Source organism: Paracoccus onubensis, assembly GCF_003591515.1.
Lineage (GTDB): Bacteria > Pseudomonadota > Alphaproteobacteria > Rhodobacterales > Rhodobacteraceae > Paracoccus > Paracoccus onubensis.
The window spans coordinates 56,336-113,763 of sequence record NZ_QZCG01000015.1; the positions used below are offsets into that span (position 1 = coordinate 56,336).

Here is a 57,428-nt window from a genome sequence, read left to right on the forward strand (position 1 = left end):
CGCTGACAGCCAAGGGCGAATATCTTCACGAACTGGCCCTGAACAGTCTTTCGACATTGGAGCAGGGACTTGCCGGAATCAAGGAGGCCGGGCGCGAAGGCACGGCAACATTGCAGATCGGCGCCCTGCCCTCGGTCGCGGCAAGGCTGATGCCCGAAACGGTCGCGCAGCTTTCCGAGACCGCGCCCGAACTGCGCCTGACCATCGCCGACGGCTCGCATGAGCATCTGACAAGATTGCTGTGGGCAGGAGATCTGGATGTCGTCATCGGGCGGCTGGGCGCGCCCGAGACGATGCAGGGTCTCAGCTTCACGCAATTATATCTGGAAGAGGTCGCCATCGTGACCCGGCCCCATCATCCAATCCAGAGCGATCCCGATCCGCACAGACTTACGGATTGGCCGGTAATCTTCCCGCCGCCCTGGGCCGCAATCCGGCCATTCGTCGAACGATATCTGATCGCGGCAGGCATTCCGATTCCGTCGCAGCGTATCGAAACCGTCTCGGGCGCATTCGGCCGCTCTTACGTGCAGGACAGCGACGCGATCTGGTTCATCTCGGCAGGCGTGGTCGCACGCGAGATCGCACAGGGCCGATTGGCGCGGCTTCCCGTCGCAACCGAACTGACCGCCGGGCCGGTTGGCGTCATGACGCGGGCGAACCATGTCGAAAGCGCCGGATCGGCGTTATTCCGTCAGGCCGTTCATCGCGCCATCGGCAAGCTGGGATTGACCGGCAGGGCGGAGGGCCGCCATGCCGAACCGATCTGAGACATCGCATCCTTGCCGGCGGATCGTTACAACCGGTTGTCATCCCTGCCGCTTTCGTATTGCTTGGCGGCAGACGCGGCGCGTGGCGCCCGCAAACGGTTTCGAATGAAAGCGGAATTGAAATGACGAACTCTGTCGCCATCGTGAAACGCAAGAAATCCACGGTTACCCCACGCCTGCGCAAGATATTTTCGCTGGACGATTTCGAGACGCGCGCGAAGCGGCTTCTTCCCCGTGCGATCTTCGGCTATGTCAGCGGCGGCACCGAAACCGATTCCAGCCTGCGCGCCAACCGCGAGGCCTATCATTCCATCGGGTTCCGGCCCCGTATCCTGCGGGACGTTTCAGGCCGCAGCCTGCAAACCGGATTTCTGGGAAACTCCTATTCCGTTCCTTTCGGCATCGCCCCGATGGGCTTCAGTGCGGTTGCCGCATTCGATGGCGATGTCGTCCTGGCCAGGGGCGCCGCCGCCGCAGGAAGTTTTGCGATCTGTTCGGCGGCCTCTCTGACACCGCTTGAACGCGTCGCCAAAGATGCGGGCAGCACGTGGTTTCAGGCCTATATCCCGGGCGACAGGGAGAGGATCGCGGGCCTGCTGCAACGTGTCGAGGCCGCGGGCTTTCGGCATCTTGTCGTGACCGGTGACGTGCCCGTCGCAAGCAACCGCGAGAATAACGCCAGAAACGGCTTCGACGCGCCATTCCGGATCACCCCGCAACTGATCTGGCAGGGCGTGACGCATCCTCGCTGGTCCATCGGCACGCTGGGCCGGGAAATCGCCTCGCGCGGCATGCCGCATTTCGAGAATATGGAATCCGTTCAGGGACCACCGCTGTTTTCACGGGACCTCGTCCGCTCGACCATCGCCCGCGACAAGCTGAGCTGGGACGATATCGCCTTCATCCGCGACCGGTGGAAGGGAAAATTGCTGGTCAAAGGAATCATCCATCCCGATGACGCGAAACTGGCCGCCCGGCACGGCTGCGACGCGATCATTCTTTCGAACCACGGCGGAAGACAGTTGGATGGCACCATCTCGCCGCTGTGCTTCCTGCCCGAATTCCGCAAGGCGGTCCCGGATATGAGCATCATATTCGACGGTGGCATCCGGCGCGGCACCGATGCGCTCAAGGCGCTTGTTCTGGGCGCGGATTTCGTTCTTGTCGGGCGGCCGTTCCTTTATGCCGCAGCCACTTACGGGCTGGCCGGGGTCGGTCACGCCATGACCCTTCTGTCCGAAGAGATCGACCGCGACATGGCCCTGCTGGGTGTCAGGTCGATCCGGGAATTGCGGGAACTGGGTCCGGATTGCCTGCATCCCGCGCCAGCCACCTGCATAGGTGCCTGATCCGATCCTGAGCCTGCCCGGACTCACTTCCTCCCCCTTCTTCTTTGTCCAAATACCTCGGGGGTCCGGGGGCAGCGCCCCCGGCCATCGCGGGACGCAAGTAACCGGCGTTTCCGGTACAGCGCGATCCGTTCCAGGTTAATCGGTCAGGTACCGCATCATGAACCATGCCAGCCCCGAGCAGATCAGCGTCGCGCAGATCACCGGCACTGCGGTGCCATTGTAAAGCAGTCCGACCGGCGCCGCGATCAACGTCGCCAATACCGTCGAGATCGCCGCCACCAGCGAGGCGGCAGTGCCGGCGATATGACCCATGGTTTGCAGGGCGAGTGCGTTGAGATTGCCGAATGTCACGCCCGCCATGAAGAACACGCTGACAGCCCAGATGAAAAAGGCCGGAAATTCAAGCCATTCGGGAAGAACGCCGGTCAGGACCAGCAGCAGCATGATGGAAGAGACGCATGTCTGCATGATATAGGCCCATCTGGCGATCCGGCGCATGCCAAAGCGCAGCACGAAGATCGCGTTCAGCACCGTGCCCGATCCGGAAAGCAGCGCCATGCCCGCAAACCAATAGGGGAAATTCGCGCCCTTGCCATATGCTTCTCCGAAAAGCTGCTGAGCCGAGCTGAGAAGCGCGAACATCTGACCGAAGCCCAGTGTCAGGATCAGGGTGCACATCATCACATGACGATTGGACAGAACTTCGCGGGCGGCCTCTTTCAGCGGAGTGATCTGCAGCGGGCGACGGCGCGCGGGCGCCAGGGTTTCCGCCTGACGCAGGTTCAGCCATGTCGCGCCGATCAGGGCGAATGCGAGGAAACCGATAAAGACCCCATGCCAGCCGGCAAGCCGGATCATGCCCGCCCCGATCGCGGGCGCAAGCGCCGGCACAATGATGAAGACCATCATCACGATGCTGGTAATCCGGGCCATGGCGCGGCCTTCATACAGATCCCGGACCAGCGCCAGCCCCACGATCCGCGGGCCCGCCGCCCCCAACCCCTGGATGAAGCGCGCGACCAGAAGGAACTCGATGGAATTCGCGAAAAGGGCGGCGAAAGCCGCGCATGAATAGATGATGAAACCGATCGTGATCGCCCGCTTGCGACCTATGGCATCGGAAATCGGCCCGGCGAACAGCGTGCCGATCCCCATACCCGCGACGAAGACCGTCAGGATAAGCTGTGCCCGGTTGACGTTATCCGGGGTAAGCGCCGTCGCGATCTCGGGAAGGGCGGGCAGCATCGCGTCGATGGAAAATGCGATTGTCGCGAAAAGAAAGGCCAGCATCGCGATGAATTCGGGCATCGGCAGCCGCCGGACCGGCGAATGCTGGAAATTGGCAGATTGGTGCATTGGAAATACCCTTGACTTGGAACTGGGCCATAACGTCAAATTGCACACTGTGCAAGGTGTGGAGGACTGCCCCTGCACGCTGATCTCCAATCCTGCCCTGATTCATTCCGAATGTGACATGAAACATTGACAATCCGGCAATATCCCCGCGGGACATCAAGAACCGCAGGCCCGCCGCACAGCGCCCGTCTCCCGGTTCAGAATCTCGCGGAATCTGGCGATTCGGTCGGGCGTGGCGTTGGCAAAACCCACGATGAATCCGGTTTGCCCCGTGGATGAACAGGGCGAAAGTGGTGCGGGATGGAAGCCCCCTGCGGCCAGAGCGGCAAGGATCGCCGCCTCGTCCCGCTTTTCGTGAAATTGCAGGGCAAGCTGCACACCGCCATCGGGTGGACGGATCGTCAGCCCCGGGATCGTGCAAAGCGCCTCGGCCAATGCATGCCCGCGTTCTTCATAGGCCCTGGAAATGCGACGCAAATGCGCACGATACCTGCCCGTTCTCATCAAATCCGCCAATGCCGCCTGCGCATGGATATTGGCCAATATGCCCAGATTGCGCTGCGCCACGCGCGCCGGCTCGACCAGCCAGTCGGGCAGGAGCAGCCAGCCGATCCGCAAGGCAGGCATCAGCACTTTCGCAGCCGAGCCGAGATAGGCGACCTCCCCCGAGCCATAACCCGCCAGGGCTGCGATCTCACGGCCGCGCCAATGAAACTCGCTGTCGTAATCATCCTCGATGATCAAAGCGCCGTGTCGCCGGGCCTGCTCGAGCAGAGTCATCCGGCGCTGCAGGGACATCCTGATTCCAAGGGGATACTGGTTGGAAGGTGTGACATAAACGATCCGCGCAGCGTCCGGGATCAGTTCGGCGCATATGCCTTCATCATCAACCGGCACCGAAGCAATCGTCAGTCCGGCACCTGAAAATGCAGCCCTCGCGCCCAGATAACCCGGATCCTCCATCGCCGCGATATCGCCCGGGTCGGTCATCACCTGCGCAAGCATCGCAAGCGAGGCCTGCGTGCCGCATGTGACCAGTATCCGTTCGGGATCGGCGCGCAAGCCGCGATCCGCGGTCAGCCGCTCGGCCAGAACCTGACGCAGTTCGGGCAAACCGTAATGCATGTCATATCCCGACATCCCGCCCTGCAGCCTCCGGGAGACGCGTCGTAACGCCGTCGCCCATTCCGAGCGGGGAAACAGGACTTCGTCCGGTATCCCCGGCGACATGACTCCTTTCTTCGGGATGCCACCGGAACTGCGCGGATCCGTGGACAGCCTGCCGCCCCGATCGGACAAGGGCAGTCTGGTGGTCATTTTCGGCTGGCGGGGATTGGCGGGCGCGACGACCGCCGGGGCAGCGCCGGGCCGCACCGTCAGAACCCCTTCGGCCCGCAACAGATCATAGGCGGTGTTGATGGTGGTGCGCGAGACCTGCAGCACCTCTGCCGCCGCCCGGCTGGAGGGCAGCTTCGCACCATGCGTCAGCCTGCCCTCGCGGATTGCCGCCAGCAGATCCCGGCGGATTTGCAATGGCAACGGCTCGGCTTCGCCGGAATCGGGGCGGGTCAGGGTCGTCAGCAAAACTGGTTTCATAAATTTCATTAAAACTGGATATTTCGTAAATCCAGTTAATCCTGCATATGCATGGCAAGTCAAGAAAGGAAAGACCATGCAGCCCAGTTACGCCAAAGCCAGGCAGGCAAAACGCGCAAGCTATGACGAAGAGGTCATACATGCCATTCTGGATAAAGCTCTTGTCGGTCATGTCGGTTTCATTGCCGGCGGGCGTCCGATGGTCATACCAATGGCATATGCGCGGATCGGCAATATCCTGTATCTGCACGGCGCATCGAAAACCCGGATCGCCCGGCTGGAATCCGTTCCTGTTTGTCTTGAAGTGACCGAATTGACCGGGATCGTGGCCGCCCGTTCGGGATTTCACCATTCGGTCAATTACCGCAGCGCGATCATTCACGGCACCGCACGGCATGTAGCGGATGATGAAATGGACAAGGCGCTTGACGCCGTTCTGGACCATCTGCTGCCGGGGCGCAGCCTTGAGGTTCGCCCCATGTCGAAACAGGAGCGCAAGGCAACCGGTGTCATCGCGCTTGATATCGAATATGCCAGCGCAAAGATCCGCACCGGTCCCCCGGTCGATGACGAGGAAGATCACCAGTTGCCGATCTGGGCTGGGGTGGTCCCTGTCACGACCTCGCTGGGAACCGGGATCCGCGACGGCTACACGCCCGATGAACTGACCGAATCGGGGTCGATTGCGGCGGCGCGCAGGAAATTCGCGTGAACCGCCCGTCGGAAGGCCCGCCGACAAGAATACGCCGCCCTGCGAGTGTCATGCCGGGCGGCGCATCCATCTTCCATCCTTCCGGAGTCAGCGGATAATCACCTTTGGTCAGTGTTTTTCGTTGATGGCCTGCACGGCATCGATATTTTCCTGCCCGATATCGTCGGCAAACTGCTCCCATACGGGTTTCATCGCATCGCCCCATGCCTGACGCTGTGCGTCATCAAGCTCTCGGACCTCTACGCCGCTATCTGTCATGGCCTTGAGAGCCTGCTCTGCGATGTCATTCACGACGGCATTACGTTCGACGGTGACCTCGTTCAGGATTGTCAGCATCTGGTCCCGGATCTCGGGATCAAGGCCGCCCAGCCAGTCGACCGATGCGACCACCAGATAGTCAAGCACACCGTGATTCGTTACGGTCACGCCATCCTGAACCTCGTAGAATTTCTGGCTGTTGATATTCGCCCAGCTATTCTCCTGACCATCGACAACACCGGCCTGCAACGCACCATAGACTTCAGAAAAAGCCATGGGCTGCGCCGTGGCGCCCAGCGCCTCGATCTGCGCGACGATCACCTCCGAAGGTTGCACGCGGAATTTCAATCCCTTTGCATCCCCGGGCAGAAGCAGCGGCTTGCTGGCCGAAAACTGCTTCATCCCGCCATGCCAGTATTCCAGCCCCGACAGGCCCTGATCCTCCATCGAGGCCTTCATCTTCATCCCGGCTTCCGAATGCTGAAATTCGTCCACGGCCCCGATATTCTTGAACATGAAGGGCAGATCGTAGATCTGGAAAGCCTTGGTGAAGGCCTCGAATTTCGACAGCGAGGGCGCGGCAAGCTGAATATTGCCCTCAAGGATCGCATCAAGCACCTTGCTGTCGTCATACAGCATCGAATTCGGATAGACCTCGACGCACATCTTGCCGTCCATCTCTTCATTCACCCGCTGGGCGAACAGTTCGGCGGCAATCCCTTTGGGATCGTTGTCGGAATTGGTGACGTGGCTGAACTTGACCATTTCCTCATCGCCGTCGCAACCGGCGGGATCGGCCATCGCGACCCCGGCCGTCAGTGCCAGCCCGCAAATCGCCGTCAAAAGCTTTTTCATCGGCTCGTCCTCCTTGAAGATAGCTACCGGGCGGAGTGCCCCGGCGACTTACCCCTATCACAGAAAACAGCACCTCGTTCCCGCAGGCGCAATATGCAGGTATTTTCCGTAACTGGAACCGGGTTCGATTGCCACCTGGTCTTGGCCTTTCCGCTTTGCTTCGGTAATCGGGTGCCCAGCAAAGGGATCATAACCATGACCATGGACAAGAGTTTCAACGCAGGGGCTGCCGAAGCCCGCATCAGTGCAGAATGGGAAAGCGCCGGGGCATTCGCCGCCGGGGCCAATGCGTCCCGCACGGAAAGCTTTACGGTGATGATCCCGCCGCCCAATGTCACCGGCAGCCTGCATATCGGCCACGCCTTCAACAATACGTTACAGGACATCCTTGTCCGCTGGCACCGGATGCGCGGTTTCGACACGCTGTGGCAGCCCGGACAGGATCACGCCGGCATCGCCACGCAAATGGTGGTCGAGCGGCAGATGGCCGAACGCCAGGAACCGAACCGGCGTGCGATCGGGCGTGATGCCTTCGTCGAGAAGATCTGGGCGTGGAAACAGGAATCCGGCGGCACGATCATGAATCAGCTGAAGCGGCTTGGCGCCTCTTGCGACTGGTCGCGGAATGCTTTCACCATGTCCGGCGCTCCCGCAGCACCGGCTGGCGAAGAGGGGAATTTCCACGACGCGGTGATCCGGGTTTTTGTCGATCTTTACAACAAGGGCATCATCTATCGCGGCAAGCGGCTGGTGAACTGGGATCCGCATTTCGAAACCGCGATCAGCGATCTGGAGGTCGAGAACCGCGAGGTTCCCGGCCATATGTGGCATTTCAAATACCCGCTGGCAGGCGGCGAGACCTATGAATATGTCGAGCGGGACGAGGACGGTAACGTCACCCTGCGCGAAACCCGCGACTATATCAGTATCGCCACCACGCGCCCGGAAACCATGCTTGGCGATGGCGCGGTCGCGGTTCATCCCGACGATGCCCGCTATGCCCCAATCGTCGGCAAACTATGCGAGATCCCGGTGGGTCCAAAGGAACACCGCCGCCAGATCCCGATCATCACCGACGAATATCCCGACCCTGATTTCGGCTCGGGCGCGGTGAAGATCACCGGCGCACATGATTTCAACGATTACGGCGTCGCGACCCGGAACGGAATTCCCCTTTATTCCTTGATGGATACGGCAGGCGCGATGCGCGCGGACGGGCTGTCCTATGCCGAAAGCGCCGCCGTCGCGACCCGCGCGGCGGGTGGCGAGGATGTCGGCGATGTTTCAGCGGTCAATCTGGTCCCCGAAGAACTGCGCGGCCTCGACCGGTTCGAGGCCCGCAAACGCGTCGTCGAAGCGATCACCGCCGAAGAACTGGCGGTGACCGATGCCGAAGGCGCGCCCTTCGTCGAGAACAAGAAGATCATGCAGCCTTTCGGCGACCGCTCGAATGTCGTGATCGAGCCGATGCTGACCGATCAGTGGTTCGTGGACACCAAACGGATCGTCCAGCCCGCGATTGACGCGGTGCGCGATGGCCGCACCCAAATCCTGCCCGAGCAGCACAAGAAGGTGTATTTCCACTGGCTGGAGAATATCGAGCCCTGGACGATCAGCCGCCAGCTATGGTGGGGGCATCAGATCCCTGTGTGGTATGATGGCGACGGCAATCAATACTGCGCCTCGACCGAGGCAGAGGCACAGGCGCAGGCTCCGGGCAGAACCCTGACCCGCGACCCCGACGTGCTCGACACATGGTTCTCATCCGGTCTCTGGCCCATCGGCACGCTCGGCTGGCCCGAGGATACCGAGGAACTGCAGAAATATTTTCCGACCGACGTTCTGGTGACCGGCTTCGACATCATCTTCTTCTGGGTCGCCCGGATGATGATGATGCAACTGGAAATCGTCAAAGAGGTGCCTTTCCACACCGTCTATGTCCACGGGCTCGTGCGCGATGAAAAAGGCGCGAAAATGTCCAAATCCAAGGGCAATGTCATCGACCCGCTGACGCTGATCGATGAATATGGCGCCGATGCGCTGCGCATGACCCTGACCAGCATGGCGGCGATGGGCCGCGACCCGAAACTGGGGCCGCGCCATGTCGAGGGCTTTCGCAACTTCGTCACGAAAATCTGGAACGCCAGCCGTTTCGCCGAGATGAATCAGGTTCGCGGCGGCGGCACCCGGCGCACCCCGCGCCATACCGTCAACCGCTGGATCATCGGAGAGACGGCCCGCATCCGCATGGCCACCGATGACGCCCTGTCCACCTATCGTTTCAACGATGCGGCGAACGGGCTTTACGCCTTTGTCTGGGGCAAGGTCTGCGACTGGTATGTGGAATTCTCGAAACCGCTCTTCGACGGCGAATTCGCGGAAGAAACCCGCGAGACGATGGGATGGGTTCTGGACCAGTGCTATCTGATGCTGCACCCGATCATGCCATTCGTGACCGAGGAACTCTGGTCCCTGACCGGAAACCGCTCTGGCCTGCTCGCACTTGGCAACTGGCCGGAATACGGCGCGGAACTGATCGACGCGGATGCGGATCGCGAGATCAACTGGGTTATCTCGCTGATCGAAGAGATCCGCTCGGCCCGTGCCCAGATGGGCGTTCCCGCAGGCGCAAGACTGGATCTGATCGTGACCCAGGCGGACAGGCCGTCGCGCGACGCCCTGACCGCCAATGCCCCGCTGATCGGGCGTCTGGCCCGGGTCAATCCGCCACAGGACGGCGCTGCGGGCAAGGGCATGATCAGCGTGGCCGCACAAGGCGCAAGCTTTGCCCTGCCCATCGGCGATGTCATCGACGCCGAGGCGGAAACGTCGCGGCTTCAGAAATCGCTGACAAAGGCCGAAAAGGACGCGGACGGTTTGCGGAAACGCCTGGACAATCCGAAATTCGTCCAGAATGCCGAGCCGGAGGTGATCGAGGAAACCCGCGGCAAACTGACCGCATTGGATGACGACACCGCTCGCCTCCGGACCGCTCTCGCACAGCTTGAAGCGATGCGCTGAGCCGGACCCCCTTCCCCTTGCTTTCCCGCCGGAGCCTCCGGCGGGGATAAGATGCGATAGCGACGAAGGGGCCGGCGCCCCTTTTTACATGCGCATTCAGCTCAGCCGTGGCGGGCAAGGACGCCCGGCAGGATTTCTGCCAGGATATCCAGTTCGTCCGACGGGGCGCAGCTGATGCGGATACAGCGGTCAAGCGGCGGAACGCCCGGCATGCGGATGAAGATGCCCTCTTCCTCCAGCCAAGCGACGAGATTACGGGAAAAAGCGCCGTCGCGCCCGGTATCGACGGTCACGAAATTCGTGGCGGAAGGCAGCGGCTGCATGCCGTTATCGGATGCGATCCGCGCGATGCGGTCACGGGCGGCCGCGACCTCTTGCCGGATATGCGCCAGCCATTCGTGATCGGCAAGCGCCGCCCATGCCCCGACCTGCGCAATCCGGTTCACACCGAAATGATTGCGGATACGCTCGAAACCCGCGATCAGATCCGGGTGGCCGAATGCATAGCCGATCCTTGCCCCCGCCATGCCATAAGCCTTGGAAAAGGTGCGCATGCGAATGACGCGGGGATCGTCGGCGGCAATCCGGGGAATGGCGCTGTCCGGGGCGAATTCGATATAGGCCTCGTCCAGCAGCAGCAGGGTGCCTTCCGGCAGATCATCCAGCATCGCCTCGATGGCGGGGCCGTCATGCCAGCTTCCCATCGGGTTGTCGGGATTGGACAGATAGACCAGCCGCGCGCCGGTTTCCCGGGCTCCTGCTGTCAGTGCCTGCAAATCCTCGCGATCCTCGCGATAGGGCACCTTGTGCAGCACGCCCCCGAACCCGGCGACGTGATAGTTGAAGGTCGGATAGGCCCCGTCCGAGGTCACCACGGCATCGCCCGGCGCGATCATCAGCCGGACCAGCAATCCCAGCAAACCGTCGATCCCCTCGCCCACGACAATGTGCCGGGGCGGAACGGATAAATGGGCAGCCAGCGCCTGCAAAAGGTCATGGCTGGTCGAGTCGCCATATTGCCAGATCTCCGCCGCCGCTTCGCGCATCGCCTGCACCGCCTTCAAGCTGGGGCCGAACCCGTTCTCATTCGCGCCAAGCCGGGCGGCGAAGGGGCGGCCGCGCTGCCGTTGCAGGGTTTCGGGGCCGATAAAGGGCACCGTCGCGGGCAAACCGGTCGGGATCGGCGCGAAGGCAAGCGGTTTCGCCATCAGAACGCCCGGAAGGTCATCGTGGTCAGGGTGCGGCTTATATGCGGGATATCGAACAGCTTTTCGGACAGGTATTTCCCGACATCTTCATCTTCCGGGATATAGATCTTGGCAAGCAGATCGTATTCGCCCGAGGTCGAGTAAAGCTCGCTGACGATCTCTCGGTCATAGATGGCTTCGGCGACCTGATAGGTCTTGCCGGGTTCGCAGCGGAACTGCACGAAAACGGGACGCATGGCTGACCTCCTGCTCATATTATACGGGATGCCGATATCGGGCGCAGGTTAGACCGCAGGCACAGGCCGGGTCCAGTCCCCCTTCGCATGTCCGCGCCAAAAACGCATCAGCAGCAAGGCGGCGGCGCAGCTCAGCCCGAAGACCAGCCCCAGCCACAAGCCCGGAGCGCCGATCCCGACGATAAAGGCCAGCCCATAGGCCACCGGCATGCCCACGATCCAATAGCTGAAACCGGCGATCAGCATCGGCACGCGGGTGTCATGCACTCCGCGCAACAGCCCAAGCGCAACCACCTGCAGGGCATCCGTGAACTGGAACAGCGCGGCGAAGAACAGCAGGCTTGCACCGATAGCGATGATGGCAGGGCGCTGCGGGTCATTCGGGGCGAGATAAAGGCTGACCAGCGCTTCGGGGAACAGAAGATAGATGGCGACGGCGATCACCGCGACGCTCATCGAAAGCGCTGTCACCGTCACGCCTGCATCGCGCATCCAGCCCGCGTCCCCGCGCCCCTTGGCCTGCCCGATCCTGACGGTGGCGGCATTGGACAGTCCCAGATGCGCCATGAAGGTGATCGAGGAAATCTGCAGGGCGATCCCATGGGCGGCAAGCTGCTGTGTCCCGATCCAGCCCATCATGACATTCGAAGCCACGAACAGACCGCCTTCCGCAAGCATGGTCAGACCGATCGGCAGGCCAAGCCGCGCGACCGCGAAGAATGCCTGCCAGTCCGGACGCCAGAAGCGTTGGAACAGCTTGTATTTGCGTGCCGCGGGAAGCCATGCGCAATAGGCGACCTGTATCACCAATTGTATCGTCAGCGTGATCAGCGTGGCGATCGCCGCGCCGCGCACGCCCAGTTCGGGCGCGCCCAGATTGCCGAAGATCAGCACCCAGTTCAGCACCACATTCACCGGCAGCCCCGCCAGCGTGATCCACATGATGACATTGGGCCATTCAAGCGCTGCCAGATAGGAATTCAGCGTCAATCCGCAAAGCATCGGCAGCAACCCCCAGCCAGCGATTCGCAGATATTGCTGCGCCATGGCGGCGGTTTCGGCGTTCTGCCCCAATGCGATCAGGATCGGCTCGGAATACCACATCAGCGGCATGACCAGAATCGAGAACAGGATCGACAGCCACAGCGCCATGCGGGCAGCGCGGCGGACCTCGGGTTCATCGCCACGGGCGACCGACGTGGCGATCAGCCCCATTACCGCCGTTCCGAAGCCCATGCCCAGGAAAAACAGCGTGATACGGAACGATCCCGCGATGACCAGCGCGGCCAGTTCATCGACTCCGTACCAGCCCATCATCACCGTATCACTGACCTCGATGGCCATACGCGCCAGATGGCTGCCGATCAACGGCAGGCCAAGCCACAGCGTCGCGGTGATATGAGGACGATAACGGTGCATCCGATTGCCATATCCGGGCTGATCACACTCGGCAATCGAAATCCCGGCTATTGGCTGAAAGGCGGCGGAAAGCGGCGGGCGGCGTGGCCATAGGTGATGATACCCAGATCCCCGGGGCGTCTTGCCGCACCGGGCGGCTTCTGCGATAGAAAGGCAACGCCACTGCGACTCGAGGCCGCCCATGACTTTCCGCGCCCGTCACCTGCTGGGTATCGATCATCTGAAGCCCGCGGAAATCACCACCCTGCTGGATCTGGCCGAGGAATATGTCGCGCTCAATCAACGGACGGTGAAACATTCTGACGCTTTGGCGGGAATGACCCAGATCAACATGTTCTTCGAGAACTCGACCCGCACACAGGCCAGTTTCGAACTGGCGGGCAAGCGGCTGGGCGCGGATGTGATGAACATGGCCGTGGCGCATTCCAGCGTGAAGAAGGGCGAAACGCTGATCGACACGGCACTGACCCTGAACGCCATGCATCCGGACTTGCTGATCGTGCGCCACCCGCATTCCGGCGCGGTCAATCTTCTGGCCGAAAAGGTCAATTGCGCCGTCGTCAATGCCGGCGACGGGCGGCATGAACATCCGACCCAGGCATTGTTGGATGCGCTTACCATCCGCCGCAGCAAGGGCCGGCTGCATCGCCTGACAATCGCCATCTGCGGCGATATCGCCCATAGCCGGGTGGCGCGCTCGAACCTGATCCTGCTGGGCAAGATGGAGAACCGGATCCGCCTTATCGGCCCCTCGACGCTAATGCCCTCGGGCGTCGCCGAAATGGGCGTCGAGATTTACGAGGATATGCGCGAGGGGCTGAAGGACGCGGATGTCGTCATGATGCTGCGCCTCCAGCGCGAGCGGATGGATGGCGGGTTCATCCCGTCCGAGCGGGAATATTATCACCGCTGGGGTCTGGATGCGGAAAAGCTGGCGCTTGCCGCGCCCGACGCCATCGTCATGCATCCCGGCCCGATGAATCGCGGCGTCGAGATCGACGGGACGATCGCCGATGACATCAACCGTTCCGTCATTCAGGATCAGGTCGAAATGGGCGTGGCCGTGCGCATGGCCGCGCTTGACCTTCTGGCACGGAACCTGCGGGCCGAGCGGGGCAAGGCCGCAGCGGGAGTCATGGTATGAATATGAAAGCCCAGGACCCGCGCGTGACCACCGTTTTCACCAATGCCCGCCTGATCGACCCCGAGATGCAAAGTGACGCAATGGGCAGCCTCCTGATCGAAAGCGGGCAGATCAAGGGAACCGGCGCGCCGGACGAAGCCCCGCCCGAGGGCGCGGCGGTGATCGATTGCGAGGGGCGGGCGCTTGCTCCCGGCATGATCGACTGGGGCGTCAAGATCGGCGAGCCCGGAGAACGGCACAAGGAAAGTTTCCGCAGCGCGGGGCTTGCGGCTGCGGCGGGCGGCGTGACGACGGTGATCGCGCGGCCCGATACAATGCCGCCTATCGACAACCCTGAATCGCTGGAATTCGTGACGCGCAGGGCCGCGGATGCGCCGGTGAATATCAGGCACATGGCGGCATTGACCAAATTGCGCGAAGGGCGCGAGATGGTCGAGATCGGCTTTCTGGCCGATCTGGGCGCGGTTGCCTTTACCGACGGCGTCCGTGTCGTCACCGACACCAAGCTTCTGTCCCGCTGCATGGCCTATGCGCGCGGCCTGAACGCATTGATCGTCGGTCATCCGCAGGATCCCGGCCTGTCGAAAGGCGCGGCGGCCACAAGCGGCAAATTCGCTTCGCTTTACGGCATCCCCTCGGTTTCGCCCATGGCCGAGGTGATGGGGCTGGAACGCGATCTTTCTCTGGTCGCCATGACCGGCTGTCGCTGGCATGCGGATCAGGTCACGACCGCCGACTCCCTGCCCGCTCTGGCGCGCGCCCATGATTCCGGGCTGGATGTCACCGCAGGCGTCTCGATTCACCATCTGACGCTGAATGAATACGATGTCGGCGATTACCGCACCTTCTTCCGCTTCACCCCTCCGCTGCGACCGGAAACCGACAGGCTGGCCATGGTGCAGGCCGTTGCCGATGGGCTGATCGACGTGATCGCCAGTTTCCACACGCCTCAGGACGAGGAATCAAAGCGCCTGCCATTCGAGGCTGCCGCACCCGGTGCTGTCGGTCTGCAAACGCTGCTGCCTGCCGCCTTGCGGCTTTACCATCAGGGCGGGCTGACCCTGCCGCAGCTTTGGCGGGCCCTGGCGTTGAACCCCGCCCGCAGGCTTGGGCTTGACGCCGGGCGGCTGGCCGAGGGCGCGCCCGCCGATCTGGTGCTGTTCGATCCCGACGCGCCTTTTGTTCTGGACCGTTTCAAACTGTTGTCGAAATCCAAGAACACCCCCTTCGACGGCGCAAGGATGGAGGGGCGCGTATTAGGCACATGGGTTGCCGGAAAGCGCGTCTTCGGAGGCAAGGCATGACGCTGATCCTGTGGGCAGTGCTGGGCTATCTTCTGGGTTCGGTTCCTTTTGGCATGATCATAGCCCGGCTCCTGGGGCTGGGGGATCTGCGCAATATCGGATCGGGCAATATAGGCGCGACCAATGTGCTGCGCACCGGCAGCAGGCCCGCCGCCTTGGCGACGCTGCTGCTGGATTCCGGCAAAGGCGCCGCTGCGGTTCTGCTTGCCCGTTATTTCGCAGGCGATACGGCGGCGATACTGGCGGGCGGCGCCGCCTATCTGGGCCATTGCTTTCCTGTCTGGTTAGGCTTCAGAGGCGGCAAGGGAGTCGCGACGTTCCTTGGCACATTGATCGCGCTACACTGGCCGCTTGGTCTTGGCGCCTGCGCCATCTGGCTTCTGGCCGCCGCACTTGGCCGGATCAGCAGCCTGTCGGCCCTGCTGGCCGCCGCATTCTCCCCCATTCTGGCATGGGCCATGGGCAGATTCGATCTGATTCCAGTCAGCCTGTTCATGGCCGTACTGATCTTTATCCGGCACAGAACCAATATTTCCCGGCTTCTGGACGGCTCGGAACCGCGGATCGGTCGGAAGTAATCCCGCCACGCGGCAGGCCCACCCCCGCAAACAGCTCTAGCGCCTGCCCGGATTCGCTTTCCCTCCTCCCCTTCTTCTTTGCGGTAAATACCTCAGGGGTCGCCGGCTGGTGCGCCACTGGTTCAAGAACCAGCCGGCGACGGGCAGCGCCCCCGGCCATCGCGGGACGCAAGTAACCGGTGTTTCCGATTCAGCGCGACAGGCTCTAACGTGTCGCGACCAGCTTCTTTCCCTGCGGACGTGTGGGGCGCATGGCGTCCTCGGTGATGTCGCTGGTGGCCGGTTGCGAATCGGGATCTGCGTTATCCGCCAGCCCGGCGACAAAGCCCCCCGCTCTGGCCATCCGTTGCAGGGCATCGGCGCTGCGTCTTGCGGAACCGGCGATGGATATCAGGGCAAGGCTTGCACCGGCCAGTAATATCAACACTGCCGCACCCAGAAGCCCGGCAAAGATCGGCATGGGCGGAACACCCTCTGCCTGACGGATCAACAGGACCACTGCCACGACCAGGGCCGCAAGACCGGCCAGGAAGACCACAGCCACCAGTCGTTGAATCCAGATCATCGCACTTGCTCGCATTATCGCTTTTCCGGCTTTGTCCCACCGTCCTGCGGGTGCCATCAGTCCCCGCATATTTCAAGAAGTCTCGCACAGTCCGGCGGTCACCTTGTCGTGCGCGACGGGCTTACCAGATGCCCGACCCCCTGTCCGGTGCGGGCCTGCCCACGCGCCCGGCAGGCATTTTCTTGCCGACACGAAGGTCGTGAAAATGCCGGAATCGGCGGGACCCCGCGCGCAGCCATGATTGCCGGTCCACGCGGCGAACCAATTCTGGCAGAGGTCGTTATGTCCGAGTGCGCGTCATGAGCCGCGCACCTGCATGACGGAAAAGGAGTTACATATGTTCCGCCAAATTACCCTCGCTCTCGGCGTCACCCTTGCGGCATCCGCAGCGTTCGCACAGGAAACCGGCGAAGCACCGGCAGCGCCGGCGGCAGAAGCGCCCGCGGCAGGTGCCGTAGACCCGGCAGAGGTCTATGAAGCGGCACGCAACCAGTTGGGGATCCTCAAATTCTGCCAGGAGCAGGGTTTCTCCGGGGAAGAAGCGGTCGCGTCGCAAGAGAAAATGATCGCCATGTTGCCCGAGGGCGATGCTGATGCCGGTGCGGCTGCCGAACAAAAAGGTGCCGAAGGTACGGTTTCGGGCGGCGGCGCGGAAATCTCGCTTGAAGAAGCCGCCAGCCAGCAAAGCACGACGGTCGATGCCCAGTGCAAGCAGATCGAAGCGGCGGTGAATCAGGTCGCTGAGCAGCTTCCTGAGGGATAAGATTGCAGCTTTTCGGCATTTTGGCCGGTTAAAATGATTATGGGCCAGCGGTTTCGCTGGCCCTTTTCATTCGCCCCGTCAGGTCATCCGGTCAGATCGGATGATCGCCTTTGGAATCGATGACCCGCGTCGGCAGACCCATTTCGCCCAAAAGTTCCAGGAACGGGCGCGCGGGCAGTTCCTCGACATTCACCATCTTCTTGACGTCCCAGACGCCGCGCGCGATCAGGATCGCCGCCGCGACCGGAGGAACGCCCGCCGTATAGCTGATGCCCTGACTGCCGACTTCGTTAAAGGCATCCTTGTGATCGGCGACGTTGTAGACGAATACCTCGCCCGCCTTGCCGTTCAGGCTGCCTTTGACCAGATCGCCGATGCAGGTCTTGCCCTCGTATTCGGGCGCAAGACTGGCCGGGTCCGGCAGAACCGCCTTGACCAGTTTCAGGGGCACGACCTCCTGCCCTTCGGCGGTCGTCACCGGATGCTCGGACAGAAGGCCAAGATTTTGCAGCACGGTGAACACATTGATGTAATGATCGCCGAAACCCATCCAGAAACGGACATCCGCATCCTTGTAGCGGGCCGAAAGGCTGTGCACCTCGTCATGGCCGGACAGATAGGCGGTGCGCTTGCCGACCACGGGCAGATCCCATTCGCGGCCGATCTCGAACATCTTGTTCTCTTGCCATTCGCCACCCTGCCAGGAATAGACCGTGCCGGTGAATTCGCGGAAATTGATCTCGGGATCGAAATTGGTGGCGAACCATTTGCCATGGCTGCCCGCATTGATATCGACGATATCGATCGACTCGATCTTGTCGAAATACTCGTCCTCGGCAAAGCGGGCATAAGCGTTCACCACGCCCGGATCAAAGCCCGCGCCCAGAATCGCCGTGATCCCGGCCTTTGCCACATCCTCGCGCCGTTTCCATTCGTAATTCGCGTACCATGGTGGCGCCTCACAGACCTTGCCGGGGTCTTCGTGGATGGCGGTGTCGATATAGGCCGCGCCCGCGCGAATACAGCCTTCCAGCACGGTCATATTGATGAATGCCGTGCCGACATTGATCACCACGCCCGCATCAATCTTCTTCAGCAACGCCTCGACATTGTCGGGATTCAGAGCATCCAGTTCATGACTGGTAAAGGCCATCTCGTGACCCTTTTCACGCAGCGACTCGACAATCTTGTCGGCTTTGGCCTTGGTGCGGTTGGCGATATGCAGCTCGCCGAACTCACCGGCCCATTGCGCGACCTTATGCGCGGTGACCTGAGCGACGCCGCCTGCGCCAATGATGAGGATATTCTTCTTCGCCAATTCTGTCTCCTTCCGGGGGGTGGCAGAGGTTGGGTCGCCTTATGACAGGCTGCCTTTATAGTCGTCGTAAGTAAAGCGGCGGACCGGGCGCACCTGTCCGTCCTCTTCGCGGATCGCAATAGCGGGCATGGGCACACCATTGAACCAGTTTTTCTTGACCATGGTATAACCCGCCGCATCTTCGATGCTGATCCGGTCGCCGATCTTCAGCGGCTGCGGGAACCGCGCCTCGCCGAAGATGTCGCCCGCAAGGCAGGTCTTGCCCGCGATCTGATATTCATGCGTGCCATCCTGTGGCAGTTTCGCGGTCTCGCGATAGATCAGCAGATCCAGCATATGCGCCTCGATGCTGCTGTCCACGATGGCGACGTCCTTGCCATTATTGATCAGGTCCAGAACCGAGACTTCAAGCGTCGCCGCCCCGGTGATGCTGGCCTCACCGGGTTCCAGAAAAACCTGAACGCCGAATTTCTGGCTGAATGCGGCCAGACGATCGGCCAGCCGCTCCAGCGGATAACCGTCGCCGGTGAAATGGATCCCGCCGCCAAGGCTGACCCAGTCCAGCCGCCCCAGAATATCGCCGAACTCGGTCTCGATCCGGGTCAGTTGATGGTCGAACAGGTCGAAATCGCCATTCTCGCAATTGTAATGGATCATCACCCCGCTGATCCGGTCCAGCGCCGCGTCAAGCCGGGCCGTGTCCCATTCGCCCAACCGCGAAAACGGCCGCGCCGGATCGGCCAGATCGAAACCGCTGGTCGAAAAGCGCGGATTCAGGCGCAGCCCGGTTGTGGTCCCCTTCGCCCGGTCGGCATAGCGGTCAAGCTGGCCCAGCGAGTTGAAGATGATCTTGTCGGCATAACCCAGCGCCTCGTCAATCTCGTGATCGGCCCAGGCGACGGAATAAGCATGGGTTTCCTTGCCGAATTCCTCGTGCCCCAGCCGCAGTTCGAACAGCGAGGACGAGGTCGTGCCATCCATGAACTCGCGCATGAAGTCGAAAACCGACCATGTCGCGAAACATTTCAACGCCAGCAGCGCCTTGGCGCCCGAACGTTCGCGCAGAAGGGCAATTTTTTCCATATTGCCGCGCAGACGCGCCTTGTCGATCAGGTAATAGGGCGTCTGCAATTCGGACATCTGGCAACCCTTCGAGGCGAAAACGGAAATCCCGTATAGCCATCACCCCCGCTTTTCGCAAGGAAGCGTGACAAGCAGATGACGCGGAAACGCGCCGCTTATTCGAAGGTCGCGAGCCGGCGGAATTCACGCTTGAGAAGATCAAGCTCGGCACGCATGAGCTTGATTTCGGCCACCAGCTCATACTCCAGCGGAGCGCCTGCCATCAGATGCAGCCGATCCAGTTCCACCGCATCCGGCTGCGGCGCATCCCCATCCTGCCCTCCATCCGCGATCAGGATCAGGCTATGTGCGCCATCCGACAGGAACGACGCGGGCAATTCGACCGTGACCTGCCAAAGCCCCTCGCCTTCGGCCGCGGACAGATTGGCAAGCGCCACGATCTCGCCCAGATGCACCAAGGCGACGCGGGCAGGCGCCTGGGCGGCGGTCAGCATCCCGGTCCAGATCCCCGCCTTCAATCCATGATTTTCAAATTGCAACACGGAAACTCCTACATCTCGGCCCGCGGATAACGCACAAGTGCGATATCGCGAATGGTGACGGCATTCATATATGGCGACGTGAAAATCAGGTCCAGCCAGACCTTCTCGACCGGTCTGTCGGACAGATCGGCATAGGCCAGATCATATTCGCCAATGCTGTAATCGCTTGTCGCGCCTTCGGGAATCCGAAGCTCGCGCAGCACCTGTTCGGTATTGGGCCCCTGAACGAGATTCAAACGGCCATAAACGGTCAGCGGAGTCTCGGTCCGGAAAGCCGTCTCAAGCTGGATGACATGGCTCTTGCCAAGCCCATCCAGAATATCGGCGGGCAGATCCAGCGACAGGGACAGATAGCTGCCGGTGAATGCCATCACCTCAAGCCGCAGCCCGAATGGCGCGTTATCCCCGGCATCCCGGTTCTGCAATTGCCGCAGGATCAATGCCCGATGCTCGCAATCATGCCAGACCGCGATCTCATCGGCCAGTTTCTGTCCGGCCCCCGGCGCCGCTATCCCGGCAGGAATGACCGGACCGCACATAATCCCCGGCCGCCATGCCCAGTCGGTGCCCGGTCGGGACACGACCCGGCCCAGCCCCTGACGGGCGCGAATCGCCCGAGGGTCCGAAAGCTGCAGAAATGTGCCAACCTCGCGATACAGTTTGACTGCCTCTTCGCGCAGGCTTCGCACGGGCGGCCGCCCCCCGTTACGCAATGATTCTGACAATACAGACCATTTCTGCGCGGCCTTTTCACGGACAGGAGGAGCCAACCAGGCCTTCAATCCGAATGCCATCTTAAATATCCCCGATAAAAACTAATCCGGGCATAAACCGACACGCATCCGGGAACAAGCATCAGGCGACCAATGCGTTAAGTTTCGCGGCGCAAATCAGGTCGTTTTCGGTCACTCCGCCTGAATCATGGGTCGTAAAGGCGACCTTGCAATACCCCCAACCAAAGGAAATGTCGGGATGGTGGCCCTGCTTGTTGCCAAGCCATGCCGCCAGATTGGCCATCTCGACGGCTTTGGCGAATCCCTTGAATTCGAACCGCCGGGAAATGGTGGTCCCGTCCTCCGACAGGCTCCAGCCGGTCAGATCGGCAAGCTCTTGCCGGATCTCGTCGCGGGCCATGGGCGAAACCCCGCCCCGGCAGGGTTCGCAACTCCGGTTTGCCCAATCCTCATTGCTCATCTTCCTCTCCTTCCGTCCAGATGTCCGGCGCGGGCGGTCCCGTCTACAGAAGCGGCGATGCCAGCGCGAGAAGGTTGTTGCGCAGCCGCCTGAGCCAGCTCCAGTTCCGCACTTCGTCCAGCGAAATCTCGCGCGATCGCTCGACATAGCTTTGCTGTCTCTGGTCCAGCCCGGCGACGAAATCCGAATCGAACAGCGTCATGTTGACCTCGTAATTCAGCTCGAAGCTGCGCCGGTCCAGATTCGCGCTGCCGATCATGGTCATGCGCCCGTCTACCGTCAGGATCTTCGCATGCAACAAGCCGGGCTGAAACAGGAAAATTCTGACCCCGGCAGCCAGCAACCCGTAGTAGAACCCCTGGCTTGTCGATCCGACAACCAGCGAGTCGTTCCGCGCGGGCAGGATCATGGTCACCTTGACGCCGCGCCGCGCCGCCGCCCTGATCGCGGTGTCCAAAGCCGTATCAGGCACATAATAGGGCGTGGTAATCGTCACCCGCTCGCGCGCGGCATGGATCATCGCGGACAGGCAATCCGACACGCTGCCTTCACGCAGATCCGGCCCCGTCGCCACGACCTGCGCGATCATGCCGGGCTCCGCGACGCCGTCCACAAGCTTCAGCATATCGCCCAGATCGCGGCCCGTATAGCTCATCCAGTCGGCCAGGAAGACCGCCTGCAATTGCCGCACGACAGGACCCTCGACCGAGACCAGGATATCGATCCAGGGCGCGAAACGCGGCTTGACCGCAAAGGCCATGTCCGAACAATTGCGGCTGCCGGTAAAGGCGATCCGGTTGTCCACGACCACGATCTTGCGGTGATTGCGCAAATCCACCCGCTGGAACAGAAAGCTGATGAATGGAAGCCCCCAGGGAAAGGCGGTCACGCATTCGGCGCCCGCATCCTTCATCTGTTGCCACAGTTCCGAGCGCACCAGCCCACGCGAGCCAAGGGCATCCACGATCACCCGGCATTCGACCCCGCGCGATTCGGCGCGGATAATCGCCTCGGCGATCTTCCGGCCGCTGGGATCCGGCAGCCAGATATAGAACAACACATGGACGTGATCCCGCGCATCGTCGATGGCATCGACCATCGAATCGATCGCGGCATCCGATTCCTCCAGCAGGCGCAACCGGTTCCCGGTCACCGCCGGCATCCCGCCCACCGCGGCATTGGCGGCGATCACCGGCCGGGCGAAATTCGGCGGCTCGCTCAGGACCCGGCTGCTGGGCAGGCGCAATCCGGTCAACCGGTCGCGCACATCCGCCATACGCTGCACCTCGGCCCGGTTCATCCGCACTTCGCCGAACAGCAGATAGGCGATGATTCCAAGCAGCGGCAATGCCTCGATCACCATGATCCAGGCAAGCCGCGCCGAGGGGTCCAGCCGAGGTCTCAGCAACACGCGGCCAATCAGTGCCACGGCAATCAATGCATGAACGAATACCAGGATCGAAGCCCACATTGCGCCATCTAGCCCCGGCCATGCGGGAATTGCAATTCCCGTCCTTCCCCCCTAATTGGAACGGGGAAACAGCAAAGGCCGCACGCAATGAACTGGATCACCAATTACGTCCGCCCGCGCATCAACTCGCTGTTCTCGCGCCGCGATGTGCCCGAGAACCTGTGGACCAAATGCCCCGAATGCGGAACCATGCTGTTCCATCGGGAATTGTCGGATAACTTGAACGTCTGCACCAATTGCGACCATCACCTTGCGATCACACCGCGCGAACGCTTTGCCGCTCTGTTCGACGGCGGTGTGTTCAGCGAGGTGAAAGTGCCCGAGCCGCTGGCCGATCCGCTGCAGTTCCGCGACCAGAAGAAATATCCCGACCGGATGAAGGCAGCGCAGAAATCCACCGGCGAGAAAGAAGCGATGCTGGTCGCCGAAGGCGAGATGGGCCGCACGCCGGTTATCCTTGCCGCGCAGGATTTCAGCTTCATGGCCGGCTCGATGGGCATGTATGTCGGCAACGCGATCATCGCCGCTGCCGAACGCGCCGTGGCGCTGCGTCGCCCGCTCGTGCTGTTTTCCGCCGCCGGAGGTGCCCGGATGCAGGAAGGCATCCTCAGCCTCATGCAGATGCCGCGCACCACCGTCGCCATCGAGATGCTGAAAGAGGCCGGGCTGCCCTATATCGTCATCCTGACCCATCCGACGACCGGTGGCGTCACTGCCAGCTATGCGATGCTGGGCGACATCCAGATCTCCGAACCCGGCGCGCTGATCTGCTTCGCCGGCCCCCGGGTGATCGAGCAGACCATCCGCGAAAAACTGCCCGAGGGCTTCCAGCGCGCCGAATATCTGCTGGAACATGGCATGCTCGACCGGGTGACGCATCGCAAGCAGCTGCGCGACGAACTGATCTCGGTGCTGCGCATGCTGGGCGGCCTCCCTGCCCCGACCCGTGCCGACCTGCCTCCTCCGGAACCTGCTGCCGAAATCGCGACGGCCGAGGAAAAACCGGCATCCTGACGCCTTCTTCTTTGTCCAAATACCTCGGGGGTCCGGGGGCAGCGCCCCCGGCTTGTGCAGCATGAGCCATTCTGACACCATTCTCGACCGCCTCATGTCGCTGCACCCCAAGGTCATCGACCTGTCGCTGGACCGGATGCACCGCATCCTCGCCGCGCTTGGCAATCCCGAGCGTCGAATTCCTCCTGTGATCCATATCGCCGGAACCAATGGCAAGGGCTCCACCCTCGCCATGATCCGCGCGGGGCTGGAGGCTGGCGGCGCGTCTGTCCATGTCTATACCTCGCCGCATCTGGCGCGTTTTCACGAGCGTGTCCGGCTTGCGGGCAAGCTGATCGCCGAACCCGATCTCGCCGCCGCGCTGGAGGAATGCGAAACCGCGAATGGCGGCCAGCCGATCACCTTTTTCGAGATCACCACGGCCGCCGCCTTCCTCGCTTTCTCGCGCGTTCCCGCCGATTACACCCTGCTGGAAGTCGGCCTTGGCGGCAGGCTGGACGCCACCAATGTGATCCCCGACCCGCGCCTGACGATCATTACTCCTGTCAGTATCGACCATACCCAATATCTGGGTGAAACGCTGGCCGAGATCGCGGGCGAGAAAGCGGGCATCATCAAACCCCGCACCCCCTGCATCGTCGGTCCGCAGCAAGAGGAAGCCCTGCGCGTGATCGAGGCCCGCGCTTCGGGGCTGACGGCGCCGCTATCCATTTACGGCCAGCAGTGGCAGATTGCCGCCGACCGCGGGGGAATCATCTTTCAGGACGATCACGGATTATGGGATCTGCCGCGCCCCAATCTGATCGGCGATCACCAGATACAGAATGCCGGCAGCGCGCTTGCTGCCCTGCGCGAATTGGGCGCGGATGAGGCGCAGGCCCGCGCAGCCATGACCGGCGCGGAATGGCCCGCCCGGATGCAGCGCCTGACCCACGGTCCGCTGGCCCGCGCCGCCGGTCCGCAGGCGGAACTCTGGCTGGATGGCGGCCATAATCCGGCGGGCGGAGACGCGCTTGCAGCTGTTCTTGCCGGCCTGCCCTCCCGTCCGACGCATCTGGTCTGCGGGATGCTGAACACGAAAGATATCACCGGCTATCTGCGCCCGCTTGCGACCCATGCCGAGAGCCTGACCGCCATCGGCATCGAAGGCGAACCCAACACCCTTCCAGCCGAAGAGACGGCGGGTTTCGCACGCGAGGTGGGAATAACGGCGCAGATCGCCGAAAGCCCGATGCAGGCCGTCACCCGGATCGTCGAATCCTGTCCTCAGGCCCGGATCCTGATCTGCGGTTCGCTTTATCTGGCCGGCAGGATATTGCGCGAGAACGGGTAACCGTCCCTTCCCATCAGCCCGGGCGCAACCGGCCGGGTTTCAGATACAGCGCCCGCCATCGACCTCCATCGCGACTCCGGTGATCATCGAAGCTTCATCCGAGGCAAGGAAACAGGCGGCATTGCCCAAATCCTCGGGCGTGGAAAAGCGGCCGATCGGGATGGTGGACAGAAATTTCGCCCGCATTTCCGGGGTATCCTCGCCCATGAAGCTTTTCAGCAGCGGCGTTTCTCCGGCAACCGGATTAAGCGCGTTCACCCGGATGCCGAATGGCGCAAGCTCGATCGCCATGGCCCTGGTCGCGGTGATCAACCAGCCTTTCGAGGCATTGTACCAGTTCAGCTTCGGACGCGGAGAGACACCCGCAGTCGAAGCGATATTGACGATATTGCCCTGCCCGGCGCGTTTCATGATGGGCACGATCTCGCGCGACAGCAGATAGACGGATTTGCAATTTACCGACAGAACGCGGTCGAAATCCGTTTCGCTGACATCTTCCAGCAGGCTGGGCAAATGGGTTACGCCCGCATTGTTCACCAGAATGTCGATCCCGCCCAGCTTGTCCTCTGCGGTCCCGACCAGTTCCGCCACGCCTGCGCCATCCGCGATATCTACTGCTACCGCGATGCCCCCGATCTCATCCGCGATCCGCCCGGCCGCGTCGGAATTGATATCCGCAACCACGACCTTCGCGCCTTCGGCCGCGAATTTCCGGGCGATCCCCGCGCCGAAACCCGAACCGCCTCCGGTCACGATCGCCCTTTTATCGGCCAGCCTCATAATCCCTTCTCCCATGTTGTGACGGATCAATGTCAATTCGGCGCGAGGGGCTGTCAAGCGGCCGGTCGGGCAAGGGATCTGCCGCCACCGCCGTTCCGGCAACAAGGGCGCGGCGTCACAGAAAGCTTTGCGGATCGATATCGACGGAAAGCCGTAAATTGGTCGGGGGCTTATGCGGAGCCAGCCAGTCGGCTATGGCATTTTGCAACGCGGCCTGACGCGGCGCGTGGATCAGCATCCGCATCCGGTGCCGTCCCCGGATCAGGGCGATGGGCGCGGGCGCGGGTCCCCACAGTTCGGCCCCGGCCTCACGCAGGGGTTCAGCATGTGCGGCCAGATGGCGGGCAAAAGCCGCGACGGTCTCCAGATCGGGATGCGACAGGATGATCCCCGCCAATCGCCCGAAAGGCGGCATCCCCATCGCCTGCCGCCCCTCGGCTTCGGCATTCCAGAACGCCTCGTCCTCGCCCGACAGGATCGCGCGGATTACCGGATGGTCTGGCTGATGGGTCTGTAGCACGGCCACGCCCGGCTCGGCCCCCTTCTGCCGCCCGGCCCGGCCCGCCACCTGCCGCATCAGCTGAAACGACCGCTCCGCCGCCCGCAGATCGGCCCCTTGCAGGCCAAGATCCGCGTCGATCACGCCAACCAGCGTCAGGCGCGGGAAATTATGCCCCTTGGCAACGATCTGCGTCCCGATGATGATATCGGTATCGCCTTCGGAAATCTCGGCAATGGTCTCTTTCAGCACCCGCGCCGAGTGAAACAGATCCGAGGACAGCACTGTCGCCTTGGCCTGTGGGAACAGCGCGGCCACTTCCTCGGCGATCCGCTCGACCCCCGGACCGACCGGTGCCAGCTTGCCCTCGACTCCGCAGGATGGGCAGGCCGTCGGAATGGGCTTTGTCTCGCCGCATTGATGGCAAACGAGACGGTTCTGAAACCGATGCTCGACCATCCGCGCATCGCATTGATGACAGCCGATCTGCTCGCCGCAAGCCCGGCAAACGGTAACGGGCGCAAAGCCTCTGCGGTTCAGAAACAGAAGCGATTGCTGGCCCTTCTCGATCCGCGCCGAAACCGCCGCCGCCAGCCGGGGTGAGATCCAGCGACCCGTGGGCATATCTTCGGCCCGCAGATCCACGGCCACCATATCGGGCAGTTCCGCCTCGCCATAGCGCGCCCGCAGATCGAGGCGGCGATACTTTCCACTGCCCGCATTCACCCAGCTTTCAAGACTGGGTGTCGCCGAAGCCAGCACCACCTGAGCGCCGCAAATCGAAGCCCGCAACACCGCCATGTCGCGGGCGTTGTAAAAGACTACGTCTTCCTGCTTGTAGCTGCTGTCATGCTCCTCATCGACCACGATCAGGCCCAGATCGCGGAAAGGCAGGAACAGAGCCGAACGCGCACCCACGACCAGCCCGACATCGCCCCGCCCCGCCATATGCCACAGGCGACGGCGCTCGGTGCGGGTGATGCCGCTATGCCATTCACCGGGGCGAGCGCCGAAACGGGCCTCCACCCGCTCAAGAAACTCGGCAGAAAGGGCGATTTCGGGCAGCAGGACAAGCGCCTGCCGCCCCTGCGCCAGACATTCGGCGACGGCTTCCAGATAGACCTCGGTCTTGCCTGATCCGGTGACGCCGCGCAGCAGGGTCGTGCCATAACCTCCGGCCCGGATCGCCGCCCGCAACGTGTCGGCGGCGGATTGCTGATCGGCGGCAAGCGGTTTTCCGGGCAATGCGGGATCAAGCCGTGGATAGGGCACATCGCGCGGCGCTTCGATCTCGGCCAGCGTTCCCTGAGCGACCAGTCCCTTCACGACCGACACTCCCACACCGGCAAGCTGTGCCAGTTCCGACGGCGCGAAACTTGCGCCGCCATGATCGGCGATGACCCGAAGAACCTGCGACCGCGCCTCGGTCATCCGCGCAGGGGGATCGCCAGCCGGCACGATCACGCGACGGGCGGCTGGCGGCCGATCCAGATCGGGTGCCCGCGTCGCCATGCGCAGCATCAGCGGCGGCAGGGTCAGCGTGTAATCGGCGGCACGGGTCAGGAAGTCGATGAAGCCGGGGCTGAACGGCTCGGCCTCGATCGCCCGCCCGACGGGGCGCAGCTTGGCAAGGTCGAAATCCCCCTTGCCCTCGCCCCAGACCATCCCCAGCACCCGGCGCGGACCCAGCGGCACCCGCACCAATTGCCCCCGCCGCACGCCGCCCTCGGGCGCGAGATAGTCAAGCACCCCCACGGGTTCGGTCGTCAGCACGGCGATGCGGCTGCGTTCCGGGAAGTATTCGGATGCGCTTTTGTGGATCATGTCGGGGCGTTTCGATGCACAGACCGATCAAAGCCGCGCAGCGCCCGTCCGCCGGGTGGGCGTCCCTCGGGTTGCGGTTCGCGTTTTATGGTGAAACTCCGAACGACGCACGACCCGCAGGTCAACGTCGCCAAAGCGCCCATCCAATGGGGCGGACGGGCGCTGCGCGGCGGCCCGCCGGGCCTTGATTCCGCGCGGGGGAATTGGCCACGATGTCTGCAATGATCCGTCAAGCTTCAGAACCGTCCCTTCCAGAAACACCCATCTATAAACCCGACCCTCCTGTGCAGTTGCAAGGGCCTGTGAAAATCCTTGCCCCTCTTTCGGTCGGAACCCATCTGGAGTATGACGGCAATCGAACCGCATGAATGGAGCCGGGCCATGAAATTCTTTGTCGATACAGCAGATGTTTCCGCTATCAGGGAACTCAATGAACTGGGCATGGTGGATGGTGTGACGACCAATCCGTCGCTGATCCTCAAGGCCGGACGCGACATCACCGAGGTCACCCGCGAAATCTGCGAGATGGTGGATGGGCCGGTCAGTGCCGAGGTCGTGGCCGAGAAGGCCGATGACATGATCCGCGAAGGCAAGACGCTGGCGAAGATCGCCGACAATATCACCGTGAAAGTGCCGCTGACCTGGGACGGACTGAAAGCCTGCCGCGCCCTGTCGGATGACGGGCATATGGTCAATGTGACGCTGTGTTTCTCGCCCGCGCAGGCGATTCTCGCGGCCAAGGCCGGCGCGACCTTCATCAGCCCCTTTATCGGGCGGCTGGACGATATCCATCTGGACGGGGTCGATCTGATCGAGGATATCCGCACGATCTATGACAATTACGGATATGAGACGCAGATCCTTGCCGCCTCGATCCGCACGGTCAATCATATCATCGAAGTCGGCAAGATCGGCACCGATGTCATCACCGCGCCGCCCAATGTCATCAAGTCGATGGCGACTCATGTGCTGACCGACAAGGGTCTGGCGCAATTCACCGCCGACTGGGCCAAGACCGGTCAGAAGATTGGCTGATCGCGGGCAGGATACCGAGACGGCATCGGCGCTGGATCAGGAGACCCGCGAACGTCTGCTGGCCAATCCCGGTGCCATCCTTGCCGACCGCGATCTGATGCGGGCCCTTGTCGCGGCCCGCGAGGCCGATATCGGCGAAAACGTGATCGACATTCGTGGCCGTGCGATGGAGGCGCTTGAGCATCGCCTTGACCGGCTGGAGGCGCAGCATGAGAACGTGATCGCCACCGCCTATGACAACCAGTCCAGCACCGCGGTCATTCATCGGGCGGTCATCGGTCTGCTGGAAACCGCCGATCTGGCCGCGTTCGTGGACAGCCTGCAATCCGCGATCGCACCGCTTCTGCGCATCGAGACGCTGCGGCTGGTGATCGAGGAAAGCCCGGCGGTTCCCGGTCTGCCGGAAGACGTGGTGCTTGCCCCGGAAGGCGGCATCGCCCGGATTGTCGCCGCAGGCAGCCGGACGCCAAGGGGCGATGATATCGTCCTGCGCCCGTCCGAGCCTGTGACCCAGCCGATCCATGCCCGCAAGATCGCGTCCGAAGCGCTGCTGCCCTTTGATCTTGGCGCGGATCTTCCCCGCGCCATGCTGGTCATGGGCAGCGCGGATGCCGCACGCTTCATGCCCGCGCATGGCACCGATCTGTTGCGCTTTTTCGGGCAGATTTTCCGGCTCGTTCTGCTGATGCGACTCCGGTCATGACCGGGTCCGGCCAGCTTGCCCTTGCTCCGGCCATGTCGGACGCACTGGCCCGCTGGCTGGACACCGAAAGCGCGACAAGGGGCCGCTCTGCGCATACGATCAACGCCTATCGCACCGATCTGCTGGCGTTCCTTGGTTTTCTTGGCGCGCATCACGGCGAGGCGGCAACCCCGAAATCGCTGGCCTCGCTGCGTCAGGCGGATATGCGGGCCTTTGCCGCCTCGGAACGCGCACGCGGATATGGCGCGAGATCGCTGGCCCGGAGGCAATCGGCGGTGCGCAGCTTCCTGCGCTGGATATCGGACCGCGAAGGCTTCGACCTGTCCGCCGCCCTGTCCAGCCGCAGCCCGAAATATGCCCGTTCGCTGCCGCGTCCATTATCGCCCGAGCAGGCACAGGACGCGCTGGATATGGTCGCTGTCGGACATGACACCCCCTGGGTCGCGGCCCGCGACACGGCGGTGATGACTTTGCTCTGGGGCTGCGGGCTGCGCATTTCCGAGGCGCTTGGGCTGGATGGCCGTGAATGGCCCTTTCGCGACGCCCTGACCATCACCGGCAAGGGCGGAAAAGAGCGTCGCGTGCCGGTATTGCCGGTGGCAAGCGATACCGTGGCCGAATATCTGCGCCTCTGCCCGTGGCGCCTCGCGCCGGATGAGCCATTGTTCCGTGGCGTTCGCGGCGGCAGGCTTGGTCCCGATGTGGTCGCCGCCTCGCTGCGCCGCGCCCGCGCCGCGCTGGGCCTGCCCCCGACCGCCACCCCCCATGCATTGCGCCATTCCTTCGCCACCCATCTGCTGGCCGCCGGGGGCGATCTGCGCAGCATTCAGGAATTGCTGGGCCATGCCAATCTCTCCACCACACAGGTCTATACCGGAGTGGACGACGCCCGCCTGATGGCGGTCTATCACTCGGCGCATCCACGGAAATAGCCGAAGCTGCCGCGCCAGACCCATGCGGCCCGCAAACGCTTTCTCCGACCGGGTTTTCATCCCGCTCTTTTCCATCAGATATAACAGGACGACTGTAATCCGATCATACCCGCCAGCAGCTCCACATCTTCTTCTTTGTCCAAATACCTTGCAGGGGGTCCGGGGGATGCAAAATCCCCCGGCCATCGCGCAACACAAAAGATGCGTTACCGCTGCAGCTGCACCGGCTCATGCGCAGCTGCCGCCTTGTGATCCACGATCCGATCCGTAACCCAGGCACCGATGAAAAAGCAAAGGGTCGCCAGCATCAGCGGTCCGACAAAGATCGAGACCCCGGTCACCCCCGCCCCGATGGCACAGCCGCCGGCCAGCACGCCCCCGAATCCCATCAATGCCCCGCCAGTAAGGGATCGCAGCATCTGCGGCACGCTGTGATACCCCTCCAGCCGCAACTCACCGCCCACAAGCGCGCCCAGAAACGCGCCAAGGAACACGCCGGGAATCAGGCCAAGGCTGAAATCGAGGGCGAATTGCGCCGTCATCAGCGACATCACGACAGTGGCGGACGGCGCGGCGAATGTGGCCGAGACCACGCCCAGCGGCTCGAACGAGACCTGCGATTGCGCATAGGTCAGCACCCATCCGATACTCACGGCCGCACCGGCGATCAGGGCGAAGATGCCCGCTTTCCAGCCAGTCCCCGCCCGCGCCGCCAGCCCGAACGCGGCAAGCAGGATCACCGCGCCGATCACCATGCCCGGCACCGGCCCGCCGCCGAAATGGGCCAGCAGATCCATATTCCGCCCGCCTTCGGTCATCGCCAGACCGTTCACGGCCCGCCGGACCGGGGCAAGGAAGCCCCCAATGGTGAATTGGGCGACAAGGGCAAAGACCAGACCGGCCATCACGCAGCGCAGATTGCCGCTGCCGGCCAGCACCAGAAGCCTGCCCGAGCAGCCGCGCGCCAGCACCATTCCCACGCCAAAGATCAGCCCGCCGATCACCGCGCCCGACCAGCTTCCGGCGAAATTCATCAATTGCGCGGTATCGGTATCGAACAGCCCCGCCATCCGCGCCGCCTGTGCCGACAGCACCGCCGCGCCCACCGCCATCAGCCAGATCGCCATGCGCGGGCCGGGGCGTCCCCGCGCCAGTTCGACCGCCGCCGAGCGCAGGCAGAAAGCCGAACGCTGCGCCGCGAAACCGAAAAGCCCGCCGGTCAGAATGCCGATCAGCAACGCCGTATTCAGATCACCCAGCCGTTCGGAAAGGGCGGTCAGCAATGTCAGCAGATCCATGGCGGGCTCCTTTCGCTTCCGGGCGGCTGCTTAATGGCGTTTCGCTCGGGCAACCGCAAGGGCCGGCTTATTGCTGCCCGGCAAGCTGCCGCCAGCAAAGCCGCCGGTCTCCTTCGACGGAACGCGCGGCATGAACGCCTCTGGCCACCGCCCGGGCCAGACTCGTCGCCGCGGCATGGCCAAGCAGGAAGGGCGCGGAAACTGCATCCGGCAACGGTTTCCTGCCGGTGGAAACCGCAAAAACCAGGTCTCCGTCAAGCGGCGTATGGCTGGGCACCAGCGATCGCGCCAGCCCGTCATGCGCCGCCGTCGCCAGTCGCAGAAGCCCGGCCTTGTCCATAACGGCATCCGTGGCGACAATGGCGATCGTCGTCGCCTCGCCCGGCTGTTTATAGGGCTGAGGCTCGGCATCTGCCGGGAAATGCGCTGGCAGGCCAAGGCCCCCGAACTCATCCTCCAGTTCCCACGGGGCGGCCCAGAAATGCGCGCTATCGCCGACCGTGGCCGAGCCAAGCGCATTGACCGCCACAAGAGCGCCGACCGTCAGCCCATTCTCCAGCACCGCCGAGGCAGAGCCAAGCCCGCCCCACAGGTTCCGGGTCAACGCGCCGGTCCCGGCACCTTCGCTGCCAAGCGCGAATTCCCGCCCCGCCCCCGCATATGCGGCCCGTCCCAGTGCCGGATAAGGATTGTCCCGCCAGTCCTTGCCGCCGCCGTTCAGCAGATCGAACAGGATCGCGCCCGGCACAATCGGCACCCGCGCAGCGCCAACGGCAAAACCCCTGCCCGCCTCCGCAAGCGCTGCCATAACCCCGTCGCACGCCGCCAGGCCGAAGCCGGAACCGCCGGAAAGCACCAGCGCATCGGCCTGCCCGACCAGCTTGTCAGGTGCCAGCAGATCGGTTTCCCGCGTCCCCGGCGCACCGCCCATGACATTGACCGCCGCCACAAAGGGCCGATCCGCCGTCAGAACCGTCACGCCCGAGCGCAGCCGGGTATCCTGCGCATTGCCGACCTTCAGCCCCGTCACATCGGTAATCAGGTTGCGTCTGCCGGGTTTCATCTGCGCCTCCGTCCATGCTGTAGCCACCATCCCCGGCATGGCCGATCTTTACAAGCCATGCCCGGCCCCCTATCTGACTCCGTCATGGCTGACGATAAAGATAACAAGAATTACAAGGTAATTGCCGAAAATCGGCGGGCGCGTTTCGATTACTTCATCGAAAGCGATCTGGAGGTTGGCATCATGCTGACCGGGTCAGAGGTGAAATCCCTGCGCACCGGCCAGTCGAATATTGCCGAAAGTTATGCCTCGGTCGAGAATGCCGAGCTGTGGCTGATCAATGCCCATATCGCCGCCCTGTCCCGTGCCGGGGTCTTCGGGCACGAGGAACGCCGCCGCCGCAAGCTGTTGGTCAGCAAGCGCGAGTTGTCGCGACTGTGGCAGGCTGTGGGGCGCGAAGGGATGACACTGGTGCCGCTGGTGATGTATTTCAATCATCGGGGCCTGGTGAAGCTGAAGATCGGCGTCGCCAAGGGCAAGAAGGTCGCCGACAAGCGCGAAACCTCGGCCAAGCGCGACTGGAACCGGCAGAAGCAAAGGCTGTTGAAGCAGGGCGGATAGAACAGCCAGACTCCGTCAACCTTCGAAGCAGGCAGGCACTCCAAGGCTTTGCAGAAAGAACCGCTGCCCGGAAATGAGAAAAGTATCTTGCCGGACAGGGCAAAGCGATTGGCCCTGCCCGGCCGCGATCACGCAGAGAAGACGGGAACGCCATTCTTCAGATGACGGGAAATGACATTGCGCGCTTTGGCACCCCGCGCCAGAAGTCTGGCGGGAGAGGGCTGACCATTCCATTCGTTCAATTGCGGGAACAGTAAAAGCAGTTCTTCCATCGCCGCGCTGCCGATCATCTTTACCGCCTCGGGCCCGGGATAAAGCGATTCCGTTTCCGCCCCATTGGCATAGACCACCTCGTGCTGGTCGAAGATGAAATGGAAATACTCGACAGGCTCAAGATCCGCCACGACCTCCACGCCTTCCAGCATCAGCAGGTCCTTGGCCGGGACAAGAATCTCGTTGGTTCCATATACTCGCTGCGCGATTTTTGAACGGACAAGGACCCTGTGCTGACGGGAAACGATCAGGTCTGCTTCGGGCAGATTACAACCCAATGCCCCTTTTCGGATCCTGATCGGTCGCAGGTTCGGATTGTCAATCAGCGACTGCCTGTCGATCGGCCTGGATGCAATCCATTTGATGTCCTTCAACCCGTTATCCTTGGTATAAACGCGATCACCGACAATCAGATCTTCGACATTTTTCACGCCATCTTCGGTTTTGATGCGAACATTGCGGGTAAAGCATGGAACGGCAAATGGCCGGTCATTAAAATCGTACTCGAGAACAAAATCGGGACTCCCTTCGACCGTATTTACACGCATAGACGCGATCGGAAGTTTTGTATAATTTACAGAGCTTCCATCATAGGAAGTAAGGAAGGTTTTGTCATCCACGGTCTGCATGAAAATTACCTCATCGGTATATTCACTGCCGTCCGTGAAAGTAAAAGTTACATTCACAGCTTCTATCGCATCGAGTGTAGTAGTCTCACCATCCCATGTGATCGTGCCTGGCTTGATACTGGGGTCGTTATAAATTTCCGCGGCGGAATCTTCGTAGGTTTTGCCATCATACGGATTATTGGAAGTGATTGTCGCGGTTCCCGCCTGTTTCCAGAGCGCATTCCCGAAAAATTTGGATGAATCGTAGCCGATGAATGATTTTGCGTTTTCGACCACCTGCGCCGTGGGATCGTCCTCGGCGAAGATATCCCATTCGGCAAGACCGGTTGTGGGGCTGACACCAGCCCCCTTTGCTGCCTCACCCAGATAGATCACATAAAGATCACGCGTACCCATCGATACCCTCTCAAACTAAATAATGGTTACAACCCGCCCTTTAGATCGCTCTGCGGGACAGGCAAAATTCCTACCCTGCCACCTTGGACAGATCAACAATTTCAGCGCCTGATCTGCTTCGGATTCAGGCAGAGGAAGATTTGCAAGGTATTAGTGACTGAATGCTGAATGGGGAGATTTTTTTTCGGTATTAGTTAATCGACCTCACCGTAACCGATCGGGTCATACAGGCGGGTCGGTGGTGACGCCCGCGATCAGGCAGCGATCAAAAAAGGGGAGATCGCGACAGGGAGTCTTCACGTCTGAGAAATCCCCGCAGGGAGAGCGCCGGCACCATTGCAGCCCGCCTCTTCCGCCTGTAGATCAGGCAGTAACCAATTGTGGGGGCGTGATGCAGGACGATCCGAAAACGCTGGTTTCGACCGAATGGCTGGCCAAGCACCTGAACGATCCCGATCTGCGGATTCTGGACGCAAGCTGGCATATGCCTGCCACGGGCCGCGACGCCCGGGCGGAATATGACGCGGCACATATCCCCGGCGCGCGGTTTTTCGATATCGACGCCATCTCGGAGAAACGCAGCGATTTGCCGCATATGGCGCCCCCGGTCGAGATGTTCATCAGCCGGATGCGGGCCATGGGCATCGGCGACGGCCATCAGATCGTGGTTTACGACAATTCCGATGTGCGCAGCGCCGCCCGTGTCTGGTGGACATTCCGCCTGATGGGCAAGTCCGATGTCGCGGTTCTGGATGGCGGCTTTGCGAAATGGCAGGCCGAAGGGCGCGAGACCGAGGATCTGCCTCCGATCATGCGCGACCGCCATATCACCGTGCAGCGGCAGGCCGGGCTGGTGCGCGACGTCACGCAGGTCGCGGCGGCGAGCAAGCTGGATGATCACGAAATCATCGATGCCCGCGCCCCTGAACGCTTTCGTGGCGAGGCGGACGAACCGCGCGCCGGTCTTCGCAAGGGCCATATCCCCGGCGCGAAGAACCTGCCTTTCGGTCACCTGCTGAACAAGGACGGCACGATGAAAGCGCCGGACGCGCTTCGTGCCGAATTCGAAGCCGCCGGGGTCGATCTGTCGAAACCCGCCATCACAAGCTGCGGCAGCGGTGTGACCGCCGCGATCCTCAGCCTTGCGCTGGAGCGGATCGGCCATCGCAACCATTCCCTTTACGACGGAAGCTGGACCGAATGGGGCAGCTTTCCAGACCTGAACATCGCAACCGGAGACGCATGATGCTGTCGAACCTGAAACCGCAATCCCCCGACAAGATCCTGATGCTGGTCGAGGAGTTCAAGGCGGATACCCGTCAGGGCAAGATCGATCTTGGCGTCGGCGTGTACAAGAATCCCGAAGGCGTGACACCGGTCATGCGCGCCGTCAAAACGGCGGAACAACGCATCTGGGAAGCCGAGACCACCAAATCCTATACCAATCTTTCCGGCGAACCCGAATTCCGCAGCGCCATGGCGAAAATGGTGCTGGGCGATGTCCCGACCGACAGGCTTGCTTCGCTGGCCACTGTCGGCGGCACCGGTGCGGTGCGGCAGGGTCTGGAACTCGCGCGGCTGGCCAATCCGGATGTGACCGTGCATGTTTCGGACCCGACATGGCCTAACCATCTGTCGATCATGAAATTCATGGGGGTGCCTTTCGTCGAATACCGTTATTTCGACAATGAAACCCGCGATGTCGATTTCGACGCCATGAAGGAGGATGTCGCCAAAGCGGTCAAGGGCGACATCGTGCTGCTGCATGGCTGCTGCCACAACCCGACCGGCGCGAATCTGACGCCCGAACAATGGGAAGAAATCGCCGCGCTTCTGGAAAAATCCGGGGCAATTCCGCTGATCGACCTGGCCTATCAGGGTTTCGGCGACGGGCTGGAGGCCGATGCCGCGGCCACCCGCCTTCTGGCCTCGCGTCTGCCCGAAGTTCTGGTCGCGGCAAGCTGCTCGAAGAATTTCGGCATCTATCGCGAACGCACCGGAAACCTGATCGTGCTGTCGGACAACACCGCCGATCGCGATCAGTCGCAAGGTTCGCTGGCCTTCCTGAACCGCCAGACCTATTCCTTCCCGCCCGATCACGGCGCCCGGATCGTCAGCACCATCCTGAACGATGAGGGGCTGCGCGCCGATTGGGCCGCCGAGCTGGAAGAGATCCGCAGCGGCATGCTTGCCCTGCGTGAACAGCTTGCTTCCGATTTGCGCGACCTGACGAATAGCGAGCGGTTCGACTTCATCGCAAGGCATCGCGGCATGTTCTCGCGACTGGGTGCCACGCCCGAGCAGGTGCAGAAGCTGAAAACCGATTCCGCCGTCTATATGGTCGGGGATTCGCGGCTGAATATCGCCGGGCTGAACCGTAACACCGTCCCATTGCTGGCCCGCGCAATCATCGAAGCGGGGATCTGATCCCACTATCGGGCAAGCTTGCGGCCGGTAGCCCGCCGGCTTACCCGACAGGTTTCGCAATGTGCCGCACAACACGACCGCCTGCGCAGGGACAGCGATATTTCCAAGTGTAAAACCGGTGCCGGTTTTGCTGGAATGCTTTAGCGGCGCCCCAGCTTTCTTTCGATGAATTCGCGCAGATCTTCGATTTCGGCGCGGCTTTCGCGCAGGCTGTCCATGGCCGCCTGAAAATCGACCTGAGTCGCAGCCAGCTTTTGCCCAAGATCCGCCTCGCGTTCTTCCAGTTTGGCGATGGCGGCATCACGGGCATCCTCGGCCTCGTGCAATTGCTGGGCCATGCGGTCGAGTTCGCCCATATCGGCGCGGGTCGGCCGGGTGAGGCGCTGGATGATAAGGCCGATCAGCCAGCCGACGACAAATGTCGTGAACAGGATGACCGCGGTTGCGATTATGAATTCGTTTCGGTTCATTCGGCGGCGGCTTCGCTTTGCTGTTCCTGTCCTTCGTCGCCCCTATCCTCTTCGGTATCGGGCCGACGGCTGGGGCGGGGCGTGTCCTCATCGGGCGTCTGTACCGGTAGCCTAATGTTTTCCTCGCGCTCGTCCAGAGGCCGGTATTGCTCGCTTGCGCCCATCGTCGCGGGCGCGGCGCCCTGTTCGCGGTCCAACAACTGTTGTTCGGGCGCAGGAGCTCCGCTTTCGGATCCTGTCACATCATTCCGTGGCTGTGGCACGATCTCCACGTCGTTATCCTCGTCCTGATCGGCGACGACCTCAACGATTTCGGGATCATTCACCGGCTCGGCATCATCCGCACTGGTCACGCCCTCGACCGTTTCCGGCGCCGCCATAGGCTCGCTGCGGACCGGCTGGCTGGACACAAGACGAAACTCTATCCGGCGGTTCTCTTCGCGGCCCTCTTCGGTGTCATTCGTCGCGATAGGCCGACTTTCGCCATACCCGCGCGAGGTCATGTTCGCCGTGTCGATGCCCGACTCGGACATTGCGGTCACTACGGCCTGAGCGCGCGCCCGCGACAAATCGGCATTGAACCCTTCCGAGCCCTGCGAATCGGTATGGCCTCCGACCTCCATCCGGAATTCCGAACAATCTGTCATCGCCTCGGCCAGCCGGTTCAGCGTCTCGGACGGATCGCCGGCGATCGTGGATTTGTTCGGCTCGAACCCGATCGTGGCTTCCGACATGATATTATTCAGCCGCCTGACGCATTCATCGCCATTGGGCAGCGCCAGCGCCGGATCAAGGCGGCGATCATAACGGATCGCAAGCTTGTAATGCGCCCCCGCCCCAAGTCGTTTCGAAAGAACCGCAGCGACATGTTCGGCAGCACGCGGATTGCCGGAATCGCCGGTCAGCTCGATGAGATCGGGCGTCACCTTCAACGATCCTTTCTGCAATCCGTCAAGCGCCTCGAGCGCGGCCATGATCTTGACCGTCCAGCCAGCCGGAGCATTCTCGTCATTGCTCAGCTTGCCCTGAACATCGGCGAAGCGCGCGCGGGCGAAACTGTCTACCACTTCCTGCATCTTTTCGCCGGTCACGCGGCCGCGCATGCTCAGTTCCCGGCTGGGGGAAACGACAGCGGTGAATTCGAACGGCCCGGAAGAACCTTCCTCCGGCGCAGCCTCAAGTTCGGCATGCAAGGTAAAGACGTCGGGCAGCGCCTGTTCCAGATTGACGGTGGCCTTGTCGAATTCGCTGCGCTCGACGCCCGGGGGGATGGTCAGGGCAATATCGGCGTTGGAAATCGTGACCGTCCCCTGCCCCAGGGCGGCAACCGCGCCGATGGACGCCACGACGGCATCCGCCCAATCCGGCGAGGGCGCGCCAAGCGCCAGCGTACAACCGACCTGTCCCTTGGCCCCGGCTCTGATTGCTGCTCTCAGAATACGTTCCCGACCGGCCTCGTTATCGGCTGCGCAGGCATCGAAGCGCGCACCCTGATCGTCAATCAGAAAGCGCGTGGTGAATGGCGCGATGACCGGCCGCGGCGCGGATATATCGGTTTCAAGCTTCACGCCTTGCGGGCGCAAACGGTTCAGTTCGGTTTCCAGCCTGCCCTTCTCGTCCCGGCTTTCGGCAAGGATGCTGATCCTGACCGCTCTGGGCTCGATCGAAATCTTCGCCTGACGTGCAAGCTGTGCCGCGCGCATGGCGAAATTCAGCGAATCTTCCCAGGTGTCGGGCGCCGGATAATCGGCCTGCTCAAGCAAATCCGTCACTTTCGGAGCAGCCGTCTCGCGTTCCAGCATGCCGACCAGCGCCTTGCGGTCGGTCGAGGCGGGAACAAGGCCGATCAGGGAAATCCCGTCATCGTTCCGCAAAAGCTCGATCGTGAAGTCGGGCGCGACAACGGGCTTCGCGGCGGTCACGGTGATCTCATCCACGATCCGGCTAGAGTCCACGATCTTGCCTGCCTCGGTGACAGCGCGAAATCGCTCGACCTCGTCCGGCGCGGTGCCCGAAAGCCTGACCTGCAACCCGTCGCTTCTGACCTGAACCCAATCCTGCCCGGCAGAGATCATCGCCGACCTGACCCCTGCCTCGGAACGTTTCTCGATGAAATCGGTCCCTTCGCGCGCCCCGTACCAGCACAGGCCGGCGACCCCGGCAAGGACGACGACAGTCGCCAATCTGTTTGACACGCCTTTACGGGACGACGCCATCTGCGGCACCTCGGGGTTGTTGCAAGCCGGGAAGGTCTAGCCCCGGCATCCGGCTGGCGCAATCACACAAGTCCCGCCAATGCGAGAAATATCGCCAGTATCAGCCCGGCATCGCGATTCGAGAGGAACAGGCGCAGGCAGATATCATTTTGATCTGGCTTGAAAATTCTCAGCTGCCAGAACAGATGACCCGCGAACCCGGCCAACCCCAGCCAGCCTATCAACAGATTGCGACCCGTAAGTGAGATCGCCACCGCCAGAAGCAGAACCGTCAGCAGGGCAAAGCCGCCCAGAATGCGCGGGCTGTCATCGCCGAACAGGCGGGCGGTGGATTTGACGCCGATCAGCGTGTCGTCCTCGATATCCTGATGGGCATAGATCGTGTCGTAGAATATCGTCCAGGCGATGCCCGCCAGCCACGCAATCACCGGCGCCATATCCAGCCGCCCCATATGCGCCGTATAGGCCAGCATGACGCCCCAGTTGAAGGCAAGGCCCAGAAAGATTTGCGGCCACCATGTGAAGCGCTTGGCGAAAGGATAGATCGCCACCAGCGCCAGAGACGCCACGCCCATCCAGATCGCGGCAGAGCCAAGGGTCAGCAGGATCACGAAGCCCACCAGAGCCTGCGCGACCAACCAGATATAGGCCCCTTGCAGCGTCACCCTGCCCGATGGCAATGGGCGGGATCTGGTGCGAGCCACCTGATCGTCGATCTTCCGGTCGGTGATATCGTTCCATGTGCAACCGGCCCCGCGCATCACCAGCGCCCCCAGCCCGCAGACAATCGCGATCCACAGGTCGCGCCACAGGGGCATATCCGCCATCATCGCCAGCCCGATCCCCCACCAGCAGGGCAGCAGCAGCAGCCATGTTCCGATGGGCCGGTCGGCGCGGCTCAAATGCAGAAACGGCCTCCATGCTTCCGGCGCATAGCGGTCCACCCAGTTTCCGGCGGGCGCATCTGCGACTGTCTCTGGCTTTTTCGTCTGGCTTTGCATAGCGTCTGCCCATCATGGCAAGGATCAGGCTTTACATAGATCACCCGATGGCCAAGGGACAACCCGTCCCGGTCGAGGCCGCACAGGCGCATTACCTGTCGGGCGTCATGCGCCTGCGTGTGGGCGACGACATCCTGGTCTTCAACGGACGCGACGGCGAATGGTCGGCGCGGATCGTTCAGATCGGGAAACGCGGCGGAAGCCTTGAGATTGTCGCGCAGACCGCACCGCAGCGCGATCCCCCGGATCTCTGGCTGCTCTTCGCGCCGATCAAGAAGGCGCGCACCGATTTCATCGTCGAGAAAGCCGCCGAGATGGGTGCCGCCCGGATCCTGCCGGTGCAGACCGAATTCACCAATTCCGAGAGGATCCGGCAAGACCGGCTGCAAGCCCATGCCATCGAGGCGGCCGAGCAATGCGGCGGGACCTATGTGCCCGAGGTCGGCGATCTTGTTCCCCTGCCGCGGCTTCTTGATGACTGGAACGAACGGCGGCGGATTCTGTGGGCGGATGAGGTCATGGCGGGTCCCGTCCAGACATTATCGGAACTGCCTCGCGGTCCGTGGGCGATTCTTGTCGGCCCCGAGGGCGGTTTCTCTGATGCGGAGCGCGCGCGGCTGTCCGGGATGGCCGCAGTGACGCGAATCAGCCTTGGGCCGCGTATCCTGCGTGCCGATACCGCTGCCGTTGCGGCAATGACCTTGTGGCAGGCGGTGCTGGGCGATTGGCAAAAGGGCCCCGATTGAATAACCGACCCGGCAAAAGCCACAAATATGCCGCATTGCAGCATTGACCAAAAAATTCACCTATTACGCGAAAAATGCATAGCTGCATTGCCATTTATGCGCCTACAATTCTGCAACTGCACAATCTATCTCCTGCTTATCCGAAACATGCCCGCAGATCGGGCAATCTGAATACAGGTGATAAGATGTCCGTCATTGAAACGAACCGCAGCGTAGCCGTTGGCGGGGTTGGCAATGTCGTCGCAAAATTGGTCTCGATGATCGGGTCGTGGAATGAAGCACGCAAGACCCGTCGTGAGCTGAGCCGCCTGTCGGACCGTGAACTGGACGATATCGGCCTGAACCGCGGCGACATCGAGCGGATTGCACGCGGCTACTGAGCCAAAGCAACCAGATGAACGAACCCCCGGAGGTTGCAACTCGCGGGGGTTTTTTCATGCCCGAAGCGATGCGGGCCATCCGTTCTCGAAACCGGTGCCGGCATCTTTACCGGATAATGACTGCCGGGACACAACACTGCGCTCCGGCAGGTTCGTTCAATCGCCCGGATTCACCGCGTGATCAGATGGCGCGCGGCGCGCTCGACCGCCTCGCGGGCATAGACCAGCGGGGCATATTCGCCCGCCGCCAAAGCGGCGCCAGATCGCGGTAATACGCGCTCATCGGACCTCCAACGTCGCAACGTCGTTAATTAAACCAATTTCGAGATCGTCAAAGCCGCCCTGCGCCCAAAGCCGCAGGATCGAGCGCCCTATACGCCGAACCCGTTCAACGCGACGCGCGTCCTTGCCGCTGTCATATCGCTTCCACCTCTACGACGCTGGTTGATATTCAACGTTTGGCTAACGCTCTATCCAACACCAACGCGACATGGATCGCATCGCGCCCTGTTCCATCATGGATTTGGTGCCTGCAACTGGTGCCGTCTGCGACAATGAGGTCGTCAGTTCCTGCTTTGCGAACAGCTGGCAGAAGTGAGAGCTCTGCCATTTTCTTCGACACCTCGATGTTTTCGGCGGCGTATCCAAATGCTCCCGACATACCGCAACAGCTGCTCTCGATAACCTTGAGTTCCAATCCAGGAATGCTACGCAAGACAGTCTCTACTGGTCCCATGGCGGCGAACGCTTTCTGATGACAATGGCCATGCAGGTGAGCAACTTTGCCACCCTGATCGGCGAGTGGCAGCGTGATGGTCCCTTCCTTAAGATCGGCAGCCAAGACCTCTTCAAAAAGAAGTGCCTTACCCTTGATGAAGTCTGTCTCAGCGTTCGGTAAGAGCACGGTCATTTCATCACGAAAACTCATAATGCATGATGGCTCCAGCCCGACGACACGCGCCCCACGTGCAATATACGGGCGCAGCGCATCCAGCGCTCGCTGCGCCTCGGCACGCGCAGCGTCCGTCTGGCCAGAAGCAAGATAAGTTCTTCCACAGCACATAGGGCGGCTGTGATCCGTTGGCTGAACCCGATGTAACCGATATCCTGCGGCGATCAGCACTCGCTCCGCAGCTTCGAGATTCTCACGCTCAAAATAGCGGTTGAATGTGTCGCCGAACAACACGAGGTCGAGGCCATCACCTTTGACGTCACCCGGCCGGGCGGGCAGTCGCGTTTCAACCCAGGGCTTACGCCATTTCGGCAAGGTTCGCTCTGCAGAAAAGCCGAGGATCTTTTCAGAGACCCTGGCGATCAGGGGAATTCGATCTCGCAGGTTCAAGAGTGGCGCAATCCAGCTCGCATACCGCGCGTAAAGTGGCAAATGCGCGATCAGCTTCTCACGCAAGGGCAGCCCGTGCTTTTTATAGTAGTGGTGAAGGAATTCAATTTTCATTCGCGCCATATCGACGCCCGTGGGACAATCGCGCTTGCAACCTTTGCACGAGACGCACAGATCCATCGTTGCCTTCATGCCCTTCGAGGTGAAAGCATCGGGCCCAAGTTGGCCTGACATCGCCAAGCGCAAAGTATTGGCGCGCCCGCGCGTCAGATGCTGTTCATCCTTCGTCGCACGATAGGAGGGACACATGGTCCCGCCGGCCAGCTTGCGACAGGTCCCATTATTGTTGCACATCTCGACAGCGCCACCGAGGCCACCCCATTCCGACCAATCCAATGCGGTCGCGCCTCCGGCAATGGTGACAGCATAGTCGGATTTGAATCGCATCAGGCTGCGATCGTCCATTTTAAGGGGCCGGACGATCTTGTTCGGGTTTAAACGGTTCTGGGGATCGAATTCGTCTTTCACCTGCTCAAATGCACGCGTCAGTTTTGCCCCGAACAGCGGCTCGATAAACTCTGAGCGCGAAATACCGTCACCGTGCTCCCCTGAATACGAGCCTTTAAAACGCTTAACGAGATCGGCAGTCTCCTCCGCAATCTCGCGCATTTTCCGGACGCCATCGGCCTCCTTCATATTCAGGATTGGGCGCACGTGTAGACAGCCCACCGAGGCATGAGCATACCATGTCCCAACGGTGCCGTGTTTGGTGAACACATCGGTGACTGCGTCGGTGTAGTCTGCCAAATGTTCAAGTGGAACTGCGCAATCCTCAATGAACGAGACGGGTTTGCCATCACCCTTCATCGACATCATGATGTTCAGGCAGGCCTCTCTGACCTCCCAGACAGGTTTTTGACGTGCAGGCTCGATGACTTCGACGACCGCATCTGGATATCCGTAGTCGGACATACATTGATCAAGCCGCTTGAGATCGCGTTTTAGCGATTCGAGATCATCGCCAGCAAACTCTACGAGCAACAGACAGTTCGGTGTGCCCTTGGTGATATCACCCAATGTCTTCACGAAGAGCGGGATATCACTGCCCAGCACCAGGACATTATTATCCACGAGTTCGACAGCAGCCGGATCCAGCGCGACGATATGCTGCGTTGTCTCCATCGCATCACGGAACGCCGGAAAATGACACACCCCCATCACACGGTGCTTTGGCAAGGTCGACAGTTTCAGCGTTACGCCGGTTGTCAGCGCGAGCGTGCCTTCGGAACCGACTAGCAAACGCGAATAATTCGGCTGGTCAGGCAATAACTCATCAAGGTTGTAACCGCCAACGCGCCGCTGAACTTTAGGAAAGATTGTCTCTATGTCGGTGCGATGAAGTCGAGCCAGAGCGGTGAGCCGTTGCATCATAGCTTGCATGCGCAAGGACATGTCTTTAGGAAGCGAGGCGCCGAGCGAGAACGCCTCTCCGTCATACAGCATCCCGTCAATAGCCAGAACGTTGTCAACAGTCTTGCCGAAGCGCAAAGACCGCGCCCCGGAAGAGTTGTTACCGCACATCCCACCGATGGTGCAGCGTGACGCCGTTGATGGTTCGATGGGAAAAAACAGCCCGTCCTTGCGAAGCATGTCATTGAGACTGTTCAAAACCGTGCCGGGCCGAACTCGAACGGTCCTCGCAATGGGATCGTATTCTGTCACACCACTAAAATGACGCGACATGTCAAGTATCAGACCGTCTCCGATAGGCTGTCCGTTCTGCGACGTCCCGCCTCCACGCGCGATAACCGGGATGCCATGCTCTCCAGCTATTTGGAGTGCCGCGGAAATGTCAGCTTCGGATTTTGGGAAAGCTACAGCTTTTGGGATGATCTGATAAATAGATGCGTCTGTGGCATAGCGCCCGCGCGTGAATATGTCAAAGCGGACCTCGCCCTCCAGCGCCCTCTCAAGCGATGACTCGAACGCCAACCGGCGCGATGCGTTCCGTGCTGCAGGCGGAGCAGAAGTTCTGGCAGGAGCGTTCATCTTCATCCACTTTCTTGCTTTCGAAACGCAGCCGCGCTTCGTTGACTGGATTGTCGGAATCAAAGAGGCAGTGCCCCGGCGGACGTTTGCCGGGACGGCCGGGGTGGATTGTCCCGACGGACTCCATCGACGCTAAAGCTGCTCTTCTCCTCCTCGGCACCACTGACGAATCGCCAAAATGCATTCAAGATCTATCTAAGAAGAAAAATGAATTCAATATTAAAATATCGCCGGATCAGTCAGCGCCTTCAGTTGCCGCTGTCATAGGCTATGACAGCGGCCTTCGTCCTGCGAAGATGATTGAAAAGAATTTCTGCGGCATCGCCGCTGGCCCGGCGACGCAAGGCATCCAGCAGCAATTCATGCTCTCGGACCGCCTCTTTCCATCTCTCACCATTTTCCCCGAGATTCGCTGCATAACGCACCCTGCGAAGCCGGTCTTGGAGTGATCTTGCAGTCTCAAACAACGGCTGATTGTCCGCTGCCGCGAAGAGAGCGGAGTGTATCTCTTGATTATCCGAAAAGTAGCCAGGTCGATCACCGCGAAGATAGTGGAGATACATTGAGCGATGGAGCTCTTCTATCCTATCAAACTGTTCTGCCGTCATTTTTTCGCACGCCAGTCGGCCTGCGAGCGCCTCCAGCCCCGCCATCAAATCAAACAACTCGGCGATCTCGACTGCCGACAGCGCCTTCACTCTGGCACCCCGGTTGGGCAAAAGTTCAATCAAACCTTCAGACGCCAACACCTTGAGGGCTTCGCGCAAAGGTGTCCGGGAGACGCCCAGCATTTCGCATAGCTCGCGCTCGGGTATGCGGCCCCCGTCTGGAACATTGCCCTCGACTACGAAAGCGCGCAGTTGCGGAAGTATTTCATTGTGAAGCGTCCCGCCCCGCTCTGTCGGAGGCACTAAAGTTTGCTCATCGTTCACGCTTGGGTATCCTCGGCTTCTCATTGTACATAATACAATTTTAGCGTTTGGCGGTGCAAGTAGCAAAAAATGAATTCAAATAACCTTCAGACTCTATCGTGTCGCGCCGAGTTCCTCAATTTTTACGCAGCAGATACTGCCGAATGGCAGCGAGCTTGTTTTCCAAGTGAAGTCGAAGTGTATCACCGAGCTTCTGGCCGTCTCGAGCCGCCAGATATTTCATGATCTGTTCGTGTTCTGCGACCGCAGCGCTCCAACGCGCGGGGGTGGTGTTTGCAACATATCTGGCACGCTGGAGCCGGGCAGAAAGTGATCGGTAATGCGATGACAAAGTGGGGTTTTTCGCAGCCGCAAGGATGCCCTCATGGATCTTTTGGTTTGAGGCAAAATAGCTTTCCAAATCATTCTCGCGATACTCGACGAGCATCCTCGCATGCAGCGCTTGAAGCTTTTTAAGCTCGTTCGCGGAGATGTTGATGCAGGCGAGTTCACCTGCCAACCCTTCGAGCGCGCCCATGACTGGGAAGATTTCGTCGAGATCCTGCAGGGTGATTGCCGTTACGCGCGCGCCCCGGTTTGGCTCGAGTTGGATCAATCCTTCGTTTGCAAGGACTTTCAACGCCTCCCTCAGCGGAGTGCGTGAAACAGAGTAAGCATCGCAAAGATCCTTTTCGGGAATCTTGACGCCAGGCGGCAGTTTACCATGGACAATCAAATCGCGCAGCGTCTGCGTGAGTTCCTCATGCAGACTGCGTCGACGCAGGTCTTTCCCGGGTTCAACCAAGTTGTTCATCCGCTTTGCCCCGATGCCGCATATGCTCCAACGAATTCATAATGCGAAAACTCAATTATGTGTAGTGTAATCGACTTTACAATCGGGGATTTGAGTGGGGAGTTACCCCCCATCTGCAGCAAAACCCAATGCTTCGATTGCATGAATGGCGCACGCTTCGTCGTTGTCAGAAGAATCCCCAGTGATGCCGATTGCACCGAGAATCGCGTTTTCTGCGCGGATCAAAACCCCCCCTGGAACAGGAACGAGATATCCACCTGCGAGTGCATTCATCGATTGAATGAAGTAAGGTTGTTCAATCGCACGATTGTAAAGCGCTCGTGAACCGAGCCCCATCGCAATTGCACCCTTGGCCTTCCCTTGAGCAATGTCAGGCCGCATCAAACTCGTGCCGTCTTGTCGGAACAGGACGATCAACTGACCTGCGCTGTCAACGACAGCAATTGTGAGGGGCTTGAGAGCCAAGTCCTTGGCGCGGCTGAGACATAGCTCCGCCAGCCGTTGTGCGGTTGCTAAATCAAGTGTCATCGATTTGTTCCTCCATTGTCCCGCCTCCAGGTTCGAGGCTAGATAGCCATCTCGGTGGCGATGCCTTTACCGCGCGCCAGATCAACCACCGCTGCCGCGACGGCCAGATCCTGCAGGCCCACTCCCGTTCCGTCGAAAATCGTGATCTCGGCATCACCGCGTCCCTCGTGGTCGCCAATGATGACCTTGCCTAGCGCGGTGACCTCCTCTGCCGAAATCATCTTCTGTGCCGCAGCATGCTGGAATTCCCCGATGCTGAGCGATTGGGAAATCTCATCCGTAAACAGCCGCGCGCGCGCAACCAATGCCGGATCGAGTTCCTGTTTGCCCTTGGTATCCGTGCCCATTGCCGCGATATGCGTTGGGCCTTTGACGTGATCGCTCAGCAGGATCGGCGCAAAGGACGAGGTGATCGAGATGATCACATCCGCCTCGGACCCCAGCCGATCAAGTGCGACCGCCTCGAACGGCAGACCCAGTTCGGCTGCGGTATCGGCCAGACGGGACAGCATCTCTGGATGCGGGTTCCAGCCGATGACCTTTTCGAAATTGCCAAAGCGGATGGCGGCGCGCATCTGGAAGGCGGATTGGTGCCCCGCCCCCACCATGCCCAGAACCCTCGCTCCCTTCGGTGCCAGATATTTGCTGCTGACGGCACTTGCCGCGGCGGTGCGCAGCGCGGTCAGAAGATTGCCCCCAACCGCCGCCGAGACCCGCCCGGTATCGGGATCAAACAGGAACACCGTGGACTGATGGTTGATCAGGTCGTGTTTCTGGTTGTTCGGCCAATAGCCCCCGGCCTTCAGCCCAAGCGCCAGCCCGCTGGCATCGAACCCGCCCTTGAAGCCGTAAAGCGCGTCTTCATGGCCGATCGCCTCGCGCACGACCGGAAAGTTATAGGCATCCCCGCGCGCCATCGCGGCAAAGACCGCCTCTACCGCGTCAAACGCGGCCTCGGGCGTCATCAGGCCGGCGATTTCTGATTCAGGAACGACCCACATCAGTAAGCCCTGCCGCGCGCACTCACCGGCCAAACAGTTTCGACCTTTCCGCCGCGCACGCCGACATACCAGTCATGGACGTTGCAGGTCGGATCGCAATGGCCCGGCACCAGCCGCAGCTTGTCATTCACCTTGAGAACGCCGTTGTCGTCCTGAACCACGCCGTGTTCGTCGCTGCATTTGATGTATTTCACATCGTCGCGGCCATAGATGAAGGGCAGACCGCTATCGACCGACTGCGCCTTTAGGCCCGCGTCGACAACGGCGAGCGTTGGCTTCGCATGGCTCATCACGCTCGTGAGGATGAACAACGCGTTTTCCCATTCACCCTGATCAATGCGATTGCCGTCCTTGTCGTGAATGCGGCCATAATCGGCATCCATGAAGGCGTAGCTGCCGCATTGCAGTTCGTTGTAAACGCCGGAATTGCTTTCAAAGTAATAGCTGCCGGTACCGCCGCCCGAGACGAATTCCGGCTTCAGCCCTTCAGCGTTCAGCGTGGCAACAGCGTCTTCGACCTGTGCGATGGCGGCGTCCAGTTTCGCCTTGCGATCATCAAAGCTGTCCATGTGCTGCATCGCGCCCTGATAGGCCTGGATGCCCTTGAAGGTCAGGTTCGGCGCGGCCGCAGCGGCCTTGGCGATTTCGACCACTTCCGGCGTGGTCTTCACACCGCAACGGCCCGCGCCGCAGTCGATTTCCACGAAGATGCCCAGTTCGGTGCCGTGCTTTTGCGCAGCAGCCGACAGATCGGTGATATTGGTCACATCATCGACGCAGACCGTGACGGTTGCGCCAAGCTTGGGCATCCGGGCCAGACGGTCGATCTTGGCCGCATCGCGAACCTCGTTGGTGACCAGCACATCCTTGATGCCGCCGCGTGCGAACACTTCGGCCTCGGACACCTTCTGGCAGCAGACGCCAACCGCGCCGCCAAGGATTTCCTGCAGCTTCTGCACATCGACGGATTTGTGCATCTTGCCGTGGCTACGGTGGCGCATGCCGTGGGCCTTGGCGTAATCGCCCATTTTCTTGATGTTGCGTTCCAGCGCATCCAGATCGAGGATCAGGCAAGGCGTCTGAATATCCGCCTCGTCCATGCCCGGCAAAGCGGGGATATCGTATCCGACCTCGAAGTTCGAAAAGTCTGTCTTGGCGTTCATGTCGCACTCCCTTGGGTCCATGGCAGTCGATCTAGATCGACATTGCCGCCGGTGATGATGATGCCGACACGCTTGCCGGCGAATGCGTCGCGGTTCTTCAGGATGGTGGCCAGCGGCACGGCGCTGCTGGGCTCCATCACGATCCGCAGGTGTTTCCAGATCAGCTTCATCGCCTCGACGATTTCGGGGTCAGACGCGGTGTAGATCTCGGACACATGGTTACTGACGAAATGCCAGGTCAGCTCTTTCAGCGGCACCAGCAAGCCATCGGCGATGGTCCTGGGCGCATCATCGGCGATGATATGACCGGCCTTGAAGCTGCGATAGGCGTCATCGGCCTGTTCTGGCTCTGCCGCGATCACCTGCGTTTCAGGCGCCAGTGTCGAAAGCGTCAGACAGGTGCCCGAAATCATCCCGCCACCACCAATCGGCGCAACCACCATGTCCAGCCCGTCGGTCTGTTCGACGAATTCCTTGGCACAGGTGCCCTGCCCCGCGATCACACGCGGATCGTTATAAGGATGGACGAAATCGCCACCCGTCCTGGCCTGAACCTCGGCAAAGGTCGCCTCGCGGCTGCTGGTCGAAGGCTCGCATTCGGTGATCTTCCCGCCATAGCGGCGCACGGTATCTTTCTTCGCCTGCGGCGCGGTGCGCGGCATCACGACATTGCAGGGGATATCCCGGCGCATCGCCGCGTAGGACAGACAGGACGCATGGTTGCCCGAGGAATGCGTGGCAACCCCCTTGGCCGCCTGCGCCTCATCCAGCCCGAAAACCGCGTTGGTGGCGCCGCGAACTTTGAAGGCCCCCGGCTCTTGGAAGTTTTCGCATTTGAAGAACAGTTGCGCGCCAGTCAGATCGTTCAGATAGTCCGAGACTCGAACCGGCGTCCCCCGGATATGCGGCTTGATCCGTTCATGCGCGGCCAGCATGTCCTCATAAGTCGGGATATACATCGGCTGATCCTTGTGCAGAAAGGCCGCACCCGTTGCGGGTGCGGCATGTTCACTCACGCATCAATGCCTGGTGCAGGAGTGTCCTGCAAATACTGCATTGCAACCGCGACCCCGCCTTTTTCGTGGGGAACACCTGCTTTGGAGAGCGCCATCTCTACGCCGCTCAGGGCGCCAATCAAGGTTAAATCGTTGATGTCGCCGAGATGCCCGATCCGGAAAACCTTATCGGCAACTTTAGACAATCCGCTTCCGAGCGAGATATTGTAGTGCTTCAGTGCTTCGGCACGGAAATTGTCGGCACTATGCCCCTCGGGCATCAGCACTGCGGTCAACACTCCGCTTTCATGACCCTGACGACTGCAAAGCACCTCCAGTCCCCACGCGCGGACGGCATTCCGTGTCGCAGCGGCGTGGCGCTGATGGCGGTCAAAGATGGTTTGCAGCCCCTCTTCATGCATCATCTCGATCGCCTCGACCATGCCGTAGAGCATATTTGTTGCAGGAGTGTATGGAAAATATCCTTTTCCGTTGATCCCTACCATATCCCCCCAATCCCAATAGGAACGGCGCATTCCACCAGTCTTTGATACATCAAGCGCACGTTTGCTAACGGCGTTGAAGCTGATGCCCGGGGGAAGCATGAGACCCTTCTGACTGCCTGACACCGCGACATCCACGCCCCATTCGTCGAAGCGGAAATCGACCGACCCGAGGCCCGAAATCGTGTCAACCATCAGCAGTGCGGGATGATCCACTGCATCCAATGCGCGGCGCACATCTGCGATCGGGGAAACGGAACCCGTCGAGGTTTCGTTATGGACCACGCAGACAGCTTTGATTTTCTTCTCAGTATCGGCACGCAGACGTTGTTCAATCTGGTCGGCATCGGCACCGCCGCGCCAGTCGCCGACGATGAATTCAGCTTGGATGCCGAGTTTTTCCGCCATTTTTTTCCAGAGCGTGGCGAAGTGTCCAGTCTCATACATCAGGACATGATCGCCTTCGGACAAAACGTTCGACAGAGCAGCCTCCCAAGCGCCCGTTCCAGACGCGGGAAAGATGATTACGTCGTGTTCTGTTTTGAAGATGCTTTTGATCGACGACAGCGCCTTGAAACCCAAGTCTGCAAATTCGGGACTACGGTGGTCGATCACCTGTGCCGACATCGCCCGCAGCACCCGGTCAGGCACCGGGCTCGGGCCAGGTATTTGCAGAAAGTGGCGTCCGGAAACATGGGTCATTCTGATTTCTCCTCGTGCGCAAACGACCGGTATTTTGAATAATGAATGCATTATTCTGATTTGAGGGTCAAGTGCGCGAGTTAAGTTTGAGCAGGGATTTTCAGCAACGGCCCCACATGATGGGCCGCCGCTGCAAGGTCATCACATCACGTCGGGATAAGGACAAAGACGACCCAAAGGACTGCAGGAGCGGCGAGTGTAATCAACGCACCATAGCTTACGAGTTGACGATAAAAGACCTGACGGTCGATTCCTTGCGAGTTGGCCAGCACCAATGCACCGCTGGTCGAGAACGGGCTGACATCGACGATGGTCGATGCGACAGCCATACCTGCAATAAAGCCGATGGGACCAACGCCAGTCCCCGCCTGCAGAAATGGCACGGCAAGAGGAATCAGCGCGCCGAGAAGCGCAGTAGAGGACGCAAAGGCCGAGACGATGGCACCGATGTAAAACAGCAGGAGTGCGGCCAGCATCGGCGAGGCCATATGCGCCACGCTATCTCCAATGAAGTCGATGGTTCCCATGCCTTCGAGCACGGCAATATAGGTGCCGACGCCGGTGATGAGCATAATCTCAGGCCATGCCACCTGCGTCATTGCGCGCTTTTGCAAAGTTGGCTGGCAGAGCGCGACGATTAGGCCGACCGTCAGAGATACGAAGCCGATATCCATCTTGAATGCCAGCACCAGAATGGCAACGGCTGCCAGGCCTAGCAGAGTGAGCATCCGCACTGCGTTTCCGTCGCTTCGCGACTCGGCGACGCTATCTGCAACGAGGCGGTTGCTGTCGCCGCCTCCCCCTTCTTTGCCGATGCGCCGGCTGAGAGCTTCTGCTTCACTGTCGCCATAGATTTGCGGGCCAGTCGCGGGCTTTGAGATCTCAATATGATTGACTTGATAGGGGCTATCAAGATCAACCCTCACGCTCATAAGCTTGCGCCCCCCGAGTACGAAAAACAGGATCAGCACGCAGAACGCATTCGCAAAAAAGCTGGCGGCGAAAGTCACCATCTCATTGATTGGCAGGCCTGCTCGGATCACCACGCCATTGGTGATGCCCCCAAAGATCCCGATCGGCGAGAAGGCACCGGCCGAGGCGCCCTGTGCCACCATCATCCCCATCAGCAGGGGCGAGATATGATACCGAAACGCAAAACTGAGCGCGATAGGCGCCACAATGGCGACGGCACCGGGTGTAACTGCGCCTATCGAAGTTAGCAGTGCCGCGATCAGGAACATAATCCACGGGATCAGTGCAATGCGCCCTTTTACCGCGCGGACAGCGGACCGAACCAGCCAGTCGATGGTCCCGTTATTTTGAGCAAGTGCGAAAAGCCATGTGATCCCGACCAAGGTCAGGAAAAGGCTGTCCGGAAATCCGGCGATGATATCTTTGGCTGTCTCGCCCGCCAACAGCGTTCCGACGAGGAACGCCCCTACGAACGCGAGCACCCCGATATTGATCGGCAATGCTGTGGCCACGACGAACATCGAAACCAACAGACCAATGGCAATTACATGATGTGTCAAGCTCGGCCTCCCTTCCTTGCGTTTGACATAATCATGCATTGCATTATGAATTCGTTTTTACAATCCATTTTATTATAAATAATTTTTCGCTGTGAGGAAAAATTTTTCTATTTCTTTATAAGCAGTTACGAACTGATATGAGACCAATCATCCCAACATGGAAAATGTTGCCCCTACTCAAAAAAGAATCGCCTCCATCCACTTTTGACGAGTCGGCAAACCGCACGAAACTTTCAGAACGGCGGCAACCTGTTTGGTCTCCACTCGACGCCGCGTCCTCAGCTATAATGTGTGACGGGGGTGCCTGTGCTATGGCACTCATGTTCAGAAGGCCGCGGGCAGTGATCGAGGGGGTGACAATATGGGCCTTGTCGCCCATGCCCATCAGGATCGGGCCGATCTCTAGCCGGTTGGCGCGCATTTTCAGGGCGCTGCGGACGCCCGATGCGGCATCGGTTCCGGCAAAGACCAGCACATTCGCCACACCGTCCAGACGCGTGCCGGGGAAGATCCGTTCGCGCAGTTCCGGATCCAGCGCGGCATCGACATGCATTTCGCCGTCATACATAAAGTCGGGCTCGCTTGCATCCAGCATCGCCATTGCGTCGCGCATCTAGCGGCCGGAATAGATGTCCAGATTGCCGAATTGCGAATGCGAGCATAGCGCGATTTTGGGCGTGACGCCAAAGCAGCGGACGTGGCGGGCGTCCGCATAGTACAATTTTACAAGTCTCGTAAATTCAGCAGATGCAGCGAACGGCAAGTCCGACGAGCCGCGCCGCAGCAATGGCCAGCCTTGCGAATGTCTGCAGTGGGCCGGCGTCGCCGGTTCCCGGGTCAGATCGGCTGAGCCAGGCGAACCTCCTGTAGGTTAGCGGTGTGGGTCTACTCATGCAGCACAGCTACCACGCTGGTTTCACGAGATGAATCCCCCACAGGATTTGTGCAACAGAGCCAAACCCAGATAGTCCGTTCGCTCGGAGAGGCACTTGCTTGGTTCGAAAAGGAACTGGCGTGGGGTGCATAGATCGCAGAGCTTCGACACTTCACCGGACGGATCGGTGAGTTCTATGCCGCCACGGTGACCAGAGGTCAGATGACCATGGCAGTGAGCTAGGTCGGTTATGACGCTCAGTCTCCGCCAGACGGCGACCGGATCTCCGAGGAGCCAGAAGATAATACCGCCTCAAATGGCGAGGTCCAGAGCACCGATGTCGCGATCCAAGAACACGAAACCAGAGATAATTGTTCAGATCGGACTACTTAGGATCGCACTCTCGCACCAAATCTTCCTCACTGGCCAATGAAACCTGCCTCTCAGCCCGCCGAGAAGAAAGTGAGCGTTCAAATCTGGCTGAACGCTCAGCGCTATGAACCCAAGAGCCACCGTCCGGACTGCACCGTATTTTGCCAGCAGGCGCAGCAGAACAGCACCAGTCCAATCAATCCGATCGTAATGCTGGAATGCCCATCGTTATCTTACCGCCGTGAGCAGTGCTATCACCAACTCTCATCACCCCCTTACCGTCTATTTTTACGAGGCTTGATCCCTTGGTCATCTTGTCCGGGCCGGGCATACCGGTGCACATGCATTGACCTCCCTCGACGGCCAGAGGGATGCCATTAAATTTCACGAAACTTTGCCCACCCGAAATGACCGGGCCACCAACATGCGGCTTCGGACCAGGATCCACTTTGGGGCAAATATGCATGTGTCCTACGAGCGCGATTGGCTTACCCATCACATTCTCCTCCCGATTTCTGCGGGTAAATGCCATGGATCCTCATCCGATGAGTAGGTCGTGTTGACAAAAGGGATTCCCCTCGGGCGTAGGGCATGCTTCAAGCTGGCATCTGCGATGGAGACCAGCTTGGCACGAGATCTTATGTCGGACCAGGAATGGGCGTTCTTTGAGCGCTTCATCCTTTCCGTCCGAGCCCCGAACGGAGGCAAGCCGACCAACCACCGCCTCGTCCTTGATGGCATTTTCTGGATTGCCCGAACCGGAGCGCCATGGCGGGACCTACCTGCCGAGTTCGGCAAATGGTCAAGCGTCTATCGACAGTTCCGGTGCTGGACGCTGGTGGGCCTGTGGGAGGACATCATGGATGCCCTCAACCAAAGCGGGACCGTACCAAGCGCGCTGCAAATGATCGACAGCACCGTGATCCGCGCCCACCATCAGGCAGCCGGCGCTAAAGGGGGACTCCGCGACAGGGTTTCGGCCGTTCTCGAGGTGGCTTTACGACCAAGATCCACCTCCTCGTCAACGCGCACGGGCTACCTATGAGGACAGAGATCACGCCGGGCCAGACGTCGGACTATCTCGGTTTCGACTTGGTGATGGCGGACAATCTGCCCCGCCCGAGCGTGCTGCTTGCAGATCGCGGCTATGATGCTGACAGCACCAGGTCGATCATGGAGAGGCGCAACGTGCTGCCCGTGATACCGATGCGCAAGTCCCGCAAGAAGCGGATTGGTGTCGATCGCTCGCTGTATTGCCTGCGTAATCTGGTCGAACGCTGCTTCAACAAGCTCAAGAACGTCAGGCGTGTCGCGACCCGCTACGACAAGACGGCGGAAAGCTTTCTAGGCTTCATTGACATCACGTCGATCCGCCTCTGGCTCCGTCATTTGTCAACATGACCTAGGTTTTCTGAAATAAAAAACAGCGGCCTGAATGAAATCGCCTTGATGACGAATACGATTGCTGGAAAAATATATGCGACAACAAAGCAGAGTGATCCGGCAAACAGTAGTACGCCCGCAAGGTTGATATTTGGTTTGTTGCCCTGTGCCCATGACAAAAGCCCGCCATCGCCTGTCGCTAATAAGAAGATATCGAGAAAAAGAACAATAAATATTATTCTAGTCGCCCAGGAAATTTCCCACGCCTTGTCTACAACGAAGGTGGCAGCTGACGAAAGAAACCTCGAAAGCTCCGACGCGATTCCCGGCTTTGACATAACGAATTCCCTAATCTGACTATCGATATAAGTGACTATTCTAAGGAATAATTCCGTCACCCAAATAGCCTCAAGCTAGATTTGAAGTATCTTCGCACCTTTTAGCAGCCTGTCAACATCCCGATCTGCCACGCAGAGCGCTGCCAACCCGCACCGCCGTCGATCATGAATGAACGTCACATCCGCAGCCCATGCGGCGAGCAGCAGTTGGGAGGTCCGCGTCCGGTTTGCCCGTGCGATGGTGGTCAACGGAGTCTTGGCGCTCCGGTCTCCTGTGCTGCGAGCCTGCGCTGGACTACTCCACTGGTTCAGGAACGCATCCAGCGTCTCTAGTCGAAACCCAACCATCCTGTCGTTGAACCGATGGTCGGGGACCAGCACCTCATCGACCATCAGCCCTCGCAACAGATCAACGCTTACACCTAGATGGCGCGCTGCGTCCTGAGCATTGATCAGATCCTTCAGCGTCGGGGCGGGCTCCGCGATCAGGGACGGATCGACCTCATCGCGGGCACCGGCACGAATGCCGTGCCGGGCCTTCAGCACCTGAACGGTAATTTTCAAGCCGATACCATGAATGGTGCAGAGCGAGCGCA

Annotated in this window: 52 protein-coding genes and 1 pseudogene (2 of these 53 running past the window's edge); 19 read left to right on the top strand and 34 right to left on the bottom strand. The window is 60.7% G+C overall.

Translation table 11 applies throughout. From position 1 onward, the window contains the following. Positions 1-770, top strand: the 3' portion of a protein-coding gene (pcaQ, locus tag D3P04_RS19300) for a pca operon transcription factor PcaQ (protein ID WP_119751512.1). It extends 178 nt beyond the left edge of the window; 770 of the gene's 948 nt are visible here — the last part of the coding sequence; its start codon lies beyond the left edge, outside the window; its stop codon occupies positions 768-770. 122 nt (positions 771-892) lie between these two features. Next, the gene (locus tag D3P04_RS19305; protein ID WP_119751513.1) at positions 893-2,119 is read left to right on the top strand and encodes an alpha-hydroxy acid oxidase; all 1,227 of its coding nucleotides are present in this window, start codon (positions 893-895) and stop codon (positions 2,117-2,119) included. A 138-nt stretch (positions 2,120-2,257) separates the two neighbouring features. Here D3P04_RS19305 and D3P04_RS19310 read toward each other — a convergent pair whose 3' ends face one another. Next, positions 2,258-3,478, bottom strand: a complete 1,221-nt coding sequence (locus tag D3P04_RS19310; protein ID WP_232845090.1) for a multidrug effflux MFS transporter — start codon at positions 3,476-3,478, stop codon at positions 2,258-2,260. Between the two features lie 156 nt (positions 3,479-3,634). Further along, positions 3,635-5,074, bottom strand: coding sequence for a MocR-like pyridoxine biosynthesis transcription factor PdxR (pdxR, locus tag D3P04_RS19320; protein ID WP_182912935.1), 1,440 nt, complete (start codon positions 5,072-5,074; stop codon positions 3,635-3,637). Positions 5,075-5,150: 76 nt separating this feature from the next. Between pdxR and D3P04_RS19325 the strand changes: the two genes are divergently transcribed. Next, positions 5,151-5,786, top strand: a complete 636-nt coding sequence (locus D3P04_RS19325; protein ID WP_119751516.1) for a pyridoxamine 5'-phosphate oxidase family protein — start codon at positions 5,151-5,153, stop codon at positions 5,784-5,786. 108 nt (positions 5,787-5,894) lie between these two features. Here the strand turns inward: D3P04_RS19325 and D3P04_RS19330 are convergent, their stop codons facing one another. Beyond that, a complete protein-coding gene (locus tag D3P04_RS19330; protein ID WP_119751517.1) occupies positions 5,895-6,899 on the bottom strand; it encodes a DctP family TRAP transporter solute-binding subunit in 1,005 nt (334 codons plus the stop codon). A 195-nt stretch (positions 6,900-7,094) separates the two neighbouring features. Between D3P04_RS19330 and D3P04_RS19335 the strand changes: the two genes are divergently transcribed. After that, the gene (locus D3P04_RS19335) at positions 7,095-9,920 is read left to right on the top strand and encodes a valine--tRNA ligase (RefSeq protein ID WP_119751580.1); all 2,826 of its coding nucleotides are present in this window, start codon (positions 7,095-7,097) and stop codon (positions 9,918-9,920) included. Between the two features lie 101 nt (positions 9,921-10,021). On the opposite strand, the gene D3P04_RS19340 is transcribed toward D3P04_RS19335, so the two are convergent. Genes D3P04_RS19340 through D3P04_RS19350 form a run of 3 tightly spaced genes read right to left on the bottom strand, consistent with a single transcriptional unit; the run spans position 10,022 to position 12,783 of the window. After that, positions 10,022-11,128 (bottom strand): pyridoxal phosphate-dependent aminotransferase, encoded by a 1,107-nt coding sequence (locus D3P04_RS19340; RefSeq protein ID WP_119751518.1) that lies wholly within the window; start codon positions 11,126-11,128, stop codon positions 10,022-10,024. After that, the gene (locus tag D3P04_RS19345; RefSeq protein WP_119751519.1) at positions 11,128-11,364 is read right to left on the bottom strand and encodes an Lrp/AsnC ligand binding domain-containing protein; all 237 of its coding nucleotides are present in this window, start codon (positions 11,362-11,364) and stop codon (positions 11,128-11,130) included. Before D3P04_RS19345 ends, D3P04_RS19340 begins: the two co-directional genes overlap by 1 nt. Positions 11,365-11,412: 48 nt before the next feature. Next, positions 11,413-12,783, bottom strand: coding sequence for an MATE family efflux transporter (locus tag D3P04_RS19350; RefSeq protein WP_119751520.1), 1,371 nt, complete (start codon positions 12,781-12,783; stop codon positions 11,413-11,415). A gap of 181 nt (positions 12,784-12,964) precedes the next feature. Between D3P04_RS19350 and D3P04_RS19355 the strand changes: the two genes are divergently transcribed. From D3P04_RS19355 to plsY, 3 genes are read left to right on the top strand one after another with little or no spacing between them, the layout of a single operon-like run. Then, positions 12,965-13,927, top strand: coding sequence for an aspartate carbamoyltransferase catalytic subunit (locus D3P04_RS19355; protein ID WP_119751521.1), 963 nt, complete (start codon positions 12,965-12,967; stop codon positions 13,925-13,927). Positions 13,928-13,950: 23 nt separating this feature from the next. Next, positions 13,951-15,231: a dihydroorotase gene (gene pyrC / locus D3P04_RS19360; RefSeq protein WP_119751581.1), complete on the top strand. Its 1,281-nt coding sequence runs from the start codon at positions 13,951-13,953 to the stop codon at positions 15,229-15,231. Further along, positions 15,228-15,809, top strand: a complete 582-nt coding sequence (gene plsY, locus D3P04_RS19365) for a glycerol-3-phosphate 1-O-acyltransferase PlsY (protein ID WP_119751522.1) — start codon at positions 15,228-15,230, stop codon at positions 15,807-15,809. Before pyrC ends, plsY begins: the two co-directional genes overlap by 4 nt. Before the next feature lie 205 nt (positions 15,810-16,014). Here plsY and D3P04_RS19370 read toward each other — a convergent pair whose 3' ends face one another. Then, positions 16,015-16,374, bottom strand: coding sequence for a hypothetical protein (locus D3P04_RS19370; RefSeq protein WP_182912936.1), 360 nt, complete (start codon positions 16,372-16,374; stop codon positions 16,015-16,017). A 337-nt stretch (positions 16,375-16,711) separates the two neighbouring features. Between D3P04_RS19370 and D3P04_RS19375 the strand changes: the two genes are divergently transcribed. Next, positions 16,712-17,137 carry a pore-forming ESAT-6 family protein gene (locus tag D3P04_RS19375; protein ID WP_119751524.1) on the top strand — a complete coding sequence of 142 codons (426 nt, stop codon included), beginning with the start codon at positions 16,712-16,714 and terminating at the stop codon, positions 17,135-17,137. 91 nt (positions 17,138-17,228) lie between these two features. Here D3P04_RS19375 and D3P04_RS19380 read toward each other — a convergent pair whose 3' ends face one another. The 6 genes from D3P04_RS19380 to cls all read right to left on the bottom strand — a co-directional run bounded on the left by D3P04_RS19380 (position 17,229) and on the right by cls (position 22,745). Then, positions 17,229-18,455: a saccharopine dehydrogenase family protein gene (locus tag D3P04_RS19380; protein ID WP_119751525.1), complete on the bottom strand. Its 1,227-nt coding sequence runs from the start codon at positions 18,453-18,455 to the stop codon at positions 17,229-17,231. A 39-nt stretch (positions 18,456-18,494) separates the two neighbouring features. Continuing rightward, positions 18,495-19,595, bottom strand: coding sequence for a carboxynorspermidine decarboxylase (locus D3P04_RS19385; protein ID WP_119751526.1), 1,101 nt, complete (start codon positions 19,593-19,595; stop codon positions 18,495-18,497). A 98-nt stretch (positions 19,596-19,693) separates the two neighbouring features. After that, a complete protein-coding gene (locus D3P04_RS19390) occupies positions 19,694-20,077 on the bottom strand; it encodes a hypothetical protein (RefSeq protein WP_147391961.1) in 384 nt (127 codons plus the stop codon). Positions 20,078-20,088: 11 nt separating this feature from the next. Beyond that, complete coding sequence (locus tag D3P04_RS19395; RefSeq protein ID WP_119751528.1) at positions 20,089-20,874, bottom strand: DUF6478 family protein; 786 nt, start codon at positions 20,872-20,874, stop codon at positions 20,089-20,091. Positions 20,875-20,935: 61 nt separating this feature from the next. After that, positions 20,936-21,274, bottom strand: coding sequence for a 4a-hydroxytetrahydrobiopterin dehydratase (locus D3P04_RS19400; RefSeq protein ID WP_232845091.1), 339 nt, complete (start codon positions 21,272-21,274; stop codon positions 20,936-20,938). 43 nt (positions 21,275-21,317) lie between these two features. After that, a complete protein-coding gene (gene cls / locus D3P04_RS19405; RefSeq protein ID WP_119751529.1) occupies positions 21,318-22,745 on the bottom strand; it encodes a cardiolipin synthase in 1,428 nt (475 codons plus the stop codon). An 87-nt stretch (positions 22,746-22,832) separates the two neighbouring features. Between cls and accD the strand changes: the two genes are divergently transcribed. Together accD and D3P04_RS19415 are read left to right on the top strand one after the other, a co-directional pair. Then, the gene (accD, locus tag D3P04_RS19410; RefSeq protein WP_119751530.1) at positions 22,833-23,759 is read left to right on the top strand and encodes an acetyl-CoA carboxylase, carboxyltransferase subunit beta; all 927 of its coding nucleotides are present in this window, start codon (positions 22,833-22,835) and stop codon (positions 23,757-23,759) included. 61 nt (positions 23,760-23,820) lie between these two features. Further along, the gene (locus tag D3P04_RS19415) at positions 23,821-25,092 is read left to right on the top strand and encodes a bifunctional folylpolyglutamate synthase/dihydrofolate synthase (protein WP_119751531.1); all 1,272 of its coding nucleotides are present in this window, start codon (positions 23,821-23,823) and stop codon (positions 25,090-25,092) included. A gap of 39 nt (positions 25,093-25,131) precedes the next feature. Here D3P04_RS19415 and D3P04_RS19420 read toward each other — a convergent pair whose 3' ends face one another. Together D3P04_RS19420 and D3P04_RS19425 are read right to left on the bottom strand one after the other, a co-directional pair. Next, the gene (locus D3P04_RS19420) at positions 25,132-25,872 is read right to left on the bottom strand and encodes a glucose 1-dehydrogenase (protein ID WP_119751532.1); all 741 of its coding nucleotides are present in this window, start codon (positions 25,870-25,872) and stop codon (positions 25,132-25,134) included. A 115-nt stretch (positions 25,873-25,987) separates the two neighbouring features. Continuing rightward, a complete protein-coding gene (locus tag D3P04_RS19425; protein ID WP_119751533.1) occupies positions 25,988-28,195 on the bottom strand; it encodes a primosomal protein N' in 2,208 nt (735 codons plus the stop codon). A gap of 381 nt (positions 28,196-28,576) precedes the next feature. On the opposite strand from D3P04_RS19425, the gene fsa reads away from it, so the two are divergent. Genes fsa through D3P04_RS19440 form a run of 3 tightly spaced genes read left to right on the top strand, consistent with a single transcriptional unit; the run spans position 28,577 to position 30,865 of the window. Continuing rightward, the gene (gene fsa / locus D3P04_RS19430) at positions 28,577-29,230 is read left to right on the top strand and encodes a fructose-6-phosphate aldolase (protein ID WP_119751583.1); all 654 of its coding nucleotides are present in this window, start codon (positions 28,577-28,579) and stop codon (positions 29,228-29,230) included. After that, positions 29,223-29,933: a DUF484 family protein gene (locus tag D3P04_RS19435; protein ID WP_119751534.1), complete on the top strand. Its 711-nt coding sequence runs from the start codon at positions 29,223-29,225 to the stop codon at positions 29,931-29,933. The genes fsa and D3P04_RS19435 overlap by 8 nt, the downstream gene beginning before the upstream one ends. Then, positions 29,930-30,865, top strand: coding sequence for a tyrosine recombinase XerC (locus tag D3P04_RS19440; RefSeq protein WP_119751535.1), 936 nt, complete (start codon positions 29,930-29,932; stop codon positions 30,863-30,865). Before D3P04_RS19435 ends, D3P04_RS19440 begins: the two co-directional genes overlap by 4 nt. 206 nt (positions 30,866-31,071) lie before the next feature. Here D3P04_RS19440 and D3P04_RS19445 read toward each other — a convergent pair whose 3' ends face one another. Continuing rightward, the gene (locus tag D3P04_RS19445) at positions 31,072-32,163 is read right to left on the bottom strand and encodes a YeeE/YedE family protein (RefSeq protein WP_119751536.1); all 1,092 of its coding nucleotides are present in this window, start codon (positions 32,161-32,163) and stop codon (positions 31,072-31,074) included. A 67-nt stretch (positions 32,164-32,230) separates the two neighbouring features. Beyond that, the gene (locus tag D3P04_RS19450) at positions 32,231-33,226 is read right to left on the bottom strand and encodes a P1 family peptidase (RefSeq protein ID WP_119751537.1); all 996 of its coding nucleotides are present in this window, start codon (positions 33,224-33,226) and stop codon (positions 32,231-32,233) included. 84 nt (positions 33,227-33,310) lie between these two features. On the opposite strand from D3P04_RS19450, the gene smpB reads away from it, so the two are divergent. Continuing rightward, on the top strand, positions 33,311-33,787 hold the full coding sequence (gene smpB, locus D3P04_RS19455; protein ID WP_119751538.1) for an SsrA-binding protein SmpB: 477 nt from the start codon (positions 33,311-33,313) through the stop codon (positions 33,785-33,787). 128 nt (positions 33,788-33,915) lie between these two features. On the opposite strand, the gene D3P04_RS19460 is transcribed toward smpB, so the two are convergent. Next, positions 33,916-35,085 (bottom strand): Hint domain-containing protein, encoded by a 1,170-nt coding sequence (locus D3P04_RS19460; RefSeq protein ID WP_119751539.1) that lies wholly within the window; start codon positions 35,083-35,085, stop codon positions 33,916-33,918. Positions 35,086-35,476: 391 nt separating this feature from the next. On the opposite strand from D3P04_RS19460, the gene sseA reads away from it, so the two are divergent. Beyond that, positions 35,477-36,331: a 3-mercaptopyruvate sulfurtransferase gene (gene sseA / locus D3P04_RS19465; RefSeq protein WP_119751540.1), complete on the top strand. Its 855-nt coding sequence runs from the start codon at positions 35,477-35,479 to the stop codon at positions 36,329-36,331. After that, positions 36,331-37,512: an amino acid aminotransferase gene (locus D3P04_RS19470; protein ID WP_119751541.1), complete on the top strand. Its 1,182-nt coding sequence runs from the start codon at positions 36,331-36,333 to the stop codon at positions 37,510-37,512. The genes sseA and D3P04_RS19470 overlap by 1 nt, the downstream gene beginning before the upstream one ends. Positions 37,513-37,652: 140 nt before the next feature. Here D3P04_RS19470 and D3P04_RS19475 read toward each other — a convergent pair whose 3' ends face one another. The 3 genes from D3P04_RS19475 to ubiA form a co-directional block, all read right to left on the bottom strand. Continuing rightward, on the bottom strand, positions 37,653-37,982 hold the full coding sequence (locus tag D3P04_RS19475; RefSeq protein WP_119751542.1) for a cation:proton antiporter: 330 nt from the start codon (positions 37,980-37,982) through the stop codon (positions 37,653-37,655). Further along, on the bottom strand, positions 37,979-40,198 hold the full coding sequence (locus D3P04_RS19480; protein ID WP_119751543.1) for an OmpA family protein: 2,220 nt from the start codon (positions 40,196-40,198) through the stop codon (positions 37,979-37,981). The genes D3P04_RS19475 and D3P04_RS19480 overlap by 4 nt, the downstream gene beginning before the upstream one ends. Positions 40,199-40,260: 62 nt before the next feature. Beyond that, a complete protein-coding gene (gene ubiA / locus D3P04_RS19485; protein WP_119751544.1) occupies positions 40,261-41,199 on the bottom strand; it encodes a 4-hydroxybenzoate octaprenyltransferase in 939 nt (312 codons plus the stop codon). Positions 41,200-41,213: 14 nt separating this feature from the next. Between ubiA and D3P04_RS19490 the strand changes: the two genes are divergently transcribed. Continuing rightward, complete coding sequence (locus D3P04_RS19490; protein WP_119751545.1) at positions 41,214-41,945, top strand: 16S rRNA (uracil(1498)-N(3))-methyltransferase; 732 nt, start codon at positions 41,214-41,216, stop codon at positions 41,943-41,945. A gap of 185 nt (positions 41,946-42,130) precedes the next feature. Beyond that, positions 42,131-42,325: a DUF1127 domain-containing protein gene (locus tag D3P04_RS19495; RefSeq protein WP_119751584.1), complete on the top strand. Its 195-nt coding sequence runs from the start codon at positions 42,131-42,133 to the stop codon at positions 42,323-42,325. A gap of 451 nt (positions 42,326-42,776) precedes the next feature. Here the strand turns inward: D3P04_RS19495 and D3P04_RS19500 are convergent, their stop codons facing one another. From D3P04_RS19500 to D3P04_RS19550, 11 genes and pseudogenes are all read right to left on the bottom strand, one after another. Next, positions 42,777-45,722, bottom strand: a complete 2,946-nt coding sequence (locus D3P04_RS19500; RefSeq protein WP_333473108.1) for an FAD-binding and (Fe-S)-binding domain-containing protein — start codon at positions 45,720-45,722, stop codon at positions 42,777-42,779. Positions 45,723-45,964: 242 nt separating this feature from the next. Next, a complete protein-coding gene (locus tag D3P04_RS19505; RefSeq protein WP_220475373.1) occupies positions 45,965-46,648 on the bottom strand; it encodes a GntR family transcriptional regulator in 684 nt (227 codons plus the stop codon). A gap of 115 nt (positions 46,649-46,763) precedes the next feature. Beyond that, complete coding sequence (locus D3P04_RS19510; RefSeq protein WP_119751547.1) at positions 46,764-47,441, bottom strand: GntR family transcriptional regulator; 678 nt, start codon at positions 47,439-47,441, stop codon at positions 46,764-46,766. Between the two features lie 102 nt (positions 47,442-47,543). Beyond that, positions 47,544-47,969, bottom strand: coding sequence for a GlcG/HbpS family heme-binding protein (locus D3P04_RS19515; RefSeq protein ID WP_119751548.1), 426 nt, complete (start codon positions 47,967-47,969; stop codon positions 47,544-47,546). A gap of 38 nt (positions 47,970-48,007) precedes the next feature. Beyond that, on the bottom strand, positions 48,008-48,970 hold the full coding sequence (gene bhcD, locus D3P04_RS19520) for an iminosuccinate reductase BhcD (RefSeq protein ID WP_119751549.1): 963 nt from the start codon (positions 48,968-48,970) through the stop codon (positions 48,008-48,010). After that, a complete protein-coding gene (bhcC, locus tag D3P04_RS19525; protein WP_119751550.1) occupies positions 48,970-50,133 on the bottom strand; it encodes a 3-hydroxy-D-aspartate aldolase BhcC in 1,164 nt (387 codons plus the stop codon). Before bhcC ends, bhcD begins: the two co-directional genes overlap by 1 nt. Continuing rightward, entirely contained in the window at positions 50,130-51,092 is a 963-nt protein-coding gene (bhcB, locus tag D3P04_RS19530; RefSeq protein WP_119751586.1) for a beta-hydroxyaspartate dehydratase BhcB, read from the bottom strand. The genes bhcC and bhcB overlap by 4 nt, the downstream gene beginning before the upstream one ends. A gap of 53 nt (positions 51,093-51,145) precedes the next feature. Then, complete coding sequence (locus tag D3P04_RS19535) at positions 51,146-52,333, bottom strand: pyridoxal-phosphate-dependent aminotransferase family protein (RefSeq protein ID WP_119751551.1); 1,188 nt, start codon at positions 52,331-52,333, stop codon at positions 51,146-51,148. Positions 52,334-52,479: 146 nt separating this feature from the next. Further along, positions 52,480-53,865, bottom strand: a complete 1,386-nt coding sequence (locus D3P04_RS19540) for an SLC13 family permease (protein ID WP_119751587.1) — start codon at positions 53,863-53,865, stop codon at positions 52,480-52,482. Positions 53,866-54,143: 278 nt separating this feature from the next. Continuing rightward, a pseudogene (locus D3P04_RS23760) lies at positions 54,144-54,571 on the bottom strand (phosphate acyltransferase); the annotation flags it as partial. A gap of 736 nt (positions 54,572-55,307) precedes the next feature. After that, a complete protein-coding gene (locus tag D3P04_RS19550) occupies positions 55,308-55,643 on the bottom strand; it encodes a PAAR domain-containing protein (protein ID WP_220475374.1) in 336 nt (111 codons plus the stop codon). Between the two features lie 81 nt (positions 55,644-55,724). Here D3P04_RS19550 and D3P04_RS19555 point away from each other — a divergent pair. Next, positions 55,725-56,512, top strand: a protein-coding gene (locus tag D3P04_RS19555; protein WP_119751553.1) for an IS5 family transposase whose coding sequence is annotated in 2 segments (ribosomal slippage) — positions 55,725-56,064 and positions 56,064-56,512 — 789 coding nt in all. Because the reading frame shifts where the segments join, the coding sequence is not laid out codon by codon here. On the opposite strand, the gene D3P04_RS19560 is transcribed toward D3P04_RS19555, so the two are convergent. Next, positions 56,497-56,832: a hypothetical protein gene (locus tag D3P04_RS19560; RefSeq protein ID WP_119751554.1), complete on the bottom strand. Its 336-nt coding sequence runs from the start codon at positions 56,830-56,832 to the stop codon at positions 56,497-56,499. The genes D3P04_RS19555 and D3P04_RS19560 overlap by 16 nt on opposite strands. 75 nt (positions 56,833-56,907) lie before the next feature. Continuing rightward, positions 56,908-57,428 carry the 3' portion of a hypothetical protein gene (locus tag D3P04_RS19565; protein WP_119751555.1) on the bottom strand. The gene runs 244 nt beyond the window's last position, so only the last 521 of its 765 coding nucleotides appear in the window; its start codon lies off the right edge, out of view; it ends in the stop codon at positions 56,908-56,910.

What these genes read in the sequence shown, in the direction of transcription:
- D3P04_RS19305 (WP_119751513.1), top strand. Translation starts at nt 893, where the DNA reads ATGACGAACTCTGTCGCCATCGTGAAACGCAAGAAATCCACGGTTACC.
- D3P04_RS19310 (WP_232845090.1), bottom strand. Translation starts at nt 3,478, where the DNA reads ATGCACCAATCTGCCAATTTCCAGCATTCGCCGGTCCGGCGGCTGCCG.
- pdxR (WP_182912935.1), bottom strand. Translation starts at nt 5,074, where the DNA reads ATGAAACCAGTTTTGCTGACGACCCTGACCCGCCCCGATTCCGGCGAA.
- D3P04_RS19325 (WP_119751516.1), top strand. Translation starts at nt 5,151, where the DNA reads ATGCAGCCCAGTTACGCCAAAGCCAGGCAGGCAAAACGCGCAAGCTAT.
- D3P04_RS19330 (WP_119751517.1), bottom strand. Translation starts at nt 6,899, where the DNA reads ATGAAAAAGCTTTTGACGGCGATTTGCGGGCTGGCACTGACGGCCGGG.
- D3P04_RS19335 (WP_119751580.1), top strand. Translation starts at nt 7,095, where the DNA reads ATGACCATGGACAAGAGTTTCAACGCAGGGGCTGCCGAAGCCCGCATC.
- D3P04_RS19340 (WP_119751518.1), bottom strand. Translation starts at nt 11,128, where the DNA reads ATGGCGAAACCGCTTGCCTTCGCGCCGATCCCGACCGGTTTGCCCGCG.
- D3P04_RS19345 (WP_119751519.1), bottom strand. Translation starts at nt 11,364, where the DNA reads ATGCGTCCCGTTTTCGTGCAGTTCCGCTGCGAACCCGGCAAGACCTAT.
- D3P04_RS19350 (WP_119751520.1), bottom strand. Translation starts at nt 12,783, where the DNA reads ATGCACCGTTATCGTCCTCATATCACCGCGACGCTGTGGCTTGGCCTG.
- D3P04_RS19355 (WP_119751521.1), top strand. Translation starts at nt 12,965, where the DNA reads ATGACTTTCCGCGCCCGTCACCTGCTGGGTATCGATCATCTGAAGCCC.
- plsY (WP_119751522.1), top strand. Translation starts at nt 15,228, where the DNA reads ATGACGCTGATCCTGTGGGCAGTGCTGGGCTATCTTCTGGGTTCGGTT.
- D3P04_RS19370 (WP_182912936.1), bottom strand. Translation starts at nt 16,374, where the DNA reads ATGATCTGGATTCAACGACTGGTGGCTGTGGTCTTCCTGGCCGGTCTT.
- D3P04_RS19375 (WP_119751524.1), top strand. Translation starts at nt 16,712, where the DNA reads ATGTTCCGCCAAATTACCCTCGCTCTCGGCGTCACCCTTGCGGCATCC.
- D3P04_RS19385 (WP_119751526.1), bottom strand. Translation starts at nt 19,595, where the DNA reads ATGTCCGAATTGCAGACGCCCTATTACCTGATCGACAAGGCGCGTCTG.
- D3P04_RS19395 (WP_119751528.1), bottom strand. Translation starts at nt 20,874, where the DNA reads ATGGCATTCGGATTGAAGGCCTGGTTGGCTCCTCCTGTCCGTGAAAAG.
- D3P04_RS19400 (WP_232845091.1), bottom strand. Translation starts at nt 21,274, where the DNA reads ATGAGCAATGAGGATTGGGCAAACCGGAGTTGCGAACCCTGCCGGGGC.
- cls (WP_119751529.1), bottom strand. Translation starts at nt 22,745, where the DNA reads ATGTGGGCTTCGATCCTGGTATTCGTTCATGCATTGATTGCCGTGGCA.
- accD (WP_119751530.1), top strand. Translation starts at nt 22,833, where the DNA reads ATGAACTGGATCACCAATTACGTCCGCCCGCGCATCAACTCGCTGTTC.
- D3P04_RS19415 (WP_119751531.1), top strand. Translation starts at nt 23,821, where the DNA reads ATGAGCCATTCTGACACCATTCTCGACCGCCTCATGTCGCTGCACCCC.
- D3P04_RS19420 (WP_119751532.1), bottom strand. Translation starts at nt 25,872, where the DNA reads ATGAGGCTGGCCGATAAAAGGGCGATCGTGACCGGAGGCGGTTCGGGT.
- D3P04_RS19425 (WP_119751533.1), bottom strand. Translation starts at nt 28,195, where the DNA reads ATGATCCACAAAAGCGCATCCGAATACTTCCCGGAACGCAGCCGCATC.
- fsa (WP_119751583.1), top strand. Translation starts at nt 28,577, where the DNA reads ATGAAATTCTTTGTCGATACAGCAGATGTTTCCGCTATCAGGGAACTC.
- D3P04_RS19440 (WP_119751535.1), top strand. Translation starts at nt 29,930, where the DNA reads ATGACCGGGTCCGGCCAGCTTGCCCTTGCTCCGGCCATGTCGGACGCA.
- D3P04_RS19445 (WP_119751536.1), bottom strand. Translation starts at nt 32,163, where the DNA reads ATGGATCTGCTGACATTGCTGACCGCCCTTTCCGAACGGCTGGGTGAT.
- D3P04_RS19450 (WP_119751537.1), bottom strand. Translation starts at nt 33,226, where the DNA reads ATGAAACCCGGCAGACGCAACCTGATTACCGATGTGACGGGGCTGAAG.
- smpB (WP_119751538.1), top strand. Translation starts at nt 33,311, where the DNA reads ATGGCTGACGATAAAGATAACAAGAATTACAAGGTAATTGCCGAAAAT.
- D3P04_RS19460 (WP_119751539.1), bottom strand. Translation starts at nt 35,085, where the DNA reads ATGGGTACGCGTGATCTTTATGTGATCTATCTGGGTGAGGCAGCAAAG.
- sseA (WP_119751540.1), top strand. Translation starts at nt 35,477, where the DNA reads ATGCAGGACGATCCGAAAACGCTGGTTTCGACCGAATGGCTGGCCAAG.
- D3P04_RS19470 (WP_119751541.1), top strand. Translation starts at nt 36,331, where the DNA reads ATGCTGTCGAACCTGAAACCGCAATCCCCCGACAAGATCCTGATGCTG.
- D3P04_RS19475 (WP_119751542.1), bottom strand. Translation starts at nt 37,982, where the DNA reads ATGAACCGAAACGAATTCATAATCGCAACCGCGGTCATCCTGTTCACG.
- D3P04_RS19480 (WP_119751543.1), bottom strand. Translation starts at nt 40,198, where the DNA reads ATGGCGTCGTCCCGTAAAGGCGTGTCAAACAGATTGGCGACTGTCGTC.
- ubiA (WP_119751544.1), bottom strand. Translation starts at nt 41,199, where the DNA reads ATGCAAAGCCAGACGAAAAAGCCAGAGACAGTCGCAGATGCGCCCGCC.
- D3P04_RS19490 (WP_119751545.1), top strand. Translation starts at nt 41,214, where the DNA reads ATGGCAAGGATCAGGCTTTACATAGATCACCCGATGGCCAAGGGACAA.
- D3P04_RS19495 (WP_119751584.1), top strand. Translation starts at nt 42,131, where the DNA reads ATGTCCGTCATTGAAACGAACCGCAGCGTAGCCGTTGGCGGGGTTGGC.
- D3P04_RS19500 (WP_333473108.1), bottom strand. Translation starts at nt 45,722, where the DNA reads ATGAAGATGAACGCTCCTGCCAGAACTTCTGCTCCGCCTGCAGCACGG.
- D3P04_RS19510 (WP_119751547.1), bottom strand. Translation starts at nt 47,441, where the DNA reads ATGAACAACTTGGTTGAACCCGGGAAAGACCTGCGTCGACGCAGTCTG.
- D3P04_RS19515 (WP_119751548.1), bottom strand. Translation starts at nt 47,969, where the DNA reads ATGACACTTGATTTAGCAACCGCACAACGGCTGGCGGAGCTATGTCTC.
- bhcD (WP_119751549.1), bottom strand. Translation starts at nt 48,970, where the DNA reads ATGTGGGTCGTTCCTGAATCAGAAATCGCCGGCCTGATGACGCCCGAG.
- bhcC (WP_119751550.1), bottom strand. Translation starts at nt 50,133, where the DNA reads ATGAACGCCAAGACAGACTTTTCGAACTTCGAGGTCGGATACGATATC.
- bhcB (WP_119751586.1), bottom strand. Translation starts at nt 51,092, where the DNA reads ATGTATATCCCGACTTATGAGGACATGCTGGCCGCGCATGAACGGATC.
- D3P04_RS19535 (WP_119751551.1), bottom strand. Translation starts at nt 52,333, where the DNA reads ATGACCCATGTTTCCGGACGCCACTTTCTGCAAATACCTGGCCCGAGC.
- D3P04_RS19550 (WP_220475374.1), bottom strand. Translation starts at nt 55,643, where the DNA reads ATGGCATTTACCCGCAGAAATCGGGAGGAGAATGTGATGGGTAAGCCA.
- D3P04_RS19560 (WP_119751554.1), bottom strand. Translation starts at nt 56,832, where the DNA reads ATGTCAAAGCCGGGAATCGCGTCGGAGCTTTCGAGGTTTCTTTCGTCA.